Annotated in this window: 50 protein-coding genes, 1 tRNA gene and 1 pseudogene (1 of these 52 running past the window's edge); 35 read left to right on the forward strand and 17 right to left on the reverse strand. The window is 39.0% G+C overall.

What is annotated here, in order from left to right; translation table 11 throughout:
• Positions 1-137: 137 nt before the first annotated feature.
• Positions 138-554, reverse strand: a complete 417-nt coding sequence (locus GQR47_RS01430) for an MgtC/SapB family protein (RefSeq protein ID WP_024590122.1) — start codon at positions 552-554, stop codon at positions 138-140.
• Between the two features lie 271 nt (positions 555-825).
• Between GQR47_RS01430 and GQR47_RS01435 the strand changes: the two genes are divergently transcribed.
• The gene (locus GQR47_RS01435; protein ID WP_206015944.1) at positions 826-1,101 is read left to right on the forward strand and encodes a BCCT family transporter; all 276 of its coding nucleotides are present in this window, start codon (positions 826-828) and stop codon (positions 1,099-1,101) included.
• 212 nt (positions 1,102-1,313) lie between these two features.
• Here the strand turns inward: GQR47_RS01435 and fghA are convergent, their stop codons facing one another.
• Positions 1,314-2,156: an S-formylglutathione hydrolase gene (gene fghA / locus GQR47_RS01440; protein WP_165723405.1), complete on the reverse strand. Its 843-nt coding sequence runs from the start codon at positions 2,154-2,156 to the stop codon at positions 1,314-1,316.
• 68 nt (positions 2,157-2,224) lie between these two features.
• Positions 2,225-3,346, reverse strand: a complete 1,122-nt coding sequence (locus GQR47_RS01445) for an S-(hydroxymethyl)glutathione dehydrogenase/class III alcohol dehydrogenase (RefSeq protein WP_165723406.1) — start codon at positions 3,344-3,346, stop codon at positions 2,225-2,227.
• Between the two features lie 129 nt (positions 3,347-3,475).
• Here GQR47_RS01445 and GQR47_RS01450 point away from each other — a divergent pair, with 129 nt between their 5' ends.
• From GQR47_RS01450 to hflX, 7 genes are all read left to right on the forward strand, one after another.
• Positions 3,476-4,348, forward strand: coding sequence for a LysR family transcriptional regulator (locus GQR47_RS01450; RefSeq protein WP_206015946.1), 873 nt, complete (start codon positions 3,476-3,478; stop codon positions 4,346-4,348).
• Positions 4,349-4,495: 147 nt separating this feature from the next.
• A complete protein-coding gene (locus GQR47_RS01455) occupies positions 4,496-5,713 on the forward strand; it encodes a lipoprotein-releasing ABC transporter permease subunit (RefSeq protein ID WP_165723408.1) in 1,218 nt (405 codons plus the stop codon).
• On the forward strand, positions 5,706-6,404 hold the full coding sequence (gene lolD, locus GQR47_RS01460; protein ID WP_007375330.1) for a lipoprotein-releasing ABC transporter ATP-binding protein LolD: 699 nt from the start codon (positions 5,706-5,708) through the stop codon (positions 6,402-6,404). The genes GQR47_RS01455 and lolD overlap by 8 nt, the downstream gene beginning before the upstream one ends.
• Entirely contained in the window at positions 6,394-7,638 is a 1,245-nt protein-coding gene (locus GQR47_RS01465) for a lipoprotein-releasing ABC transporter permease subunit (protein ID WP_165723409.1), read from the forward strand. Before lolD ends, GQR47_RS01465 begins: the two co-directional genes overlap by 11 nt.
• Before the next feature lie 117 nt (positions 7,639-7,755).
• Positions 7,756-8,229, forward strand: coding sequence for a DUF1456 family protein (locus GQR47_RS01470; RefSeq protein WP_024606248.1), 474 nt, complete (start codon positions 7,756-7,758; stop codon positions 8,227-8,229).
• A 372-nt stretch (positions 8,230-8,601) separates the two neighbouring features.
• Positions 8,602-9,954 carry an NADP-specific glutamate dehydrogenase gene (gene gdhA, locus GQR47_RS01475; RefSeq protein ID WP_024606249.1) on the forward strand — a complete coding sequence of 451 codons (1,353 nt, stop codon included), beginning with the start codon at positions 8,602-8,604 and terminating at the stop codon, positions 9,952-9,954.
• Between the two features lie 199 nt (positions 9,955-10,153).
• Positions 10,154-11,503 carry a GTPase HflX gene (hflX, locus tag GQR47_RS01480; protein ID WP_165723410.1) on the forward strand — a complete coding sequence of 450 codons (1,350 nt, stop codon included), beginning with the start codon at positions 10,154-10,156 and terminating at the stop codon, positions 11,501-11,503.
• A 142-nt stretch (positions 11,504-11,645) separates the two neighbouring features.
• On the opposite strand, the pseudogene GQR47_RS01485 reads toward hflX, so the two are convergent.
• Together GQR47_RS01485 and GQR47_RS01490 are read right to left on the reverse strand one after the other, a co-directional pair.
• A pseudogene (locus tag GQR47_RS01485) lies at positions 11,646-13,363 on the reverse strand (AMP-binding protein).
• Between the two features lie 198 nt (positions 13,364-13,561).
• Positions 13,562-14,008, reverse strand: coding sequence for a DUF3010 family protein (locus GQR47_RS01490; protein WP_002960715.1), 447 nt, complete (start codon positions 14,006-14,008; stop codon positions 13,562-13,564).
• Positions 14,009-14,362: 354 nt separating this feature from the next.
• Between GQR47_RS01490 and thrS the strand changes: the two genes are divergently transcribed.
• The 10 genes from thrS to GQR47_RS01540 all read left to right on the forward strand — a co-directional run bounded on the left by thrS (position 14,363) and on the right by GQR47_RS01540 (position 24,976).
• On the forward strand, positions 14,363-16,273 hold the full coding sequence (gene thrS / locus GQR47_RS01495) for a threonine--tRNA ligase (RefSeq protein WP_024606251.1): 1,911 nt from the start codon (positions 14,363-14,365) through the stop codon (positions 16,271-16,273).
• Between the two features lie 59 nt (positions 16,274-16,332).
• On the forward strand, positions 16,333-16,893 hold the full coding sequence (gene infC / locus GQR47_RS01500; RefSeq protein ID WP_002960714.1) for a translation initiation factor IF-3: 561 nt from the start codon (positions 16,333-16,335) through the stop codon (positions 16,891-16,893).
• 211 nt (positions 16,894-17,104) lie between these two features.
• Positions 17,105-17,305, forward strand: coding sequence for a 50S ribosomal protein L35 (gene rpmI / locus GQR47_RS01505; protein ID WP_002960713.1), 201 nt, complete (start codon positions 17,105-17,107; stop codon positions 17,303-17,305).
• A gap of 15 nt (positions 17,306-17,320) precedes the next feature.
• Positions 17,321-17,680, forward strand: a complete 360-nt coding sequence (rplT, locus tag GQR47_RS01510; RefSeq protein ID WP_002960711.1) for a 50S ribosomal protein L20 — start codon at positions 17,321-17,323, stop codon at positions 17,678-17,680.
• A 441-nt stretch (positions 17,681-18,121) separates the two neighbouring features.
• A complete protein-coding gene (locus GQR47_RS01515; RefSeq protein WP_165723411.1) occupies positions 18,122-19,939 on the forward strand; it encodes a M14 family metallopeptidase in 1,818 nt (605 codons plus the stop codon).
• Position 19,940: 1 nt separating this feature from the next.
• Positions 19,941-20,582 carry an MBL fold metallo-hydrolase gene (locus GQR47_RS01520; RefSeq protein ID WP_024606253.1) on the forward strand — a complete coding sequence of 214 codons (642 nt, stop codon included), beginning with the start codon at positions 19,941-19,943 and terminating at the stop codon, positions 20,580-20,582.
• A gap of 106 nt (positions 20,583-20,688) precedes the next feature.
• Positions 20,689-21,147, forward strand: coding sequence for an Lrp/AsnC family transcriptional regulator (locus tag GQR47_RS01525; RefSeq protein ID WP_002960703.1), 459 nt, complete (start codon positions 20,689-20,691; stop codon positions 21,145-21,147).
• A gap of 129 nt (positions 21,148-21,276) precedes the next feature.
• Positions 21,277-22,833 carry a SulP family inorganic anion transporter gene (locus GQR47_RS01530; protein ID WP_165723412.1) on the forward strand — a complete coding sequence of 519 codons (1,557 nt, stop codon included), beginning with the start codon at positions 21,277-21,279 and terminating at the stop codon, positions 22,831-22,833.
• A 249-nt stretch (positions 22,834-23,082) separates the two neighbouring features.
• Complete coding sequence (locus GQR47_RS01535; protein WP_024596641.1) at positions 23,083-24,159, forward strand: histidine kinase; 1,077 nt, start codon at positions 23,083-23,085, stop codon at positions 24,157-24,159.
• Positions 24,152-24,976, forward strand: a complete 825-nt coding sequence (locus GQR47_RS01540) for a LytTR family DNA-binding domain-containing protein (RefSeq protein WP_024596642.1) — start codon at positions 24,152-24,154, stop codon at positions 24,974-24,976. Before GQR47_RS01535 ends, GQR47_RS01540 begins: the two co-directional genes overlap by 8 nt.
• A gap of 64 nt (positions 24,977-25,040) precedes the next feature.
• Here GQR47_RS01540 and pyk read toward each other — a convergent pair whose 3' ends face one another.
• On the reverse strand, positions 25,041-26,477 hold the full coding sequence (gene pyk / locus GQR47_RS01545) for a pyruvate kinase (protein ID WP_165723413.1): 1,437 nt from the start codon (positions 26,475-26,477) through the stop codon (positions 25,041-25,043).
• Between the two features lie 377 nt (positions 26,478-26,854).
• On the opposite strand from pyk, the gene gndA reads away from it, so the two are divergent.
• A complete protein-coding gene (gene gndA, locus GQR47_RS01550) occupies positions 26,855-28,228 on the forward strand; it encodes an NADP-dependent phosphogluconate dehydrogenase (protein WP_165723414.1) in 1,374 nt (457 codons plus the stop codon).
• A gap of 68 nt (positions 28,229-28,296) precedes the next feature.
• On the opposite strand, the gene ansA is transcribed toward gndA, so the two are convergent.
• Together ansA and sppA are read right to left on the reverse strand one after the other, a co-directional pair.
• Positions 28,297-29,307, reverse strand: a complete 1,011-nt coding sequence (gene ansA, locus GQR47_RS01555) for an asparaginase (protein WP_002962901.1) — start codon at positions 29,305-29,307, stop codon at positions 28,297-28,299.
• Between the two features lie 82 nt (positions 29,308-29,389).
• Positions 29,390-31,255 (reverse strand): signal peptide peptidase SppA, encoded by a 1,866-nt coding sequence (gene sppA / locus GQR47_RS01560; protein ID WP_039489813.1) that lies wholly within the window; start codon positions 31,253-31,255, stop codon positions 29,390-29,392.
• 219 nt (positions 31,256-31,474) lie between these two features.
• On the opposite strand from sppA, the gene GQR47_RS01565 reads away from it, so the two are divergent.
• From GQR47_RS01565 to GQR47_RS01595, 7 genes are all read left to right on the forward strand, one after another.
• Entirely contained in the window at positions 31,475-33,436 is a 1,962-nt protein-coding gene (locus GQR47_RS01565; RefSeq protein ID WP_165723415.1) for an NADPH-dependent 2,4-dienoyl-CoA reductase, read from the forward strand.
• Between the two features lie 93 nt (positions 33,437-33,529).
• Positions 33,530-34,213: a DoxX family protein gene (locus GQR47_RS01570; protein ID WP_165723416.1), complete on the forward strand. Its 684-nt coding sequence runs from the start codon at positions 33,530-33,532 to the stop codon at positions 34,211-34,213.
• Positions 34,214-34,343: 130 nt separating this feature from the next.
• Positions 34,344-34,892 carry an NAD(P)H nitroreductase gene (locus GQR47_RS01575; protein ID WP_165723417.1) on the forward strand — a complete coding sequence of 183 codons (549 nt, stop codon included), beginning with the start codon at positions 34,344-34,346 and terminating at the stop codon, positions 34,890-34,892.
• 202 nt (positions 34,893-35,094) lie between these two features.
• Positions 35,095-35,472 (forward strand): hypothetical protein, encoded by a 378-nt coding sequence (locus GQR47_RS01580; RefSeq protein WP_002962892.1) that lies wholly within the window; start codon positions 35,095-35,097, stop codon positions 35,470-35,472.
• A 144-nt stretch (positions 35,473-35,616) separates the two neighbouring features.
• Positions 35,617-35,707: transfer RNA gene (locus GQR47_RS01585), tRNA-Ser, on the forward strand.
• Positions 35,708-35,760: 53 nt separating this feature from the next.
• Positions 35,761-36,147, forward strand: a complete 387-nt coding sequence (locus GQR47_RS01590; protein ID WP_197098683.1) for a hypothetical protein — start codon at positions 35,761-35,763, stop codon at positions 36,145-36,147.
• 69 nt (positions 36,148-36,216) lie between these two features.
• Positions 36,217-36,837, forward strand: coding sequence for an FKBP-type peptidyl-prolyl cis-trans isomerase (locus GQR47_RS01595; RefSeq protein WP_002962890.1), 621 nt, complete (start codon positions 36,217-36,219; stop codon positions 36,835-36,837).
• A gap of 368 nt (positions 36,838-37,205) precedes the next feature.
• On the opposite strand, the gene GQR47_RS01600 is transcribed toward GQR47_RS01595, so the two are convergent.
• Positions 37,206-39,575, reverse strand: coding sequence for a TonB-dependent receptor (locus GQR47_RS01600; protein ID WP_165723418.1), 2,370 nt, complete (start codon positions 39,573-39,575; stop codon positions 37,206-37,208).
• Between the two features lie 215 nt (positions 39,576-39,790).
• Positions 39,791-40,180 carry a YkgJ family cysteine cluster protein gene (locus tag GQR47_RS01605; RefSeq protein WP_024590141.1) on the reverse strand — a complete coding sequence of 130 codons (390 nt, stop codon included), beginning with the start codon at positions 40,178-40,180 and terminating at the stop codon, positions 39,791-39,793.
• A 284-nt stretch (positions 40,181-40,464) separates the two neighbouring features.
• Here GQR47_RS01605 and GQR47_RS01610 point away from each other — a divergent pair, with 284 nt between their 5' ends.
• Both GQR47_RS01610 and GQR47_RS01615 read left to right on the forward strand, forming a co-directional pair.
• Positions 40,465-40,644, forward strand: a complete 180-nt coding sequence (locus tag GQR47_RS01610) for a hypothetical protein (protein WP_024592379.1) — start codon at positions 40,465-40,467, stop codon at positions 40,642-40,644.
• Between the two features lie 199 nt (positions 40,645-40,843).
• Complete coding sequence (locus tag GQR47_RS01615) at positions 40,844-41,272, forward strand: hypothetical protein (RefSeq protein ID WP_007586178.1); 429 nt, start codon at positions 40,844-40,846, stop codon at positions 41,270-41,272.
• A gap of 136 nt (positions 41,273-41,408) precedes the next feature.
• Here GQR47_RS01615 and GQR47_RS01620 read toward each other — a convergent pair whose 3' ends face one another.
• Entirely contained in the window at positions 41,409-42,404 is a 996-nt protein-coding gene (locus tag GQR47_RS01620; protein ID WP_165723419.1) for an alpha/beta hydrolase, read from the reverse strand.
• 561 nt (positions 42,405-42,965) lie between these two features.
• Positions 42,966-43,376 carry a hypothetical protein gene (locus tag GQR47_RS01625; RefSeq protein ID WP_024597258.1) on the reverse strand — a complete coding sequence of 137 codons (411 nt, stop codon included), beginning with the start codon at positions 43,374-43,376 and terminating at the stop codon, positions 42,966-42,968.
• Positions 43,377-43,669: 293 nt separating this feature from the next.
• On the opposite strand from GQR47_RS01625, the gene GQR47_RS01630 reads away from it, so the two are divergent.
• Positions 43,670-44,143 (forward strand): hypothetical protein, encoded by a 474-nt coding sequence (locus tag GQR47_RS01630; RefSeq protein ID WP_024597259.1) that lies wholly within the window; start codon positions 43,670-43,672, stop codon positions 44,141-44,143.
• A 27-nt stretch (positions 44,144-44,170) separates the two neighbouring features.
• Positions 44,171-44,758, forward strand: coding sequence for a DUF1287 domain-containing protein (locus tag GQR47_RS01635; RefSeq protein ID WP_024597260.1), 588 nt, complete (start codon positions 44,171-44,173; stop codon positions 44,756-44,758).
• A 35-nt stretch (positions 44,759-44,793) separates the two neighbouring features.
• Here the strand turns inward: GQR47_RS01635 and yfaE are convergent, their stop codons facing one another.
• The 5 genes from yfaE to ubiG all read right to left on the reverse strand — a co-directional run bounded on the left by yfaE (position 44,794) and on the right by ubiG (position 50,343).
• A complete protein-coding gene (gene yfaE, locus GQR47_RS01640; protein WP_024590148.1) occupies positions 44,794-45,066 on the reverse strand; it encodes a class I ribonucleotide reductase maintenance protein YfaE in 273 nt (90 codons plus the stop codon).
• Positions 45,066-46,196, reverse strand: a complete 1,131-nt coding sequence (gene nrdB / locus GQR47_RS01645; protein WP_002961159.1) for a class Ia ribonucleoside-diphosphate reductase subunit beta — start codon at positions 46,194-46,196, stop codon at positions 45,066-45,068. The genes yfaE and nrdB overlap by 1 nt, the downstream gene beginning before the upstream one ends.
• A 65-nt stretch (positions 46,197-46,261) precedes the next feature.
• A complete protein-coding gene (nrdA, locus tag GQR47_RS01650; protein ID WP_002961160.1) occupies positions 46,262-48,544 on the reverse strand; it encodes a class 1a ribonucleoside-diphosphate reductase subunit alpha in 2,283 nt (760 codons plus the stop codon).
• Positions 48,545-48,952: 408 nt separating this feature from the next.
• Positions 48,953-49,633, reverse strand: a complete 681-nt coding sequence (locus tag GQR47_RS01655) for an HAD-IA family hydrolase (protein ID WP_024597261.1) — start codon at positions 49,631-49,633, stop codon at positions 48,953-48,955.
• Entirely contained in the window at positions 49,633-50,343 is a 711-nt protein-coding gene (gene ubiG, locus GQR47_RS01660; RefSeq protein WP_024597262.1) for a bifunctional 2-polyprenyl-6-hydroxyphenol methylase/3-demethylubiquinol 3-O-methyltransferase UbiG, read from the reverse strand. The genes GQR47_RS01655 and ubiG overlap by 1 nt, the downstream gene beginning before the upstream one ends.
• Positions 50,344-50,519: 176 nt before the next feature.
• Here ubiG and gyrA point away from each other — a divergent pair, with 176 nt between their 5' ends.
• The 5 genes from gyrA to rpsA all read left to right on the forward strand — a co-directional run.
• Positions 50,520-53,219 (forward strand): DNA topoisomerase (ATP-hydrolyzing) subunit A, encoded by a 2,700-nt coding sequence (gene gyrA / locus GQR47_RS01665; protein WP_002961163.1) that lies wholly within the window; start codon positions 50,520-50,522, stop codon positions 53,217-53,219.
• Between the two features lie 158 nt (positions 53,220-53,377).
• Positions 53,378-54,460 carry a 3-phosphoserine/phosphohydroxythreonine transaminase gene (gene serC / locus GQR47_RS01670; RefSeq protein ID WP_024595544.1) on the forward strand — a complete coding sequence of 361 codons (1,083 nt, stop codon included), beginning with the start codon at positions 53,378-53,380 and terminating at the stop codon, positions 54,458-54,460.
• Complete coding sequence (gene aroA, locus GQR47_RS01675) at positions 54,460-55,737, forward strand: 3-phosphoshikimate 1-carboxyvinyltransferase (RefSeq protein WP_154903187.1); 1,278 nt, start codon at positions 54,460-54,462, stop codon at positions 55,735-55,737. Before serC ends, aroA begins: the two co-directional genes overlap by 1 nt.
• Before the next feature lie 106 nt (positions 55,738-55,843).
• A complete protein-coding gene (gene cmk, locus GQR47_RS01680) occupies positions 55,844-56,554 on the forward strand; it encodes a (d)CMP kinase (RefSeq protein WP_154903185.1) in 711 nt (236 codons plus the stop codon).
• Positions 56,555-56,649: 95 nt separating this feature from the next.
• Positions 56,650-57,671, forward strand: partial view of a 30S ribosomal protein S1 gene (rpsA, locus tag GQR47_RS01685; RefSeq protein WP_002961176.1) — the 5' portion only. 646 nt of this gene lie beyond the right edge of the window; the window shows 1,022 of its 1,668 coding nt (coding positions 1-1,022); it begins with the start codon at positions 56,650-56,652; its stop codon lies off the right edge, out of view.

Genomic DNA, 57,671 nt, shown 5'->3' on the forward strand with positions numbered 1-57,671 from the left:
GGAAAGGATGGCTTAAGTTACAAGCCATCCTGGAAGGCTACGATTTAGCAAAATCTCTTGAGTCAGACTTGTGATCAAGAGACAGCTTTTTAAGCGCCTTTTTTAATGCCTATTGAATAAGTCACTCCGTTTATAAATTACTTAAACTTTTTTACATACCTAAGCGTTATAAAGTTAATAATGGCAAGTAAAATTGCTATTTCGTAGCGGCTGTACGCTACGGCTATACCAATTAAACCCATATTCCAAATACTTGCTGCGGTTGCTGTGCCGGAGGTTGATTTGTTATTTTTCAAAATTGCGCCACCGCCAATAAAACCAATACCAGTAATGATGCCTTGCAACATTTTTGATTGAGCTTCTGCGCCATCTAAAACCGACATAGCAATTAATGCATACCCACACGATGCAACAGCAACAAGAGGAAAGGTACGAAGGCCTGCGCCATCATTACTACGCTCTCTGTCGTAAGCCATGGGTAGTGCAAGTAGGTATGCAATACCTAAGTGTATTAAGTTATCGATGATTTCATTCCACTGTAAATCAATTTCCATGATCTTGCCTTTTTAGTTAATCTTAATAACTAGCTAGCAATCTGTAAGCCATTTATTTAATATTTTAAATTCAGTAATTTAGGTTTGCCTTTATTTTTATTTTGCCTGGCTTGGTAATAGTTACACTACTATTTTACTATTTTACTATTTTACTATTTTACCAAGTAGTTAGTTTGATATCGCTTTTGAATATCCATATTCTTTTACTTATATTAAAGGTAATTATGTACATCACTTGCCTTTTAAAAAACAATAAATACAGTCACTAAACTTGAAAAAACCGTGTGACTACTGTGCGTTAGCAAACTCTGATGATTCTGTCGTTTTGGTTATACGCCAATTAAGCGGCGCAAATAAAACATATACTTGGAGTTTATACGCCTGGTCGTTTGCGTTGGGATTGTATGCTTGCGTATTATTAGTTCAAAATAACGAGCCTTTAAATCACAGCGTTGCGATTGTAGGTGCATTCCCTTTTTTGATTATATATTTACTGCAATTAATTGGTTTTGTTAAGGAGTTTATAAAAAAGGAAGTGGATGAGTAATGTGCTTTGTTTAACACCGTTAAAATTTGAAATTTAAAATTTGATTTTATTTTACAAGGTCAGCATGCTCTAAATAAGCTTATGGGTAGAGCCACAGCAAGCAGGGTAATAAAAGGCGAGTGAATACTGATGCAAGTAAGGACGTTTTTTTAATAGTTTAAAATAATGTGTAGAGGGTTCTCTACACATTATTACTACAAACAATAATATTGTTATGCAGACAAATACTGATGATGAAATACCAAGTGCTGATCAATAAAGCTACTGATAAAAAAGTAACTATGATCGTACCCGGTTTGCATTTCTAGGGTCAGTGGGTAGTCTTTTTGTTTTGCAACAGCCACTAAATTTTGTGGTTTTAATTGCTCGTCTAAAAAGTTATCGGCATCGCCTTGGCTCACTAACATTGGCAAGTAGTTACTTTGCTCAGCTTTAGCCATTAATTTGCAGCTGTCGTATTGTGCCCATGTTGTTTTATCGGCTCCTAAATAACCCGTAAACGCTTTAACGCCCCATGGGCAATTAATAGGGTTTACTATAGGGCTAAACGCCGAGGCACTAACATAATCCTGTGGGTTTTTAAGGGCGATCATCAACGCACCATGGCCGCCCATTGAATGACCACTAATTGCTTTTGTGCTAGTCACTGGAAAGTGCAGCTCTATAAGCGCGGGTAATTCATTCACTACGTAGTCGTACATATTAAAGTGAGTGTTGTAAGGGGCTTGTGTCGCGTTAACATAAAACCCAGCGCCTTGAGCAAAATCGTAGCTGTTTTCGTTAGGAACATTATCCCCACGAGGGCTAGTGTCGGGTGCCACAATAGCAATACCTAGCTCTGCTGCTTTTTTAAATGCACCGGCTTTTTGCATAAAATTTTCGTCGGTACAGGTTAAACCTGATAGCCAATAAAGTACCGGTACTTTGTTTGTTTCACTTGCACCTGGTGGTAAAAACACCGCAAAGCGCATAGTGCAATGTGTACTTGTTGCAGGGTGAGTATATTGCTTATGCCAACCACCAGCTACTTTTGTACTTGAGATATTCTCTAACATAATAATCCTTAAAAGCCGCAAACCTTTAGGTTTTACGGCTTTTTATTAAGTCGTTTACTAAGTGCTTATTAGTAATGAATTACTGTACGAATACTTTTACCTTCGTGCATTAAATCAAACGCTTCGTTAATTTGTTCAAGGCTCATTGTATGAGTAATAAAGTCGTTTAACGCAAATTCACCCGCCATGTAGCGCTCAACTATTTCAGGTAGTTGCGAGCGACCTTTAACGCCACCAAATGCACTACCACGCCATACACGCCCAGTTACCAGTTGGAACGGACGGGTTGATATTTCTTGGCCTGCACCGGCTACACCAATAATTACCGACTCACCCCAACCTTTATGACAACACTCAAGCGCAGAGCGCATTACATCAACATTACCAATACATTCAAACGAGTAGTCAACGCCACCATCAGTCATTTCAACAATCACTTCTTGAACAGGCTTGTCGAAATCTTTTGGATTAATTAAATCAGTTGCACCAAGTTTTGTCGCTAAATCGAATTTAGTGGTGTTAATATCAACACCAATAATACGTCCAGCGCCTGCCATTTTTGCACCAATAATGGCAGATAAACCAATACCACCAAGGCCAAAAATTGCTACTGTGTCGCCAGGTTTTACGTTTGCAGTGTTTGTTACTGCGCCCATACCTGTTGTTACACCACAGCCTAGTAAACAAATCTCTTCTAAAGAGGCTTCTTTATTTACTTTAGCGAGTGAAATTTCTGGAAGCACTGTGTACTCAGAAAACGTTGAGCAACCCATGTAGTGGTAAATTGGTTGGCCGTCTTTAAAAAAGCGTGTTGTGCCGTCTGGCATAAGGCCTTTACCTTGAGTTTCGCGCACAGCAGAACATAGGTTAGTTTTACCTGAAGTACACATTTTACAAACGCCACATTCAGCAGTGTATAGAGGAATAACATGATCCCCAACTTCAACACTGGTTACGCCTTCGCCAATTGCGTATACAACGCCTGCACCTTCATGGCCTAAAATAGCAGGGAAAATACCTTCAGGATCATCACCTGATAAAGTAAATGCATCGGTATGACATACACCAGTAGCGGTAATTTTTACCATTACTTCGCCTTTTTTAGGCATCATCACATCAACTTCTTCAACGCTAAGTGGTTGATTAGGACCCCAAGCAATAGCTGCTTTTGATTTAATAAATTCTGACATGTGTTTATCCTTTGTAGTGGTTAGATAATAATTGTAGACCCAATTTGCTTGGGTAATGTAGCTATTGTATTTGTTTCTCAAACAATGATAATCTCAATTTTATTAAAACACTTTTACAGCATGGTAATAATGACGCGTTGGAATGGAATAGATGAGTTTATAGCTGTAGGGGAGGAGGGCAGCTTTACTGCGGCTGCAAAAACGCTTGGACTTTCGGTTGCGCATATTAGCCGCCATGTTACAGCGCTTGAGCAACGTTTAAATACCCAGCTTTTAACCCGTACAACCCGTAAAGTGGTTTTAACCAAAGAAGGCGAAGTGTACTTACATCAAATAAAGCACTTACAACACGCTATGGACGAGGCAACTCAAGGTCTTGCTCAGCAACAAAGTACACCAAAGGGTAAAATTAAGCTCACAGCCCCTGTTATGTATGGGGAAACGTTCATTATGCCCATAGTGCATAATTTTATGAAGGATCATCCCGAGGTAGAAGTTGTTGCCACACTAAGTAACGAGCAAGAAAACTTATTAGAGGGCGGATTTGATTTAGCCATAAGGCTAGGGCACTTAAAAGATTCGAGCTTAAAAGCGCGTAGGTTAAGTGCGCGGCGTTTTATTATGTGCGCGGCACCACAGTATTTAACGCGATTTGGTGAGCCGCATACTTTAGGCGAGCTAAACAGCCATGAATGTTTAATTGGGAATAGTAGCTACTGGCGCGTAAACGAAAATGGGCGCGATAAACACTTTAAAATAGCGGGGCGGCTACAGTGTAATAGTGGTTGGGCGCTGGTGGATGGCGCAAAAAAGGGGCTCGGTATTGTACAGCTCCCAGACTACTACATTGAAAACGAAATTAACTCAGGGCAATTGGTGCCTATTTTAACACCCTATCAACCACAGCTAGAAGGGGTATGGGGCGTATATCCACCAAGGCAGTTTGTGGCCACTAATGTACGGGTATTGCTCGATTATTTAGTTAAAGGGCTGAAAACTTAACCGCGAATTAATGGTTAAACATGTATTGCTGTAAATATAGCCAAGTATCAGATTTATAAATTATTTCTTACATTTTACGCCATACCCAAAGGCACTTTTTTCGTGCTACTATTGCTCAATACTTTTATGATAAGTGTTAAAAATAATATGTTTCAACCGGTTAGCTTATTTATAGGGCTTAGATATAGTCGCTCCTCTAAAGGAAACGCGTTTATATCGTTTATTTCGTTTTTTTCTATTGCCGGTATCGCTATTGGTTTAATGGCATTATTCACGGTAAGCAGTGTAATGAACGGGTTTGAAAATAGCCTAAAAACCAATATGCTTGGACTTATTCCGCATGTTGAAGTTAGCGCAGGTAAAAACACTGCCACCCAAATGGGCAACCTTAAAACCGATCTCGAACAATCTCCTTATGTTGATCATGTAAGCTTATATCGCCACGGCGAAGCTATTTTGCAAACAAATAAAGACTTGCACGGCGTTTTACTACAAGGCCTTTATAACGATAGTGGTTCTTTGTATAAAATTACCGATAAAATAGTGCAAGGCGATTGGAAAACTGTATTAAACAAAAATTACAACATTGCTATAAGCCGTTATTTGAGTCGTAAATTAGGCGTTAGCGTGGGTGATAAGCTTCGCGTTATTATGCCTAATGCTTCAACATATACACCTCTTGGGCGAGTACCCAGCCAGCGTTTATTTAAAGTAGCCGCAATATACGAAACCGGATCTGAGATAGATATGGCACTTGCGTTTACGAGTGGCGCTTCGCTACAACGGGTATTAAAGCTGGATAAAAACACCGCCCCAAATTTAAGTGTTTCATTGCACGAACCTTTCGAACTAGATGAATTTATTGAAGCAAGCCAACGTATTTTAAAAGATCACAATAACAGTGATTGGCGCAGTACCCAAGGTACTCTATTTGCAGCCGTTGCTATGGAAAAGCGCATTATGTCTATGTTGCTTGCCCTCATTGTATTGGTGGCTGTATTTAATATTGTATCGGCATTAACCATGATGGTAAGCGAAAAACAAGGTGAAGTAGCCATACTACAAACGTTAGGTTTAACACCTTCGCAAGTGCAAAAAGTGTTTATGGTGCAAGGCTTATATAACGGCGTAATTGGTACCGCAATAGGCGCATTTTTAGGTGTAATATTTAGTTTATATATAAATGAGCTACTTGCATTAGTGGGCTTAAACTTACTGGCGGGTATAGAGCTTCCGGTAAAATTTGATATTTTGAGTTTAGTAATAATAGCGTTTGCCAGTATTGCTATGAGCTTTTTAGCTACCTTATATCCTGCGCGTAAAGCCGCAAAAGTAAAACCAGCAGAGGTATTACGTTATGAATGATTTAGTGATTAGTTGTGAAAATTTAAGTAAGGTTTATCAAGACGGCAGCAACCAAGTTGAAGTATTAAAAGGCGTTGATTTAGCGCTTCAGCAAGGTGAAATGCTCGCTATTGTCGGGAGTTCTGGCTCTGGTAAAAGTACGCTTTTACACATACTTGGCACATTAGATACCGCAAGCTCAGGTAGCGCTAAAATTAAAAACCAAGAAGTTGCAAAACTTTCGCGAACAGAGCAAGCCGCATTTAGAAACCAAAATTTGGGCTTTATCTATCAATTTCATCATTTATTAATGGAGTTTAGCGCAGTTGAAAACGTAGCTATGCCATTATTAATTAAAGGCTTGAGTGCAAAAGAAGCCAAAGCTCAAGCGCTCGATATGCTCGAAAAAGTAGGCCTTGCACATCGCAGTTCGCATAAACCGTCTGCGCTTTCTGGTGGAGAGCGCCAACGCGTGGCTATTGCCCGTGCACTGGTTACAAAACCTGCGCTTGTGCTTGCTGATGAACCAACCGGTAATTTAGATAAACAAAATGCGATTAAAATTTACGATTTAATTAATGAGCTTAACCAAAGCTTAAACACCAGTTTTGTGGTAGTTACACACGATTTAGAACTTGCCGATAAGCTGGGCAAAATAGCTTATTTAGACGATGGAAAACTAGCTATTAAAGAGTCGCAGCATGTTGCTTAGTGCATTTTTAAGTAAACGTTTTAGAGCCTATTCAGGCCACAAAGATGAAAAAAACGGCTTTGTTAGTTTTATCGCTAAAGCGTCGACTATTGGTATTTTATTAGGTGTCGCGGTTTTAATTGTGGCGCTGTCGGTAATTAATGGTTTTGAGCAGCAACTAGTACATAGATTACTAAGTGTTGTGCCACAGGTTGAATATGTAGCACCAAGTAGACCCATCGCGAATTGGTCGCAAAAAATTGAGGATTTACAAACACAACCGCATGTAACAGGGGCTGCGCCATTTATTGCAGTGAATGGGATGGCGCAATATAAAAGCCAGCTAAAAGCGATAGAAATCCGAGGTGTTGAGCCATCGCTCGAGAGTAATGTATCGGCGGTAAATCAGTTTACCAGTGGTAAATTAGTCAGCCAGCTAGGCCTTGACGATGTAATTTTAGGTAAACAAATAGTAAAACAGTTAGACGCCAAAGTAGGCGATAACATTACATTACTTATTCCGCAAATTAGTCAAAAAGGTCAATCATTATTAGCGCCTGAACGCGTAACACTTAACCTTGCAGGTGTTATAGAAATGGGCGGCCCCATTGATAGTACCGCTGCATTTATACATCTTAACAAAGCACAGCAAACATTGGGTTACGATGAAACCCAAGTAACAGGGCTGCGTTTAAGTGTTGATGATGTGTTTTCGGCGCACCAAATAGCGCTAAAAGTAGGGCAAACTATTGACGACTACGTGTATGTTTCTAGTTGGTTTAGAACCCAAGGTAGCCTTTATCAAGATATTCAAATGGTGCGTACCATTGTTTATATTGTGGTGTTTTTAATTATAGCGGTAGCCAGTTTTAATATTGTCTCCTCCTTGGTGATGGAGGTACGCGAAAAACAAGGCAATATCGCAATTTTAAAAACCATGGGCGCGAAAGACAGTACTATTTTAGCCACCTTTGTAATGCAGGGCTTAATGCAAGCATTTGTAGGCGTGGCACTAGGAACACTAATTGGTGTGGTATTAGCGCTTAATATAAGTGAGCTTTTTACGTGGATAAGCCAATTATTTGGAGCCAATCCACTTGAGGGCGTTTATTTTATAGAGTTTTTACCAAGTAAATTAGTACTTGAAGACATTGGTATTACAGTGATTGTTACGTTTGTGCTTGCGATACTTGCTACCATTTATCCTGCATGGCAAGCAACGCGCGTAGATCCTGCCAAGGTGCTTGGTAACTAGGTATAAGAAGCTCAGATAAAAATTAATAGGGTGGTATTAGTAAACCTGTTAAACTAGGTGCTTATTTAAAATTAAGCAATAACTGCTTGGTTGCTATACCTCACTTTGGGATTTACTTTGACTAATAACGATATTTTACGCCGCATTCGCTACACTTTTAACTTAACTGATACTGCTATGGTCAATGTTTTTGCATCAGCAGAGCATACGGTCACCAAAGAGCAAGTAATTGCATGGTTAACTAAAGAAGGTGAAGAGGCTTTTACCCCAATAAGTGATACTGAGTTTGCTAGCTTTTTAAATGGGTTTATTAATACCCAACGTGGCAAACGCGAAGGTGATCAACCAGAGCCTGAGAAAAAGCTAAACAACAATATTATCTTTATGAAGCTACGTATTGCTTTAAATATGAAAGCAGAAGATGTTATAGCAACACTTGCACTTGTTGATTTTGATTTAAGTAAACATGAGTTAAGCGCATTTTCTCGAAAAGTAGATAACAAACATTACCGTGTTTGTAACGATCAAATATTACGTTTGTTTTTAACTGGCGTACAAAAGCAGCACCGTCCAGAAGAGTCTGCTGAGTAACTGGCTTTAGCTAATTAGCTTTTATTTAGTGGGTTTTTGCGAGCGCAATGCAGTATAAAACCCATTAATTGTTATATTTTTAAACAAACCCATACCTAACCTAATACTTCTAAAACTCCCTTTTGAAAATATAAAAATTCGCTTGGCACTGTTCCGCTTTTAAATCTGTGAATTTAAATTCACCTTTAATAAATAAAAATCAAACTTTCAATCAAAAATAATTCACGTAGCTCGCGTTAAACATCTCAATTTTTCATGCTAAGGTAATAGTTAATTATATTAAATTAAGACCTTAAAGCATGAATCATAAACTTGATTACGTTTACTTTAACATCTGATAAATACTTTTATTATTAACACGGAAGAATAATTATGAATTATATCCATAGCACAATCGCACAATTAAAAACTAGTAGTCCTGCACAATGCGAGTTTTATCAAGCTGTTGAAGAAGTACTTGAATCACTCGAACCTATCTTGGAAAACTCAGAAAAATACAAAAAAAATGCCATTATACAACGCTTAGTTGAGCCCGAACGCCAAATTATGTTTAGAGTTCCTTGGGTTGATGACGAAGGCAATATTCAGGTAAATAAAGGCTACAGAATTGAGTTTAACTCTGCACTTGGGCCCTATAAAGGTGGCTTACGTTTTCACCCAAGTGTGAATGCCAGCATAATTAAATTTTTAGGGTTTGAGCAAATATTTAAAAATGCTTTAACAGGTTTACCGATCGGTGGTGGTAAAGGCGGGGCAAACTTTGATCCAAAAGGGCGCTCAGATGCTGAAATAATGCGCTTTTGCCAATCATTTATGAGTGAGCTCTATCGCCATATTGGCCCTACAACCGACGTACCCGCTGGAGACATTGGAGTCGGGGCTAGAGAAATAGGTTACTTGTTTGGTCAATATAAGCGTTTGACTGGGCGCTATGAAGGTGTTTTAACAGGTAAAAGCTTATTGTGGGGTGGATCGCTTGTACGAAAAGAAGCCACGGGATACGGCGCTGTTTATTTTGCTGACTATATGCTGCAAGCGCGCGGCGATAGCCTGCAAGGTAAGCGCTGCTTGGTTTCGGGCGCAGGTAATGTTGCTATTTATGCCATTGAAAAGCTTTATCAAATGGGGGCAACACCAGTAAGTTGCAGCGACTCTCGTGGCACTGTGTATCATGAATCGGGTATAGATTTAAATCTTATTAAATGTTTGAAAGAGCAATCGCGTGATTGCTTGAGCGTATATAAACAAACTCACCCCGATGCTATTTATATTTCTGTAAATGACTACCCTAAAGATGGGCACGCTGTTTGGCGCTTTAATGCTGCCGCTGCTTTTCCGTGCGCCACACAAAATGAATTAACACAGGCGGATGCAAGCGCATTATTATCCGGCGGTTGTTTATTAGTAAGTGAAGGCGCAAACATGCCTTCAACAAAAGAGGCTATTGATTGCTTTATTGCTGCAAAAATTGCGTATGGACCAGGTAAAGCGGCCAATGCCGGCGGCGTTGCAACAAGCCAATTAGAAATGGCACAAAATGCGAGTATGCAAAGTTGGACCTTTGAAGAAGTTGACGAAAAGCTAAAACAAATTATGAAAAATATATTTGTTACCGCCAACGATACCGCTACAGAATTTGGTGAGCCTGGAAATCTTTTATTAGGCGCTAACATTGCAGGCTTTAGGCGCGTCGCCGATGCAATGATTGAGCAGGGCGTCGTTTAATATTAAAGCTGAACAATAAGGCTTTACTATAATGTGATTTTAAAACTAGCCATAAAATTGAGTATATTATGGTTAGTTTTAAATATTAACGCCATTAGTGAACTATAACCCTATAAAGCTGAGCCATAACAGCGTAGGATCAAGTTACTTTCGAATGAAAATTAGGTTTGCACTTTAGGTGCATTAACATATAAAAATTATGCAACTAACTGCAAAACCATCACTTCCTAATGCGTTACTTATTTCTATTAGCACACCACAATTTAAAGGTGACGAAGCAACAGAGTCGCTCGCAGAGCTTGCGCGTTTGGTGACTACGTTAGGATTTAAAGTAGTAGGTACGCAATCGCAAAAGCAAAGCTCAACTCAAAAAGTTAATGTACTGGGCTCAGGAAAACTAGCTGAAATAGCACACCTTACCGGCAATAAAGGGATGGTTGAAAACGAGCAAGAAGATAATTTACTTGATGAAGACCCTTTAACCGAAATATCCTCAGAAATTCCATCAAACGATTTAGATTTTGCATGTGCCGATGTAGTGGTATTTGACTGCGATTTAACGCCTTCTCAACTGCGTAATGTTGAGAACCAGCTGGGTGTAGAAGTATTTGATCGCACCGGTATTATCATTGAAATATTTAGTCGTCATGCGCGTACTAAAACTGCAAAATTACAAGTTGAAATTGCTCGCCTTAATTATGTCGCGCCACGGCTGCGTGAAACATCAACAGGTGATAAAGAACGTCAAATGGGTAAAGGTGCGGGCGAAACCACACTTGAGCTTAATCGCCGTAAGGTGCGCGATCAGTTAGCAGAATTAAAGCGCGAACTTGTTAGTGTTCAAGATGTAATGATGGACAGACGTACGCAGCGCTCTGAGCTATTCTCAGTGGCTTTAATTGGTTATACCAATGCGGGCAAGTCATCAATGATGCGCGCAATTACAGGTAGTGATGTAGAAGGCGAAAACAAACTCTTTGCAACGCTAGATACCACTGTTCGCGCGCTGTATCCAATTACGCAGCCACGTATATTGGTTTCAGATACGGTTGGTTTTATTAAAAAATTACCTCATGATTTGGTTGCTTCATTTCATTCAACGCTCGCTGAGGCACATGATGCGTCGTTATTGTTGTATGTTGTAGATGCTTCAGATCCTTCTTTTCGCTCACAGCTTGAAGTAGTACATAAAGTACTGGCAGAAGTTGGGGTAGAAGGTAGCAAAAAATTATTAGTACTGAATAAGTCAGACCAATTAAGTACTGAGCAGCAGCAGTCGCTAATGGATGAGTTTCCTGATGCGATGATGACCTCTACGCGTAATCCAGATGATATTAGTAAACTGCACAAATACATTATTGGCATTGCTCAAGAGGACATGATTGAAGAAGAGATTGTTATACCGTACACAGCCAAAGGTGTTGTGGGCGAAATCCGATCGAGTATGAGTGTTGTTAAAGAAGAATATGAATACAGCTATATTAAATTAACAGTGCGCTCGAGTGCGATTGATTTAGAACGTTTAAAAAAGAGAATGTTGAATTTATAATAAATTCAGTACATAAAAAGCACAGCCAATTGGCTGTGCTTTTTAGTATTAGTCCTAACATACGTAAATTTAACGCTGCTAGCTCTGAACATAGCTCTGAGATAAATTCCCTATCCAGAGCCTCAGTTACTTAGAGACGAAACTAGGAAAAAGCCTTATCGCTTAGCTCTTCTTGCATTTGCTCGCGCATTTTAAATTTTTGCAGTTTACCTGTTACTGTCATTGGGTAGTTTTCTACAAAGCGGATATGTCGTGGCATTTTAAAGTAGGCTAGTTTGTCTTTTAAAAACTCACGAATTGCTTGCTCATCAAGCACAGCGTCTTCTTTTGGTTGGATCCAAGCGCACACTTCCTCGCCATACTTTTCATCGGTTATACCAAATATGGCAGCATCTTGAATGCCAGGGTAGGTGTAAAGTACTTCTTCTATTTCTCGAGGGTAAATGTTTTCGCCGCCGCGAATAATCATATCTTTTATACGCCCAACAATCGTGACAAACCCTTCTGTATCCATGACACCTAAATCGCCAGAGTGCAGCCACCCTTCGTCATCTATAGTGGCTTTTGTTTTAGCTTCGTCATTCCAATAGCAGCGCATTATGCCTGCACCTTTACTACACACTTCGCCAGGTTGACCAATTTTTTGAATGTTACCCAGCTCGTCAATTATTTTAACCTCGGTATGAGCAAGGGCGCGGCCAACCGTCGTTACTTGCCGCTCAATTGAAGAGTCTGTTTCGGTAATGTTGTTTATGGGGCTGCACTCGGTTTGCCCGTAAGCAATCAGTACTTGATGCATGTTCATTTGTGTTTGTACTTTGCGCATTACTTGCTCTGGGCATGTAGAGCCTGCCATTACACCCGTGCGTAAAGTGCTTAGGTCATAATCGGTAAAATTACTCAGCTCAAGCTCACTAATAAACATAGTAGGTACGCCGTGCAGCGCTGTACATCCTTCTTGTTGAACTACATCGAGTGTGGTTTTTGCATCGAACGAATCACTAGGATAAATGGCTGCTGCACCTTTACTAACACACAATAAGCTACCCAATACCATTGCAAAGCAATGATATAACGGGATAGGGATACATAACTTGTCATCGCTCGTAAAGTGCATAGATTCGGCGACGAATAGCGCATTATTTAAAATGTTTTTATGAGTGAGCGTTGCGCCTTTTGGGTTACCTGTTGTGCCTGATGTAAATTGTATATTGATGTCTTGCTCAGCATTTAAGTTTGCACCTATTGCTTTTAATTCAAGCTCATGTGCTGATGTTGGCAAGTTAATAACATCATTAAAAGAGTACATACCAGGAGATGCTTCATCGCCAATGCGGATTATATTTTTAAGAGTGGGTAGTGCTTTTAAATTAAGTGTGTCTTTATCGCAAGTTGCAAGTTCTGGCGCTAAAAAATTAAGCATTTCTAAGTAATCACTGCCTTTAAAATTTGATGCTGTGATCAGAGTAGAGCATTCAACACTATTTAAAGCATATTGTAATTCGTTAGGACGATATGCAGGGTTGATACAAACCATTATTGCGCCAATTTTTGCCGTTGCAAATTGGGTTAAGCACCACTCAATATTATTAGGAGACCAAATACCAACGCGCTCACCTGGTTTTACGCCAAGGGCAAGTAACCCCTTCGCAAGCTGATTAACTTTTTTTTGAAATTCTTTATACGTTAATCTAATACCTTGGTGATGAACTACAACAGCTAACGCCTTTGGGTTTTGTCGACAATAAAGTCAAAGTACTCGCCTATAGTTGAATTTGTTAAAGGTGTGCTTTGTATACCTTTAAAGTAGCTTTGAGCTAACGGAAAGTGATTTATTTTCTCTACTTCTTTTACCGCAATAGTGTGTGTGCATTGCTCTCTCCATGAAAATGTGTGTGAGTTATGTAAACTACAAAGTTAAAATAAACACATATTGTCGACAAAGAGAAGTGCAGTTAGACTAATGTATTATTAGATTAATAAAAGCTAATACTACTTTTTAGACACAAAAAAACGCGTCTTACAATGTAAGTACGCGTTTTTAAACGAGTAATAAGTTTACATTTCGTCGCTGCGGTATGTTTTTTTCATGATGTAAACGTAAGCGTTTACAAAAGCATTTTCTTGGTACTTTTTAAGGCCTGTTTCTTCAAAATCAATAGGGATGGGGTTGCGTTTTAACTGCTCTTTAACTTCAGTTGTAGTAAATAAACGTACATCTAAGTTGTCGATTAATTGAATTGCAGTTTCCATTTTAAAGCCTTTTGCACTGCCAGCAAATTTACCTTTAGGCTGACGCTCACGAATTGCAACAGAATCAATTTGGTAATCTTGCATTAATTTTGCAAAATCGAATTGAAATTTACGCATTACTTCAGTGTCGTTACCGTTACCTAAGGTAAAGCGTGTTTGGCGCACATCGCGAATATCAAATACGTCATTATCTTTACTTAAAATACAAAGTAGTACATCACTACCGGTAATTTCTACACCACATGTTCTCATGTTTATTCTCTAAAATAACTTAATTACGCAGTATTATACGCAACGCACATTAAAATGCGAGTGTGGGTATAGTTGTAGGCGCGTAATTAATGCATTGATGCTTTTATATTTTAATAAAATGATTTTTTTGCTTTAAAAGCTACATTTTGTGGATAAAACGGGTGGATTTCACCCCTTTAAACTTGTAATTAAATGCGCGGCACGCGACAATATATCTTTGTAGTTGAATAGACTCCTCATCTACATATATTAGTCAATGCTTATTCGTAAAAGCGTTGTCGAGTCATTCTCATTTAATTTATTAAAAATACACGTGATACATTGTAGGTGTCACCACTGTAGCAAGGATTTATAATGCCAGTTATTACTCTTCCAGACGGAAGTCAACGTAGTTTTGAAAACCCTGTAAGCACGCTTGATGTTGCAAACGACATTGGTCCTGGTTTAGCTAAAGCGACCATTGCGGGCCGTGTAAATGGTGACCGTGTTGATGCATGTGATAAAATTTGTGAAGACTCTCGTCTTGAGATCATTACCGCTAAAGACGACGACGGACTTGAAATCATTCGTCACTCTTGTGCTCACTTAATCGGTCATGCAGTTAAGCAACTTTTCCCAGACGCAAAAATGGCAATTGGTCCTACCATTGATAACGGTTTTTACTACGATATCGATATGGAACACTCATTATCACAAGATGATCTTGAAGCAATTGAAAAGCGTATGCTGCAACTTGCAAAAACCAACTACGACGTAGTGAAAAAAACAGTAAGCTGGCAAGAAGCACGCGATACATTTGAAGCGCGTGGCGAAACATACAAAATAGAAATTTTGGACGAAAACATCGCTAAAGATGACCGTCCTGGGTTATATCATCACGAAGAATATGTAGACATGTGTCGTGGACCTCACGTTCCTAACATGAAATTTTGCCAAAACTTTAAAATAATGAAAGTGGCGGGTGCATATTGGCGTGGTGATTCAGAAAACAAAATGCTACAACGCATTTACGGCACCGCGTGGGGCGATAAAAAGCAACTTAAAGCGTATTTAAAGCGCCTTGAAGAAGCTGAAAAACGCGATCACCGTCGTATTGGTAAAGCGCTTGATTTATGGCATTGGCAAGAAGAAGCGCCAGGCATGGTATTTTGGCACAACGATGGTTGGAGCATTTACCGCGAGCTTGAAGAATTTGTACGTGAAAAATTACGCGAATATGAGTACGAAGAAGTAAAAGGTCCAATGATGATGGACCGTTCACTTTGGGAAAAATCAGGTCACTGGGAAAAATATTCAGAAGCAATGTTTACCACTGAGTCTGAAAAACGTGAATACGCAATTAAACCAATGAACTGCCCTGGTCACGTACAAATCTTTAACCAAGGTTTAAAATCGTACCGTGATTTACCACTTCGTATGGCTGAATTTGGTTGTTGTCACCGTAATGAACCATCAGGTGCACTACACGGTTTAATGCGTGTACGTGGCTTTACACAAGATGACGCTCACATTTTCTGTACTGAAGAGCAGATAATGGACGAAGTGTCAGCGTGTATTAAGATGGTTTATGATACATATGAAACATTCGGATTTGAGAAGATTGTAGTTAAGCTATCTACTCGCCCAGAACAACGCATTGGTGAAGACCATATGTGGGATAAAGCAGAGCTTGCTTTAGCTGATGCACTTAAGCTAAACGATATTGAATTTGATTATCTTCCGGGCGAAGGCGCGTTTTACGGTCCGAAGATTGAATTTACTTTGTACGATTGTTTAGACAGAGCGTGGCAGTGTGGTACAGTGCAATTAGACTTTGCATTACCGGGTCGTTTAGGTGCTACTTATGTGGCAGAAAATAACGAGCGTCGTACACCTGTAATGATACATCGTGCTATTTTAGGTTCTATTGAACGCTTTATTGGCATTTTAACTGAAGAGTACGCTGGTTTATTCCCAACGTGGCTTGCGCCTAAGCAAGTGGTAATTATGAATATTACCGATAAACAGGCTCCTTATGTTAAAGAAGTTGTACAAAAATTAAATAAACTTGGAATTAGAGCCGCTGCTGACTTGAGAAATGAGAAGATTGGCTTTAAAATCCGTGAGCATACACTGAAGCGTATTCCATATTTACTTGTTGTTGGCGATAAAGAAGTTGAACAGCAAGAAGTAGCAGTGCGTACTCGCACAGGTGAAGACCTTGGCAAATTTAATGTTGATGATTTTGTAGCTAAAATTAGTGAAGAAATTAAAAATCGACAGTAAAAATCGAGCGTGTAAGGCATTAACAAACAGCCATTTACACGCTTATATTATTGATATTCTTGGAGGAACGTACTATTAGAGGCGGCAAGAAAGGGCAACAAACAGCTCAAAAAAATCGTATTAACGAAGAAATTACAGCGCAAGAAGTTCGTTTAATTGACATTGAAGGCGAACAAGCTGGAATTCAGTCATTACAAGACGCGCAAACTATGGCCGATGCAGCGGGTGTTGATCTTGTTGAGATCAGTCCAAACGCTGAGCCGCCTGTTTGTAGAATCATGGACTACGGTAAGTTCATCTTTGAAAAAAGCAAAGAACTAAAAGAGCAGAAGAAGAAGCAAAAGCAAATCCAGATAAAAGAAATCAAATTCCGTCCTGGTACGGATGAAGGTGATTATCAGGTTAAGCTTCGCAACTTACGTAAGTTCTTAGAAGCTGGCGATAAAGCTAAGATTACTATCCGCTTCCGTGGTCGTGAAATGGCTCACCAAGAAATTGGTATAGAATTATTAAACCGTATCAAAGCCGATTTAGAAGAGCTTGCAGTAGTTGAGTCTTTCCCAAATCGTGTTGAAGGCCGCCAAATGGTTATGATGATGGCGCCTGTTGCTAAAAAATAATTTTTAAGCGATAATACGCACCGAAATTAGCTCAGGTCTGCAAGCAATATGCGAATATTCACCTGAGTTAACCGGTCTTAAAGCAAGATTGCGGCATTTATGTTGGGTCTTCACCGGAACATGGCAGTAAGTTAGGCCTAAAAGTGGAGCTATAGAAATATATCTCACGCCTGCTTACTAATTTAAAAGCAATACAATTGGAGTTATTGCAATGGCTTATAAGCTAAAAAGTCACAGTGGCGCTGCTAAGCGTTTCAAAAAGACTGCTTCTGGCGGTTTCAAGCGTAAACAAGCGCATCTTCGTCATATTCTGACTAAGAAAACTTCTAAGCGTAAGTTACACCTACGTCCTAAGATGATGGTTCATAAAAATGACCATGGTCTAGTTTCACGTATGTTACCGTTCGCTTAATAGGGGTTTTTAGAAATGGCAAGAGTTAAACGCGGCGTTGTCGCACGTGCACGTCACAAAAAAGTTTTAAAACAAGCAAAAGGTTACTACGGAGCACGTTCACGTGTTTACCGCGTAGCTTTCCAGGCTGTTACTAAAGCGGGTCAATACGCTTACCGTGACCGTCGTGCGAAGAAACGTACTTTCCGTCAATTATGGATTGCACGTATCAATGCTGCTTCACGTCAAAATGGTCTGTCTTACAGCCGTTTTATCAATGGTCTTAAAAAGACTTCTGTAGAAATCGATCGTAAGATCCTTGCAGATATCGCTGTTTACGACCAAGTTGCATTCGCAGCGCTTGTAGAAAAAGCAAAAGAAGGCCTAGCCGCTTAAGCTTTTTTATATAAGTATTAAAAAGGAGCCTATGGCTCCTTTTTTTGTGCCTGTAATTTAGTAACTTAAACCAATGAGTAATACCAATTCGCTTAATTAAAGGATCTATTTTGAGAGCGTAAAAACGTATTGATAGCTAGGCAAAAAATTCGCTATTTAGTTGTTCTCGGCAATTGCTTCTGCATTGCTCTACCTTCTGCATCCATGCAGTCGTAAATGAGAGTTTTTTAACGCAGGTAGCGACATGTTTAGCCCCGCAAAATGATTAAGTATTACTGCGGATTGGTATAATATTTAATAAGGTTATAAAGCCTAAAAATACAGGTGCGAATGAGTGAGATGTATTTGGCTGCATTTTTTTGTTGAATCACCGCAGTTTCCTCATTATAAAAAATTTAGTTGATATAATTTATATAATTAAGGCGTTTGTTAGAGAATTTTATGTTTGCAAGTTTACTAATTTTATCTGCAAGTGTGGCGTATGACGCACACTTACCTCCACTCATTGAGTGGCAGGGGAAAAGCGTAGAGCTTTTACAAAAACAAGGGCCGTTAACTACTGACTTTGAGTTATCTGCAGGTGAAGCGTCGCCCGATTATGCAAATACAATGGCATTTGTTGATAGGTTAGTTGCTGCAAACCCTACTCAGTTTCAATCTCAAACCATTGGCTATAGTAATAGTAAACGTGCAATAAAAATGCTAATTGCCAGTGAGCAAGGTTTTTTTGAAGCAAGGCAAATGGCTAATAGCACTAAGCCAACTATTTTTATTCAGGCAGGAATACATTCTGGTGAAATAGACGGTAAAGATGCCATGTTCATGTTACTCAGAGATATAGCGACGGGTAAGCGCCGTGACATTTTAAAAAAGGTAAACATATTATTTATTCCTATTTTAAATGTAGATGGTCACGAACGTAGCAGTGCATTCAATCGCATTAATCAACGGGGCCCTGCAAAAATGGGCTTTAGAACAAATGCTAATAACCTTAATTTAAATCGTGATTTTACTAAATTAGATACCCCAGAAGTTAGAAGTGTTTTAAAGGTTATTAACGACTACAACCCAAATTTATACATTGATGTACACGTTACCGACGGCGCAGATTACCAATACGATGTGACTTATGGTTACAATCCGGTATTTTCGAGCGAATCGCCTGCGGTATCGGATACATTAAACCAGTTTTTTAAACCTCTCATTGACGATACGCTAGCGAAGCAAGGACACATCCCAGGACCACTTGTTTTTGTTATGGATAAACGCGACTTTAAAAAAGGGTTAGCGGGATGGGTTGCTACGCCACGTTTTTCAAATGGTTGGGGGGATTTAAAGTCATTGCCGACTATTTTAGTCGAAAATCATTCATTGAAGCCTTACAAGCAACGTGTATTGGGAACTTATGTATTTTTAGATGGTGCTATTACTGCGCTATCAAAGCACAGTCATGAATTAGCTAATGCAGTAAAAAAAGAACAAGAATTTGTTCCTAAACACTTAATTGTAAAGCGTGGCTATGCCAAACAAGCAGATACTATTGCACAGTTTAAAGGCATTGAATATTCATCAAGCATGAATTCACTTTCGGGTCAAAATGAAGTGAAGTATTTGGGTAAAGCACATACATATACTGACTTATCTATTTATTGGCAAAAAGATGTACAACATACAGTTGAAGTACCTAAAGCTTTTTTTATTCCGCCTGTATATCGCAATATAATTAAGAAACTAAAGTTACATGGTGTCTCTATTAATAAACTTGAAGGGGCAAACACACAGCCTTTGAAAGTTGCAAAGGTGGCAGACTACACGTTTGATAAAGCACCATTTGAAGGGCGTTTTAGAGTATCAGCAACTTTTGATTACGTCCCTGCTATAAATGTAGATTTAGATGGTTGGTACCAAGTAAATACCCAACAAAAAGCAGGCGAATTAGCGGTTCATTTATTGCACCCGGAAGCCCCTGATTCATTTTTTGCGTGGGGTGAGTTTAATACTATTTTTCAGCGTACTGAATATATGGAAAACTATGCGCTAATTCCGTATGCACGCCAAATGCTAAAAGATAACCCAAAGCTTGCGCTTAAGTTTGATGAAAAACTTAAAGATAAATCATTCGCGAGTGACGCAGAGGCACGATTAAATTGGTTATATGAGCAAAGTCCATTTTATGATCAAGCGTACTTAAAGTATCCAATACTTATGTCATTCGAAGAAGAAGTTGTTATCCCGGATCAAAAAAGTAAAGAAATTTAATATGCAAATTATAACCATACTCGTCACTGCATTTGCACAAAATAGTCGTATTATTTGGTGTAGTGAAACTAAACAAGCCGTAGTCATAGACCCAGGTGGCGACCCTGATAAAATAGTAGCAGCCCTTAATGAGCATAAACTAGCATTAAGTGCTATTTGGTTAACGCACGGGCATTTAGATCATGTGGGTGGGGCTGATATTCTACGTAATCAATTTAACGTACAAATTATTGGCCCACAAAAAGATGAGCACTTCTGGTTTGAAAACTTACCTATGCAAGCACAAATGTTCGGGTTTAAACCCATTGAGCCTTTTTATCCGGATATTTGGCTAAACCATAACGATACCGTGAGCGTAGGTAAACTTAGCTTTTTAGTGAAGCATTGCCCAGGGCATACACCTGGTCATATTGTGTTTTATCAACAAGAGAATGAATGCGTTATTGTAGGTGATGTTATTTTTAAAGGCTCAGTAGGGCGCACTGACTTCCCTAAGGGGAACAGTGAACAACTTATAGAGTCGATTAAGACGCATATTTTAACCTTACCTGATAATACTAAAATACTGGCAGGACATGGTAGCGACACTACGGTGGGATTTGAAAAGAAAACAAATCCTTTTGTGAGTGGTAAGTTTGGTTAAGTTACTTATTTTAAGTTTACAAACTGCATAAACATTAAAAATAAGCAGACTGAGTTTTAAAATGGTTGTATAATTTAACCAGTTTATTTGATAAATAAGAAATAAAATGTCTCTAAATCACGTAGATCGCCAAATATTGGCACTTTTACAACAAGATGCTAGTTTATCAACCGCAGAAATTGCAGATAAAGTAGGCTTGTCTCAATCTCCATGCTGGCGTCGAATCGCTAAGCTAGAGCAAGATGGTTATATAAAAAGCAAAGTGGCTCTTTTAGATGAGAAAAAACTTGGCTTTGATATGCTTGTATATGCACATGTGCGTTTATCAAATCACGGTAAAAAGAATCTTGCTGAGTTTGAAAAGCTGATCATGAGCTACGACGAGGTAACAGAGTGTTACACTATGGCTGGTACCATGGACTTTATGCTACGCATAATTTCACAAGGCATAGAAGGGTATGAGCATTTTGTGCGCGATAATTTACTAAGCTTAGAATACGTTCAAGAAGTACATTCTAATGTAACAATGACATGTGTAAAACGCAGTACTTCCCTTCCTTTGTAAAAGCACTTCTTTTAAAAGCTAAACCATTTTTAGTTTAGCTTAACCACATAATGACAATTGTTAACTGAGCGCTAATTTGGTAGAATTTAGCGCTTTTTTTGATACCCATTACACCATTTGAGGACCTCAATGTTTAACTTACTCAGTAGGGCGCCTAGCTCTGCTAAAAACGATATTCTATCTGGATTAACTGTGGCGTTAGCCTTAGTCCCAGAAGCAGTTGCGTTTGCATTTGTTGCAAATGTAGAACCTTTGGTTGGTCTATATGCCGCGTTTATCGTTGGTTTAATTACGGCTATTTTTGGTGGTCGCCCTGGTATGATTTCAGGTGCAACCGGTGCACTAGCTGTTGTCATGGTAAGTTTAGTGCTTGATCATGGTGTTGAGTATCTATTTGCAACTGTGTTGCTGATGGGAATACTGCAAATTCTCGCGGGTGTATTTAAGCTCGGTAAGTTTATCCGTATGGTTCCTCATCCGGTAATGCTTGGATTTGTAAACGGGTTAGCAATTGTTATATTTTTAGCTCAGCTAGGGCAGTTTAAAGTGCCAGACGGTATGGGCGGACAAGAATGGATGACAGGTAATCCATTATTTATCATGCTTGGCTTAGTTGCATTAACCATGGCAATAATCCACTTTTTGCCAAAATTGACTACAGCAGTGCCTTCATCTCTAGTTGCTATTGTAACTGTAACTGGATTAGTGATTGGGTTTGATTTAGAGGCGCATACAGTATTAGATTTCTTAAAAGGAATGACAGGCGACGAAGCTGCAACAATCGCTGGCGGCTTACCTGAATTTCATATTCCTATGGTGCCGTTTACTTTCGAAACGCTACAAATTATTTTTCCTTATGCACTTATTTTAGCGGCTATTGGTTTAATTGAATCTTTATTAACGCTTAGCTTAATTGATGAGATTACAGAAACCCGTGGTCATAGTAATAAAGAATGTATTGGTCAAGGTGCTGCAAATATTACCTGCGGTATGTTTGGTGCAATGGGTGGTTGTGCAATGATTGGTCAATCAATGATCAATATAAATTCAGGTGGTCGCTCTCGTTTATCAGGTATAAGCGCTGCACTTATGCTACTTGGTTTTATTATTTTTGCCTCTAGCTTAATTGAAATGATCCCATTAGCTGCACTTGTTGGTGTTATGTTTATGGTAGTACTTGGTACATTTGAATGGGCAAGCTTTAAAATGATGAAGCGCGTACCATTATCTGATGCATTTGTAATTGTTCTTGTGTCGGGCGTGACTGTTATTACTGATTTAGCGATTGCTGTATGTGTGGGTGTTATTGTATCGGCTCTAGTCTTTGCTTGGCAGCATGCGAAGCAGATATATACAACTAACTACATTGATCAGGAAGGCGCTAAGGTGTACGAACTACATGGCCCGTTATTCTTTGGCTCTGTTAAAAACTTTTCTGAGTTATTCGATGTGAAAAATGATCCTAAAAATGTGATTGTTGAATTTAAACACAGCCGCGTATCTGACCACAGTGCAATAGAAGCAATTGATACACTTGCTGACAAATACACAAAAGCAGGTAAACAACTTCATTTACGTCACTTAAGTAAAGACTGTACGCAGTTGCTTCATAAAGCACGAGGTTTAGTTGAAGTGAATGTGATTGAAGATCCAACCTACAAAGTAGCATCAGATAAACTAGCTTAATTTACACAAGGCTATTGATATTTAAAAAGCGGAAGGCGGATAACCTTTCGCTTTTTTAGTGTCTCGACTATTTGTTTGCGGTAAGACTCTTAAAAAGCAAGGCAAGCTGTAGTGCTATGCAAACTCATAAATCTATATAATAAGACTACCTAATTTTGTGAAAATTAGCCCTACATAGGTAAAAATAATAAAAATAACAAACGCCTATTTTATGGAATTAGTTTTAACCATACGGAGTAAACATCTATTTTGAACTGGCAATCTTTAGTCGATAACAGGCAACGTTTTTTTTGGCTTTTGCAAATCGCGGGCTGGATTGGTTACGCGTTAGTAAATTATATCGGCTCTAAAGTATTTGAAATGCGTGATATATACGTATTTGTTATTTTATTGAATGCTTACGCTGGTTGTTTGATGACAGTGCCGCTTAGGTATATTTACCGTAAAATTTGGAATGCCTCGCCCTGGGTGTTAATGATTGTAGTATTTGGTGCCTCTTATATAACGGGCACTCTATGGGCTGTCGTTCAAAAATTCAATCTATGGGAAATATACCGCCATGGTTATAGACCAGAGGAGTGGTTTTACTACCTGCAGCAAGGTTTAGATTCTGTATATATTATTTTATGTTGGAGTGGTTTGTACTTTGGCGTTAAATATTATCAGTTATTACAAAGTGAGCGACAAAAAGCGTTAAAGGCCACAACGATGGCACACGAAGCGCAACTAAAAATGCTCAGGTATCAGCTCAACCCCCATTTTCTATTCAATACACTTAACGCTATTTCTACTTTAATTTTGGTTAAAGAAAACAAAGATGCTAACTTAATGGTAGCAAGGTTAAGTGACTTTTTACGTTACACACTTAATACCGATCCAATTAAAAAAGTACCGCTTGAGCAAGAGCTACATGCTCTCATGCTTTATTTAGAAATAGAGCGCGTCCGTTTTGATGAGCGATTGAAAGTAAATGTAGATATTAGCGAGCAAGCAAAAGAGGCTTTAGTACCGAGCTTAATTTTGCAACCAATTATAGAAAACGCGATTAAATATGCCATTGCCCACCTGACAGAAGGTGGTGTAATTGATATTAAAGCACAAGTATTTGCGAATGAATTATTACTAGAAGTGGGTGACAACGGCCCAGGCACTGAAATACTTGATGGCCAATTAGTCAACGCTCAAGGTGTCGGTGTTGCTAACACCAAAGATAGATTAAAAACGTTGTATGAAAATAATTATTCGTTTGTATTATCACATAATACGCCAAGTGGATTAAAAGTTAATCTGCGAGTACCTTTTGAGAAGGCTGTGAAAAATGACTAAAATAAAAACTCTCATTGTTGATGATGAACCGTTAGCGCGAAAAGGTTTAGCGGTAAGACTTGAAGAATATTCTGATATTGAAGTAATTAAATTGTGTAGTTCAGGCGCTGATGCAATTGAAATGTGCCAAAGCGAGAAAATCGATTTGGTTTTTTTAGATATTCAGATGCCAGGTATGAATGGCTTTGAGGTGGCAAGAGCGCTTAGCGAGAGTACAAAAGTACTACCTGCTATTGTATTTGTAACTGCTTTTGATCAGTTTGCTGTAAAAGCATTTGAAATTCATGCTCTCGATTACATTTTAAAACCCGTTGATGATAACAGATTAAAACAGGCGGTAGAAAAAGTGCATACTTATTTAAAAACGCAGCAAGACAACGCCCATAAGAAAAAACTAGCGAGTTTTGTAGCCGGTATTACTGGTAATAATTGCGAAGAAATATTAAAAAAATTAGCCACTGGCGATACCTTAACAGATAGACGTTACCCAGAATCGCTTGCAGTAAAAGAGCAGGGTGAAATTATACGGGTACCTGTAGCGACTATCCAATGGGTTGATGCTGCAGGTGACTATATGTGTTTACACTGTGAAGATGGACAAACGCATATACTTCGTAAAACAATGAAAGAGCTTGAGCAAGAGCTAGACCCTCAGTTATTTGTGCGTGTACACCGCAGTGCAATAGTAAATACAAAACAAATTAGTAAGCTGGTTACACAAGTAAGTGGCGAGTATTTATTAGTACTTGAAAACGGACAAGAATTAAAAGTGAGCCGTAGCTACCGAGATAAGGTTAAAGCGGCATTAGCAAGTTAAAGCCAACGCTCTTATTACAGGCACAAAAAATGCGAGCTAAGCTCGCATTTTTTATATTTAGTAATTATGCAACAGTTACAATTTTCATAGTGTTAGTTGCGCCCACAGTTTCCATTGAGTCACCGTGAGTAATAATTACTGTATCGCCAGACTGTAAAGAACCTTGAGAAACTAAAGTATCAAGTGCCGCTTTTACCATACCGTCTTTTTCAGTTTTTGTAGAATCAAAAAATACTGGGTAAACACCACGATAAAGTGCTGTTTGACCTAATGTACTCGCATGGCGTGAAAGCGAGTAGATTGGTAAGCCAGAGCTGATACGTGACATTAATTTAGCCGTGCTACCAGATTCAGTAAGCGTGATGATAGCTTTAACAGAATCTAAGTGATTAGCTGCATACATAGCAGAAAGTGCGATAGATTCTGCATTGTTAGAAAAACGACTATCTAAACGATGCTTAGAAACATGCGTTTCTTTTTGAGATTCAGCACCTAAACAAACACGTGCCATAGTTGCAACAGTTTCTTCAGGGTAATCACCAGCAGCTGTTTCAGCTGAAAGCATTACAGCATCTGTTCCATCAAGAACAGCATTTGCAACATCCATAACTTCTGCACGTGTAGGCATAGGGTTATCGATCATCGATTCCATCATTTGCGTTGCTGTTACTACAGTACGGTTTAATGAACGAGCACGACGAATAATTAGTTTTTGCTTGCCCATAAGAGCTGCATCACCAATTTCAACACCTAAATCACCACGAGCAACCATTACAGCGTCAGACGCTAGAATGATGTCATCAACAGCTTCTTGTGTTTCAACGGCTTCAGCACGTTCAATTTTTGCAAGTAGTTGTGCTTTTGAACCAGCAGCTTCAGCAAGTGAGCGTACGTAGCGCATATCGTCGCCACTACGTGGGAATGATACGGCAATGTAATCTACGTCAATTTCAGCGGCAGTTATTAAATCTTCTTTATCTTTTTCAGTAAATGCTGGAGCAGTTAAGCCACCACCTAAACGGTTAATACCTTTATTGTTAGATAAAACACCGCCAACAGTTACAGTACAATGTACTAAGTGTCCAGCTACTTCATCAACAGTTAGTTGAATAAGGCCGTCATTTAGGAGTAGTAAGTCGTTAGGGCTAACATCGTTAGGTAGTTCTTTATAATCAATACCTACAGAGTTAACATCGCCTTCGCCTTTTTCCATTTTTGCATCAAGAGTGAACTTTGCACCCACAGCAAGCGTTACCTTAGCTTCTTTAAAAGTAGAAACGCGGATTTTAGGGCCTTGAAGGTCAGCAAGGATAGCAATATGCTTGCCTAATTTTTTTGCAATATCGCGTACAGCTTGCGCACGGTCTTTATGATCTTGGGCAACACCATGTGAGAAGTTTAAACGTACTACATTAGCCCCAGCGATAATAATTTTTTCTAAGTTGTTATCTCTATCGGTAGCAGGTCCAAGGGTAGCAACTATTTTCGTGCGTCTTAGCATCAATTTCTCCTGTTTGCTTGGTGAAAGCATGTTGACGTTATTTTGTTGAATTAAAATATCTATATTAGATTAAAATATTTTAACTATGTGCAAACTTCAAAGGTTTGCCACTATTTTATACAAAACTATTGTGTCATCATTATGACACCGGTGTCAGAATGCGTCAATGATCTTAATTTCAATTAGCGTTGCTTTTAGTCACCCCGAGAGCATTGATGTTTGATATAATTACGTAGCTTATTTATCTGTAATAAAAAAGCATGTTGTATGGGCTCATAGTTAGTATTTTATGACTGTATGAGTATAATGCACGCGGTATTATTTAATTTATACACTGAATTTTCTAACCAAATAGTTGTTACCGAGGAGGACACTAGATGCAAGTTGCATTAGTAGGGTTAGGCGTTATGGGAAAAAATCTTGCCCTAAACTTGATTGAAAAAGGGATAACGCTAGTCGCTTATGATAAAAACCCACATGCGGGTGAAGAGTTACTAAGTTGTGCCAAATCACAAGGCATGGCTGATAGGCTTCACATTGTCTCTGATTTAAGTGACATGGTAAGGCGTTTAGAGGCACCTCGTTCTATTTTATTACTTGTACCTGCTGGTGAGTTAGTTGATACAGTTTGTAATGAACTTGTAGAGGCCGGCGTTAATTGTGACGATATGATAGTCGATTGCGGTAATAGTAATTATAAAGACGGTATAACGCGTAAACTCAAATACCAAAATAAATTTGAATTTGCCACTATGGGAATTTCTGGCGGTGCAGAAGGCGCTCGCCATGGTCCTGCAATGATGGCAAGTGGTTCTGAAGGTGGTTGGGAACGTATTGAGCCATGGTTTGAAAAAGTAGCTGCTAGCTATAATGGCGACTCGTGTTTTGCACGTGTTGGCCAATCAGCAAGTGGTCATTTTGTAAAAATGGTTCACAACGGTATTGAATACGCACTGATGCAACTTATTGCAGAAGTGTACCAATTACTTCGTTTAGGTACTAATCGTTCTCCAAAAGAAGTAGCTGAGATATTTAATGACTGGTCAGAAGGTCAATTAAATAGTTACTTACTGTCTATTTCTAGCCATATATTGTCACTTGAAAATCATAATAATGTACCGCTTGCGGACTTAATTGATAATAAAGTTGGCGCTAAAGGTACTGGTCTTTGGACTGCGCAAAATGCACTCGAACTTGGTATTGCTGTCCCTTCACTTGTTGCTGCTGTTCAAGCTCGTCATTTAACTAATGCATGTAACACAACGGCTGCACAAGAGATGACATATGCATCTAAATCAACGAACAATGTTGAAATTGATTTAGAAGAGCTAAAAGACGCGTTCTTACTTGCAAGCTTACTTGCGTATCGTCAAGGTTTAGCGCTAATCAAAGGTGCATCACGTACTCATCAGTGGAAAGTAGATTTATCTAAAACGCTTCAAACGTGGCGCGCTGGTTGTATAATCCGTGCTGACTACCTTGATAGCGTTGCACAAGGTGTTGAATTTATTGACACTCTTGAAAAAGAGTCTAACTCTTTGCGAAAAATTACCAGTCAAGCAATAATGACTGGTTTAGCATTCCCTGTATTGGGAGCTACACAAACGTATTTAGCAACATTAACTACACCGAGTAATGGGCATTTAGTTCAAGCCCAGCGTGATTACTTTGGTGAGCACGGCATAAAAACCCACAGTGGTGAAATGTGTCATTTAACTGATTTAGTAGATATAGACGCTAAAGTTAGATAAAAAACAGTTGTTTAAAACGATAAAGGCACGCTATTTAGCGTGCCTTTTGTATTTTTAGCCTGTAAAAATTAACGGCTCAACTCACCACGTAAGTTATCTTGCATTAAATGACGAATCGTTTCGACTTCAAGCTTTTGGCTAAATAAATAATGTAACTTAGTTAAACATGCTTCAAGGGTCATATCATACCCACTTATTACACCAATATTTAATAGCGCATTACCTGTTGCATAGCCACCCATGTTTACATGACCTTTTAAACACTGAGTTAAGTTAACAATTACGACGCCACGTTTACTTGCTTCTTCGAGTATTGACAAAAAGCTCGGATCTTGTGGTGCATTACCTACACCAAAACTCAGTAGCACCAGTGATTTGATATTGCCATTGACCAAGCTTTTAACTACCTCTTGGCTAATGCCAGGATACAAATAAAGCACCCCGATAGGTTGAGGTGTAATAGGTGTAACTTGCAGCTCATTTTCAACATATGGGCTAAGCTGACCTTTAATAAGTTGAATATTAATACCTGATAACGCTAAGGGGTCTAGATTCGGCGAGGCAAAAGCATTAAACCCATCCGCGTGTGCTTTAGTTGCTCTATTACCTCTAAACAGTTGGTTATTAAAAAAGAGACTTACTTCAGCAATAGGATAATTTGCAGCTAAATACATGGCATTAAGTAAGTTTACTTGGCCATCAGAACGTAATTGTGAGAGCGGAATTTGTGAGCCGGTTACAATCACAGGTTTAGTCAAATTTTCGAACATAAATGACAGCGCTGAGGCTGTATACGCCATAGTATCAGTGCCATGGAGCACCACAAAACCATCATAATCTTGGTATTTATCTTTGATATCATTAGCAATGAGTTGCCAATGCTCTGGTGACATGTCTGAAGAATCTATAAGAGGGCAGTATTCGTGAATATCAAACAAAGGCATTTCATCACGATTAAATTCTGCGTTATTCACTACGGTTTCCGTTAAAAAACCTTCAGCCGGAATATAGCCTCGACTCGATTTTTTCATACCTATAGTACCGCCAGTATAAGCGATATAAATGCGTTTACGTTTCATAAAAAAAGCCCAGTAAAAAAACTGGGCCTAGTATAACGTTAAGCAGCTTTAAATACAGCTGATTAGGTGAAGCTATGCACTTTTATTGTGCAACGTTACACACTAAACAGCGTGCGTATACACCTTGTGGATCGTTGTAATCTTTAAGGTTTTCAACTTCAGTACTTAATTGGTTAATAACACTTTGTAAATTAGCTTGTGTTGCTAACACAGATGTTTTTTGTGTTTGCAAACCAAGCATAGATTTAATAGACGCATTACCAAAAATGTTTTGGATCATTTTTTCTTGCGAGCTTAAATCTTGTTTAATAGTTTTAACTTCATAATGATTAAGCTTGGCAAGTGCAGCAGCGGCTTCAATCGCACCTTGTTTGTCGCCTAGCTTATCAACCAAACCTAGTTCAAGTGCTTGAGATGCAATCCATACACGGCCTTGGGCAATTTTGTCAACCTGCTCAGGCGTCATATTACGCGCATCAGCAACAACATTTAAAAAGCGTCCGTATGCTTCCTCAACGTTCATTTGAATTACTTGACCCATTTTTTCATTTAGTGGACGAGTGATAGAAAAGCCAGCCATTTCGGTTGTTGCAACGCCATCTGAATAAACACCAATTTTCGATAAGGTTTTCTCAAATGTCATAAAGGTACCAAATACACCAATTGAGCCTGTAATTGTACTTGGTGCTGCCCAAATTTCGTTTGCAGCAGAGGCAATCCAATAACCACCTGATGCAGCCACAGAACTCATTGAAGCAATAACAGGTTTACCAGCAGCCTTAAGGGCTAATACTTCAGCACGAATAACTTCAGAGGCAAACATACTACCGCCACCAGAGTCGATACGTAGTACAACCGCTTTAACTTTATCATCAAGGCGTGCTTTACGAAGTAGGGCAGCTGTAGAGTCACCCCCAATTTCGCCCGCTTTACGCTCACCATCAACAATCGTACCTTTAGCAACAACTACCGCTACTTTTTCGGTAATAGGGTTATCAATTTCAATAGGCGGTTTAATTAAGCTTAAGTATTCACGAAATGAAACTTGCTTAAATGTCTTACCATCTTCTTGTGTGCCCACTAAATCAATTAATTGTTTGCGAACTTGCTGATTTGTTTTTAAAGAGTCAACCCACTGGTGATCAAGTGCATATTTACCTGCATCGCCATCGGCAGCTTTCATTTTTTCTAGATATACGTCCATTGTTTCGTCAAAATTTGACTCATCAAACGGGCGAACAGCGGCAACATCTTGTTTGTATTCGCTCCAAAGAGCGCCCAACCAAACGCGGTTAGCTTCTTTAGCTGCATCGGACATGTCGTTACGAATAAAAGGTTCTACTGCTGACTTAAATGTACCAACACGGAAAATATGCTGCGTTACTTCAAGCTTTTCAAGTGCATCTTTAAAGTAAAGCGGGTACATGCCATAACCTTCAATACCTACGCTGCCGTATGGGTGCATAGCTATTTCGTCAGCATGCGATGCAATATAGTATTGCGCTTGAGTATAGTAATAACCCGATGCAATTACTTTTTTGCCAGCTTGCTTGAAGGCATCAATAGCCTTTGTAATTTGCTTAAGTTTATTTAAATGTGCTTTAGGCATCTCTTGTAAATCAAGCAATATCACCGTGATACGATCGTCTTTAGTCGCCTCGTTTATTACTTCAACAATATCGTCGAGTAATATTTCGCTTGGTGCTTCAGAACCAGAAGTTGCATCACTAATTGCGGCTTCAACTGGGTCTATATATGTTTTCTCTTCAACAATAGGGCCATTTAAGTTAAGCCTAAGTACAGAGCCATTTTCAACTATTATTTGATCATCGTCACTTGAGAGTGACACAAAGAAAACAATTACCAGTAATAAAAACAAAATGTTTAGTATTAAGCGACGAGAAAAATTAATTCCAGCCCAAATACCTTTAAATACCTTTGCTATCAAAATAGCTCCTTAATTTGGTACAGTTAATACATTAGTCCCATCTTAGCTTAGAATAAAAATAAATTTAACTGCTAAATCGTAACGAAGTGTTTATGAACCTATATAAACGTAAGTTTTTACTGCTATTTTTAATTAAATGCATGCACATATTGCTTATTACTTGCCATTAAAGCAGAATTAGCTAATGTATACAGGTTAGACCAGTTAACGGGGCACAAGATGTTAGAACAACAATTACAACTAAAACACACACAATTACGTAACCGCTTAGTTATGGGCTCAATGCATACAGGTCTTGAAGAGGGCTGGCATAACCGCAAACGCTTATGCGCATTTTATGAAGCACGTGCAAAAGGTGGCACCGCGATGTTAATTACAGGCGGATACAGCCCTAATTTACGTGGCAAGCTAACACCTATTTCTTCCTCATTTAATAGTTATTACGATGTGTTTAAGCATCGCGCTTACACAGATGCTGTGCATAAACACGGTGGAAAAATTTGTTTGCAATTATTACATGCTGGACGTTATGCATACCATCCTTTCAATCAAGCACCAAGTGCAATAAAAGCACCTATTAATCCTTATAAACCTAAAGCGATGTCGCTTGGCTCGATTAAAAAAACAATTAAAGACTTTGCGCATTCTGCCTATATGGCTGAAAAAGCCGGCTACGATGGCGTAGAAGTCATGGGTTCTGAAGGGTATTTGATTAATGAATTTATGGCGCCGCACACCAATAAACGCGATGATGAGTTTGGTGGCAGCTTAGAAAATAGAATGCGACTTGCACTTGAAATAGTTAAAGCTGTAAGAGCAAAAGTATCTGAAAAATTCTTAATTATTTTTAGATTGTCGGTCATTGATTTGATTCCAAACGGTTCAACACCAGAGGAAGTTGTTATTCAGGCTACCGAACTTGAAAAAGCGGGTGTTGATATATTTAACACTGGTATTGGTTGGCACGAAGCGCGTGTACCGACTATTGCGAGTATGGTGCCACCGGGTGCATTTAAAGAAGCATCAAAACGTTTAAAAGACGTGGTGAGCGTGCCAGTTATTGCTGTTAACCGAATTAATACTCCAGAAATTGCTAACGATATTTTAAATGCAGGCGAGGCTGATTTAATTTCGATGGCACGTCCGTTATTGGCTGATCCTGAGTTTTTTAATAAGTATGTAAACAATCAATCTAAACAAATTAATATTTGTATTGGCTGTAACCAGGGTTGTCTAGATCACGTATTTAAAAATAAACGTGCTACGTGTTTAGTTAATCCACAAGCTGCATTTGAGCTAGATTACCCGCTAGAGCAAGCAGCCAAAGCTAAAAATGTATTAGTTGTCGGTGCAGGTCCTGCTGGTTTATCAGCAAGTTGTTACTTGGCTCAAAAAGGGCATAACGTCACGTTAATTGATCAAAAATCGCAAATGGGCGGTCAATTTAATTTAGCCATGCAGATACCGGGTAAAGAAGACTTTAACCATACACTTACTTACTTCACAAATGAGCTCGAGCGATTAAAAGTAACAGTGGAGCTTGGTAAAGCTTACGACGATTCAATGCTTAAAGATTATGATGATATTGTTTTTGCAACAGGCGTTAGGCCGCGTGAAGCCTCTATTAAATGTAGTGATGATAAGCGTGTGTTTGCTTATGACGAAGTCATACGCGGCGAAGTAGAATTGGGCAAATCAATCGCTATTTTAGGTGCTGGCGGTATTGGTTTTGATATGGTTGCTTTTTTAAGTGAACATAAATCACAATCCATTAGCGAGTTTAAAACGCAATGGGGGATTGAGTGTGATGCACAACCTCATAAAGACGAGCGCCAATTGTATATGTTAAAACGAAGTTCGGGTCGTTTTGGTAGTGAGCTTGGTAAAACCACTGGTTGGATACATCGCCAAGTTGCTAAACAGCATGGTGTTAAACAAATTGCTGACTGCCAATATCAAATTTTTGATAAAAATGGGTTAACAATTAATGTTGCTGGAGAAGTTCAAGTACTGCCGGTAGATACTGTTATTGCGTGTATTGGTCAGGTTTCTAATAGTGAAGTACTAGAAGGTTACACAGATAACGCAAAAGTGCATGTGATAGGCGGAGCTAAATTGGCTGCTGCAATTGATGCTAAACGCGCTATTTTTGAAGCCCTACAAGTGGCGAGAAGTATTTAACCTTTGTAAATAAATTGAAATAGTTTATCAATTTATACGGTCTTTGTTGTTTATAGTCTATAACTTAATAAACATTGAACACACAGGATACGCATGAATAAACTAATCAGTTTTTATAACACAATATTGGGTAAACTATCGTTTTTAGATGGTTTACCTGCTTTACTATTTCGCTTAATTTTAGCTCCTGTTATGATCATCGCAGGTTATAACAAACTTGCTATAAGCACTGAAAAAGAAGGCTTTCTAAATAACTTTTTAGCATCTCCTGATGTCGTTCAATGGTTTGGTAATAGTGAATGGGGTTTAGGCTTACCGTTTCCTGATTTACTCGCTTTCTTAGCTGGATGGAGTGAATTTTTAGGTGGTTGGTTGTTATTATTTGGCCTTTTAACTCGCTTAGTCAGTATCCCGCTTATGTTCACAATGGTTGTAGCGGCTACTTCAGTACATTGGCATAACGGGTGGTTTGCAATAGCGCCGACTAATCCAGAAACAAGTGCTGCGCAAGTACTTGATTGGCTATCTATCCCTGGTGCAAAAGAAAGCCTCGAAAACTCATTAGAAGTACAAGACAGGATAGGGAAAATTCTAGGCTTAGTTGAAGAGCATGGCTTTCCTGATTACCTATACGAAAAAGGTAAACCATCTATTTTAAATAATGGCATAGAATTTTCGGCAATTTATTTTGCTATGCTCCTAAGTTTATTTTTTATGGGCGGTGGGCGTTTTGTTAGTATTGATTACTGGTTAAAGCGAAACGTTATAAAAAAATAACGCATTAAATGTATTTTATTAACGGCTGCATAGTTGACCCTTTGCGGCCGTTTTGCATTTTTAATTTCTCGGTATTTATTATTTAAGGTTTTAAATGTTACTCTATCGTTTTGAATTTTGAGGAATCGTTATGAACGCTATCGAGCTTTTACTTACCCGCCAATCAGACTCTAAACTAACAGAGCCGGGTCCTACGCCTGAGCAGCTCGACATAATTAAGCAAGCAGCATTACGTGTTCCTGATCATGGCTGTATAGCACCGTGGCAGTTCATCATTGCTCAAGGTGATGCACGCAATAAACTGGGTGAAATTTACCATCAAAGTGCAGTGGCAGAGCAACAGACAGAAAAAGTAATTAACCGTGCTAAAGAGCTTCCCCTTCGTGCGCCTATGATTGTAATAGCAATTGCTAAATATCAAGAACACCCAAAAGTTCCTCGTATCGAGCAAGTACAAAGTGCAGGCTGTAGTGTATTAGCAATGCAACAAGCTGCATTTGCTCAAGGTTTAGGTGGTGTTTGGCGCACAGGTTACTTTGCACAAAGTAGAGCAGTCAAAAAAGCGCTTAACTTACATGAGCAAGATGAAATTGTAGGGTACTTATACATTGGTACTCCTCAAGTCGAGTGTAAAAAGCCACCTCGCCATAAACCAGAACATTATTTTAGTAATTTGTGAATAGTATGAACTTTATGCAATTTGCATAGTCATAATTCATTAAGGTTACCAAGAGTAATATAAAAGAGTTAGTGGTTTGGCTGTGAGAAGCGCTTGGAAGCACAAAAGTTAATAATTCTTCTTCAGTTTGTTTTTTAATCGGTTGTTTTTTGATACATTATGGAAAGTCTTAATAAAAATAACGATAAAGAAGACGAAAACAATGGGAAATTTATTTTTACAGGAAAAAGAAAACTGGCTTGCGTGGTCAATTTGGGGAATCGTTGGTGCTTTTGTAACTTTGTATGTTGCAATGAGTACAAATGCAGCGCATTTTATAGCAGGCTCTGCAATAGGTATGCTAATACTGTTAACTTTGTGGATGCAACAGTCTAAACGTTTTGACTTTGGACGGGCATTTAAAGTGTGTTGTTATGTTTTAGCGCTAAGTGTACTCCCCGCTTTTATGTTTGTAATAGTGCCAAGTGATGATTTAAATCGGTTTGACTTAATTTTTCAAAGTGTAACATTCACGGCACTGAGTTTATTGGCTTGTTTGATTTGTTCTTGGATTGCTCGCAGGCCCAAACAATATTACTGAGTATTGAATTAATAAGCGTGTTGCAGTAAATAGCGCAACAAAAGAGCAATGTGACTTGTTTTTAGTCGTTTAATTATTATTTACGATTAATTTATATTTAGCTCTTTACAAGTAACACGTTTAACCATATTATTCGCGCCGTACGGAGAGATGGCAGAGTGGTCGAATGCACCGGTCTTGAAAACCGGCATGGGTTTATAGCCCATCTAGGGTTCAAATCCCTATCTCTCCACCATTATTAAAAAAAACCGCCTTATAGGCGGTTTTTTGCTTTGTGGAGTTTAATTAATGACTAAAGCAACGGACCTATCAACCTCACAGCTATTAATAAAACATCTTTTATTATGGATGGTATTTGGTTACTGCTATCAAAGTGCTATTAGCTTGTTGGCAAAAATGGCGGTCGACGCACAACCAGAATATCCTTTAATTACCGCTTTTGCTTATGGTCTTGGTTTTAATCTTTTGGCTGCCCATCTTATTACTAAATATGATAAACATTGGCCAGTAATTGGCTCTGCTTTTATTGGTTTAGTAGGCTTAGTTGCAGTGCCATTTTTATTGTCTGGTGAATCTGGATTATTAGCTATTCCTTTACTTGTTGGAATTTTATTCACTTTACCGCTTTGTAGTTATATTGTTGGCCTAATTAAGCTAAAACTCAGCAAAAACTAGCCCCAAACGGGGTTTATTTTGTGATAGCATATACGTGTCTTTTAACTAACAAAACGTGAAAAACACATTATGTCAGATAATTTTACTACAGATGCTGAAAAAGCAAGTTACGGTATTGGCTTACAAATGGGTGAGCAACTTAAGTCTAATCCTTTTGAAGGCTTAAACCTAAATTCAGTATTTGAAGGCATGAAAGATGCGTACGCTGGTAGCGCATTTCAAGTTGAGATCCCTGAGATTCAAGCTGCATTCGAAAAGATTAACGAAGAGATCCAAGCTCGTCGTGAAGAAGAATCTAAAGTACTTTCTGCCGAAGGTATTGCATTCTTAGAAGAAAACGCAAAACGTCCTGAAATCACAGTAACTGAGTCTGGTCTTCAATATGAAGTACTAGCGACTGGCGAAGGCGAAAAGCCAACAGCTGAGTCTACAGTACGTGTTGATTACCACGGTACACTTATTAACGGTACTGTGTTTGATAGCTCATACGAGCGCGGTCAACCAGCTGAATTTCCAGTTGGTGGCGTGATCAAAGGCTGGACTGAAGCATTACAAATGATGCCTGTAGGTACTAAATGGCGTATCTACGTTCCTCATGAGCTTGCTTATGGTGAACGTGGCGCAGGTGCTGCAATCGCACCTTTCTCAACGCTTGTATTTGATGTTGAGCTACACGAAATCATTTCTTAAATTAAATAAATTTTAATTTAAGAATTTAAAAAGCCGTATTCAATTTGAATACGGCTTTTTTGTGTTTGTAATTTAAGAGTTTTATACCAATTAGCTTAATTAAGTGATCTATTTTTCGCTAAGAAAATTGTGTCGATAACAAGGCAAAAATTTCGTTGTTTAGTTGTTACCACTAATTGCTCTTGCATTGCTCTACCTCCAGCATCCATGCAGTCGTATATCAGAAATTCTTAACGCAGTTAGCATCAGGTTTAATCCTTCAAATCGATTAAGTATAACTGCGTGTTGATATTATATATTCTAAAAATAAAAAACCGCATTAATAAAATGCGGTTTATAAATATATAAACTAAAAGTACTTTTAATTATTAAAAATAGCCACGAACACCAAAGCGGAAGTTTCTGCCAGGTAGTGGGGCTTTATCTTTAATAAATGAGCTATGTACAAAACCTAACTCATCAGTAATGTTATCAACGTTTATATACAGCTGTGCATCGACACTGCCTAAACCTAATTGGTAATTAGCTTGTGCATCAAATAGCGTATAGCCATCAGTTTGAGTTTCAAAGGCAGTTACATCGTTTTGATCAAAGTAATGAGTACCCGTTAATGTTAGTTGTAAGTCACCTAAATCGTACTGTAACTCAGAGCCTAATTTATTGGCAGGGATACGTGGTAAATTACCTTCGTCGTCTTTTAGTTTTGCACGAGTTGAGTCACCAAATACTTTAACCATAGCGCTTGGTGTTACTTGGTAATGCGCGTCAAACTCAATTCCATAAAGCTCTGCGTCTTTACTTGTAAACTGATAAACCGCAACAGCATCGTCATGTGCACCAATAGCTGATTCTAAACCATCTTCTTCATCGTAAACTAAACCCGTATTTTCTTGAAAATAAAAGTTTTTGATATCGTTATAGAAAAAGTTAACGGTGTAACCAAAATCACCGCTAAAGCGTCTAAAGCTTAAATCTAAGTTTGTTGAAGTTTCCTGCTTGATATTTTCTGGCTCAAAATGCGCTTCATTATCTTCAATATTGTAACCAAGGCCTAGCTCGTAAGTGCCAGTTGCAATGTGTAAGCCGTTAGATAAAAGTTCTGCCGAAAGCGGTGCTCGTTCTGAATGAGAAATACTTGTAGCGATACTATGACCTGGCTTGTATTGCCAAATAGCACCAGCAGAGGCACTTAAATTGGTAAAACTTTCATTATACCCAATGGTTTCTTCGTCGCTGTGATCTATTTCTACTTCATCGTGGTTATGCTCGTGTGCCGTGATTTGGCTTTCAATTTTGTAATCTTCAACACGTGCGCCAAGTTCAACTGTAACGTCGCCAAATTCACGCTCTTCTAGTAAATATAATGCGTTAGTTGTAGTTACACTTGCAGGTGTAAATGCTTCTTCACCAATTGCATCGTAGTCAGAATCGCTGTAGTGATAGCCCATCATTCCGTGCCAATCAGCAAACTTATGCTCTACATTTAAACGTGCTTCAGTCGTTTTATTTTTAAAAGTAGTACCAATTTCGCCATCTTCAATTTCGCTGTGCGAGTAATCTGTATAGCCAACACGTAGGTTGATGGTTTCAATCCAGTTATTATGAAGGGCGTAACTTACAAGCCCTTGCCAGCGATCTTGCTCTAAATGTGCGTAAACTGGCTCTTCAGCTGCTTCATCTTCATGTTCTGCATGCTCTTCTTCAGTTTCACCTTCGTGATCGTGATGATGCTCATGCCCAGGAATACCGTAATCAGTATCAATGCTACCGTATGAAAAACCAATCGTTAAATGATCGCCAACATAGCTGGTACCAAAGTTAAGTGTTTCGCTATCAATAAATGTGTTTTCTACAGAACTCTCTGTTTCTACATCGCCATCATCGTCGGCAATAGTAAAGGTAGGTGTTTGGTAATCATCGCCACTGCGCTTAGTGCCATCAAAATGAAAGTTAAAGCCTTCATTACCTGTTTCAAGTTTTGCAGCTACTGTGTTTGAGTTTGACACTGTATCGTGGCTGTATTCAGCAGCACCCGTAAGCTCGTCGATATTGCTAGTAGGGATGCGGTTATCAACCACGTTAACAACACCGCCAATTGCACCAGAGCCATAAAGTAGGGTACTTGGGCCACGTAATACTTCAATTTGTTCTGCTGCTAGGCTATCGCTTGATGTCGCATGGTCTGGGCCAATGCGTGATGCATCACTGGCATCTAATCCGTTTTGTGTGATTTTAACGCGAGGGCCATCTAAACCACGAATAATTGGGCTTGATGATACAGGGCCAAAGTAACTTGCATTTACGCCTGGTAAACCTTTTAGAGTTTCACCAAGAGTTGGTTTAGATTTATTTCTTAATTCATCACCTGAGAGCACGCTTACTGGCGATATCATCTCGAGGCTATTTTTATGAAGTGCAGAGGCATAAACAACCACTGTCTCAACCGATGTTGGTTTAAGTGACACAGACAGATTATTTGAAGATTCGCTAACAGCAATACGAGAGTCTACGTAGTTGTCTTTACTAATATGTAATTGGCTGTCTGCATCTATATCGATAGCAAACTCGCCTAAATCATTACTTTTAACGCTTTGGTTTTTGCCATGGACATGGATAGAGGCATTTTTAATAGGTTGATTTTTATCATCCATTACTTTACCAGTAACGGTTGCAGCCAAAGCTGATTGAGAACATAAAACAGAAAAAATAGCAGAGGAGATTAATGTTAACTTTGTCATGGATATATTGGTTCGTGGTTATTATGTTGTGATATAATATAACACCGCAAAATTAACGAATCAACAATGTTATAGTATAACTTTGAATTTTGCGATGAATAATCTAAAAATGACGATTAAGCCAATATTATAAAAATTCAAATAATAGGTTTGTGAATAGAAAACTTATCTATTTGACCGAAGAACTCATAGCGCTAACCGGTAAACCTATTTATTTAATAGCGGCTATCTATCATTATCGCATCTAGTTTATGCTGCGCTCTTGTCTGATTTGTTATATCTACAGATTCAATCATTTCGCATTCGTCGCGGATCATCTCTGAAATAAGACTAGGGTAGTGGCGGCAGTCTTCTGGGCGGTCGAGGTAAATACTGCAGGTATACATATTTTTAGCGAGAGGATCTTTTTTAGGCGCAATTTCTAAAAATGGGCATACTTGAAGTCTTAAGCCTGTTTTTGGGTCAAACCAAATTTCGTTGTTTTTAACGTATTCATAAATTTCGGGGTTAAAGAGCTCCCATAAATCTATTTCCTCTTTCGTTGCGCTTAAATCGCCGCCGCCATATTTAATACAGCATTTACCACACTGGTTGCATTCTTTCATAATTGGCTAATTTAGTTGGCTGTTAACGAATTTAAGTTAGTTATTAGTGTAGCACCAAATTTATTATTAACGCTCTACTGAATTGCCCCATTGTTTAATTTTTGGGTGTGTAAACAATAGTTAGATACAATAACTTAAGTTAAAACCCCTTGTTACATTTTATATAGTAGAGGCTTTATTTAATGGTTTACTCTAAAGGTAGCGAAAATTGTTACAAACCCCGCTTGAGAAACTGTGTGATTGTTAAATGTTGCTGAGCGCGGATACCTAAGCAGGGCGTTATTATGAAAGAGGCTGTCACTAAGTTAAAAACAGAATTTAATGCAAAGTTATTGTATTGGAACAATCTTAAAAGTAGCAAAGCTAAAGCGGCAATCATCCTATTATTTTTAGTTGTCATTGCACTTAAAGTGTTTACGACCATTTTTACGTTGGATTGGGTTGCAAGTTTATTCAGCGTGTAAGTTTACCAAGAGCAATTGCGATAAAGTTTAATCACAGAGTGTTTAACGCCTACGCGATGTTCATTATTAATGTATTATTACGCTATACACCAAATTAAATAAATCAGTTGTTTAAATACGTTTTATAATGACTGTAATGATACATTTTAGCTAAATTGAGTGAGTAAATGAGTTTAGCTGCATTAAAGGATAACCAGTGATGATGAATACAAAAGTATATAAAGCGGTACATGATCTAGCAGAAGATTTAATGGCGGCGGCTAACAAAAATAACCGTGAAAAGTTTGAGTCGTTATTTGCTCAATTAAAAGCTATTTGTATTGAAAACGAAAACACCTCAAAAGATCACCCTGTACAATGGGAAACTTTAGCTGATTTTACCGAAGAGTTAGAAGAGGCAATTACTACTTACGAAAAAGCATTAGAAAAGTCGATTGCGATTAATAACAAAGATCACATGTCGTCGGTTTCTTTTTCAATGGCTACATTACAGCTTGAGCTTGGCCAAAAAGATGAAGCTATTAAAAACCTTCAAAATGCTAAAGTCAGCGCCAATAAAATTGAAGACAAAGAGCTTAAAGCTGAAATACACGACCTACTAGAGTCGCTTATTGAAGAAGAAGGTTAAATACATAAAAGCATAACTTATCCATATTAAATGTGATTTTTGTGGATTTAGCTTGAGCTTAATAAAGCGCTGATGGTTTCTAGCCTCAGCGCTTTTTTATGTTCGCTATAAATACTAAACCAAAAGGAAAGGCTTATTATTGAGCTAGCTTATTCATAAAATCGACAATGTACTTTGCAATTTCTACTGGTTTTTCTTCAACGCTAAAGTGCCCTGAATCGAGTAAATGCAGTTCAGCGTTCGGTACATCTTTTAAGTATGCTTTAGCGCCTTCGGCTATAAACGCAGGGTCGTTTTTACCCCATATAATTAACGTTGGTGGTTGGTACTTGCGTAAATAAGCTTGCCACTTTGGATAGTCGAGAAGGTTGTTGTAGTAATCTTGTAGCAATTGCACTTGAATTACTCTATCGGCTTTGGTTTGTAAAAAGTGAAGATCATGCGTCCAGCTATCTGGGCTCATCACTTCTGGGTTACTTTGTACGTCTCGTAAATACTGCTTATTAATAATGGCTTGTTCAGACGTGAACGAATAAATTTTATCTTGCTGAGCTTTCGAACTATCTTCATTCGCGGCTTTAAAAAATGCTTGCCTCGGTAGGGGTAGCCCCTCTAAATACGCATTACCATTTTGTACAATAAGTGCATCAAGTTTATTAGGATTATTTAATAACATTCTAAAGCCTACGGGCGCTCCAAAGTCTTGTATATATAGGCTGTAGCGCTTTACTTTAAGCGTTGTTAGTAACCCTTCAACGTATTGAGCTAGTAATTCAAAAGTATATTTTTGAGTTTCTGGGTTTGGGCGTTCGCTGTATCCTGAGCCTAAATAATCGGGTGCAATTACATGATAACGACCTGATAAAAGTGGGATCAATTCTCGGTAGCTGTGTGAAGACGACGGATAGCCATGTAAAAGCACAATGGTTTGCTTATGCTGGATGCCAGCTTCTCGGTAAAATATCTTTTTACCGTTTACATTTGCATATTTGTAAGCGGTTTTTGAAGGCCATACAGCATCAGCGGCATATACTTGAGCGGTAAGCGTAGACATTGAAACTAATAAAAACACAATAAATGAGACGATGTGAGCAGGTTTTACTTTAAGGCTTTTTTGTATATCTGGGTGCATTAGTAAACTCGTTATTTTTGGTAATGTCGCTTTATTTACCAGACCTGTTATTTACACATTTATATTCAGATAATAACGTTGTAGTTTCACAGCAAAGAAGTGTACAGCAGGAGTAAGTGCAGCTTTGGACCTTATAAGATACTGATGAGCCAACAGTGGGCTAGGGCGTTAGCTCTTTATTGACCGCTTTTTTGTATTTGAAATAGCTTATTAAATAAACGGCTATTGGAATCGTTGGGCTTAAAAATATGTGAGGATGGAAATAGATACCGCGTTCGTCATATAGAAACATATATAACACGAGCGCAAACGTTGAAGGTAAGGGGAAGGTGATTGCACCGTGCCCAACAGCAGCAAATAGTGTCCACGAGAAAACACTAGGCCAAAGCACAGCTCTGATGTAAGCACCTTTATTAGTCGCTTTAGCCTTTTTAGCGTAATTACGTGAAACAAAATAAGATATTACCGTTGGAAACAAAGTTAAAATGACACTTAACAGTATAAGCATAGTGATTCAATTCCTTTTGATATTATTTGCATAACCCAGTTTTTCACAATGTGTTAATTGGTTTGAGTTAATACCGTTTTTAAAGCAGCAATTTGCTTAATTTCATCAGCTGTTAATGCTTGATATAACCTAGGATAGGGCCAACCATAGCCCCATCTGAAAGTCGATGGTATATAAGGGCTGCCACCAAATCGAACTCCAGCAAGCATAATGTTCGCTATACTCGTTTCGCCGGCTTCAATAACACACTGTTGCAAGGCTTTATCTGCTTCTAAACGTTGCCAATAAGTGCCACCTTGCCAGTAGGCGTAGTCGTGCGCTTTACAACATGCAAGCCACAACTTTTTATCTTTTGTCGTGCCGTCCGGAAAAGCACTACAGCCATCTGATGTGAACGGTTTTATATTTTCAGCATTTACTGTATTACTTAATATGACCAGTAAGACAATGGAACTGAAACGCATTATTTTCATACGAAAGAGTGTATTAGTAAAATTATACATGATTTTAAGTGTTACTGTTTTAGTTACAAATAATAACACTTTAAAAAGTATAAAAAAGGTTTTTACTGTTTATAGACCGGTTATGCTTATATGATAATTTTGATTTAGAGCTTTTTGTTTAGATATTCTATGCGTTCTATTTTCTTCGCTAGTTGCGAGGTGTTAATACTAAAAGTGCTGGTTAAAAAATTTACTAAAATATTAGATTAAGGTTTACACATGGTGTGTTGCATTTGTACTTTAGGAGAGGAGCTGTGCTAGAACAAATAGAAAATTGGATTGACGCTACAAATTTAAAATACAGCAGTCAAAAAGTGAGTTGTGATAAATTCAGTAATGAATTTTATGGGTTTTATTCTAGCGAGTTTTTAAAAAACGCGTATTACGTTGTTGTAGACCAAATACCAAAGCCAGACTTTGCGGGTCTGCGAGAAATGGGTCTAGGTGATTTTGTCGATATGGACGCGGCGGGTATAACGTATAAAAATACCTATTACCTACTTCCTGAGGTTGCAAAAGATTTGAGGGTTCATTTTCATGAGCTTGTGCATGTAGCGCAGTGGCTTAAACTTGGTCCTGACGCGTTTATGATGCGTTACATTAGCGAAATCCAACATGTAGGATATAACGACGCTCCGCTTGAAAAAATGGCATATGCTCTGGATACGCAATTTGCAAGTAAAGGCAATAAAATAGACGTTCTTAGGCACGTAGCCCAAACGCTGTAACTCAATTTTAGATTTAAAGGAGTTTATATGTACAGAATTATTGGGTGTTTACTTACTTTAGCGTGTATAAATAGTAATGCAGCATCGTTTGAAGAAGATATTGTTTCAGCTCTGCTTGAGCGTACAACTCATGATGTGACTTACGACGGCGCTTATCGCTCTATTGGCTACCCTGGTGGGGATGTACCTAAAAATATAGGTGTGTGCACCGATGTAATAATTAGAAGTTATAGAAAGTTAGGTGTTGATTTACAGAAACTCGTGCACGAAGACATGCAAAAAAACTTTGCGCTGTATCCATCTAAACGTATTTGGGGCTTAACTAAGCCTGATAAAAATATAGATCACCGACGTGTTCCAAATTTACAAGCTTACTTTGAGCGCCATGCAAACGTATTGAGTGAATCCAACAAAGTGAGTGATTATAAAACCGGCGATATAGTAACGTGGATGTTACCAGGTAATTTACCTCATATAGGTATGGTGATTAATGAGTTATCTCAAGATACGGGTAACCCACTTATTGTGCATAATATAGGGCGTGGTCCGCAAAAAAGCGATATGCTTTTTGATTATAAAATTACCGGACATTACCGGTTCGTTCCACACTATTGATAAGTTTAATAAACGATGGATGTAAGTATTGATTTTTATTTCAGATCAATACTTACATTGCCATTGGGTTTACAGCAGCACAACAGTATTTCGCCTTCGCGCACAAACGCAAGTGGCTCTTCGTTATATTCAACACTACCTGACACTAACGTTGCTCTACAGGCGCCGCAGTAACCTTCGCGGCATTGGAATGCGACGTCTATTTTCATGGATTCTAAGCACTGTAAAAGAGAAGGGCAGCCAGCGGTAAATTCTATACACTGGCTGTTTTCTGCAAGCGTTATGCTTGCAGTAGACTTGTCACTCATTATAAATCAAAATCACCAAATTCTGATGCATCAACTTGAGAGTCTATTTGACCAACAAGGTATGAGCTTATTTCTGCTTCTTGTGGTGCTACTTGCACGTTATCAGACACTAACCACGAGTTTATCCACGGGATAGGGTTACTGTTATTTTCAAACTGTGCTGGCAAACCAATCGCAGTCATACGTGCATTGGTAATGTATTCAACGTACTGACATAAAATATGTTTATTTAAGCCAATCATTGAACCATCTTTAAATAAGTATTCGGCCCACTCTTTTTCTTGCTCTGCAGCATCAACAAACATTTTAATTGCTTCGTCGCGGCACTGGGCAGCAACAATCGCCATTTCTGGATCGTCCTTACCGTCTTGCATAATGTTTAAAATATGCTGAGTACCAGAAAGGTGAAGTGCTTCATCGCGTGCAATTAGCTTGATGATTTTAGCGTTACCTTCCATTAGCTCGCGCTCAGCAAATGCAAACGAACATGCAAAGCTTACGTAAAAGCGAATCGCTTCAAGAATATTTACTGACATCATAGCCAGGTAAAGTTTCTTTTTAAGCTCAAATAAATTAATGATAACTGTTTTACCGTTAATCTCGTGTTTGCCTTCACCGTATAAGTTGTAAAGCGATACAGAGTTAATTAAGTCATCGTAGTATTTAGTTACGGCATCAGCACGTTCGCTAATTTTATCGTTGCTAACAATGTCATCAAAAATAAGCTCAGGTGCTTGTGTTACGTTACGGATAATATGCGTGTATGAGCGGCTGTGAATTGTTTCACTGAACGCCCACGTTTCTATCCATGTTTCAAGCTCTGGTAGCGATACAATTGGAAGTAGAGCCACGTTTGGCGAACGACCTTGTACACTATCAAGCAGTGTTTGGTATTTTAAGTTGCTTAAAAATATATGCTTTTCGTGATCTGGTAATGCTTGAAAGTCTAAACGGTCTTTACTTACATCTACTTCCTCAGGACGCCAAAAGAAAGACAGTTGCTTTTCAATTAATTTTTCAAAAATTGGGTATTTTTGTTGGTCGTAACGAGATACGTTTACAGTTTGGCCAAAAAACATTGGCTCTTGCATTTGGTTATTATGGTTTCGGCTAAAAGTAGTATAAGACATTTTTATCACTCAAAAAACTATCAGAAAAAGCGGGCTAAATGCCCGCTTAAAATAAAAATCAGCAGTTATATTTTACACGCGCCGCCTTCACAATCGTCATCTTCCACTTCTGGAGCATCTTCTTGTGAATCTGAGGCGCCATCGCGAGTATTGTGGTAATACAAGGTTTTAACACCTAGTTTGTACGCGCTTAGTAAGTCTTTTAATAAGACTTGCATAGGTACTTTACCGCCTTCGAACTTGTTTGGATCATAATTTGTATTTGCAGAAATTGTTTGGTCAACAAATTTTTGCATTATGCCAACAAGCTGTAAATAACCATCGTTTGATGGAATGTCCCATAGTAGCTCGTACTGATCTTTTAAACGCTCATACTCAGGAACAACTTGTTTTAAAATACCGTCTTTACTTGCTTTAACGCTAATATGTCCACGTGGTGGCTCAATACCGTTAGTTGCGTTAGAGATTTGCGACGATGTTTCTGATGGCATTAATGCACTTAGTGTTGAGTTACGCATACCGTGCTCTTTAATACTTGCACGTAGTGTATCCCAATCAAGATGAAGTGGCTCATCACAAATTTTATCTAAATCACGTTTGTACGTATCTGTTGGCATAATACCTTGTGAATACGTTGTTTCGTTAAACTTAGGACATGCGCCACGCTCTTTAGCAAGCTCGTTTGATGCTTTCATTAAGTAATATTGAATAGCTTCAAAGGTTTTATGTGTTAATGCATTAGCGCTGCCATCAGAATAACGTTTACCGTTTTTAGCTAGGTAGTATGCGTAGTTAATTACGCCTATTCCTAGTGTACGACGACCCATAGTTGCATTTTTAGCAGCCGGTACAGGGTAGTCTTGGAAATCAAGTAAGTTATCAAGTGCGCGTACTGCAAGTTCAGCTAGCTCTTCAAGCTCATCAAGTGACTCTATTGCACCTAGGTTAAACGCAGAAAGTGTACAAAGGGCAATTTCGCCTTCTTCGTCATTCACGTTATTAAGTGGCTTAGTTGGCAATGCAATTTCTAAACATAAGTTAGATTGGCGAATTGGCGCAACTTTAGAAATAAATGGGCTGTGTGTATTACAGTGATCCACATTTTGTAAATAAATACGACCAGTACTTGCACGCTCTTGCGCAAACATAGAGAAAAGCTCAATGGCTTTAATGCGTTTTTTACGAATAGACTCGTCTTGTTCGTATTTAACGTAAAGTGCGTCAAACTCAGCTTGGTCTTCAAAAAATGCATCATAAAGGCCAGGCACATCTGATGGGCTAAATAATGTAATGTAATCATCTTTAATTAAACGAGAGTACATTAATTTATTAAACTGTACGCCGTAATCTAGGTGGCGAACGCGGTTATCATCTACACCACGGTTATTTTTAAGTACAAGTAGGTTCTCTACTTCTAAATGCCAAAGCGGGTAGAATAATGTTGCTGCGCCGCCACGTACACCACCTTGTGAACAACTTTTAACCGCTGTTTGAAAGTGCTTATAAAAAGGGATACAACCTGTGTGATACGCTTCGCCGTTACGAATATGGCTACCTAGCGCACGAATTCGACCTGCATTAATACCAATTCCCGCACGTTGTGAAACGTATTTAACAATAGCTGACGACGTTGCATTGATTGAATCAAGGCTGTCGCCACATTCAATCAATACACACGAGCTAAACTGGCGAGTAGGCGTACGTACACCCGACATAATTGGCGTTGGTAGAGATATTTTAAATAAAGATACTGCATCGTAAAAACGTTTAATGTAATCAGTACGTGTTTCACGTGGGTAATCTGAAAATAAGCTTGCCGCAACTAAAATATATAAAAACTGTGCACTTTCGTATATTTCACCCGATACACGGTTTTGAACGAGGTACTTACCTTCAAGTTGCTTTACAGCAGCGTAGCTAAAGTTAAGATCGCGAGAATGATCAAGGTATGCATCAAGCTCATCTAACTCTTGCTCTGTGTAATCTACTAGTAAATGAGCATCATAGCGTTTATCGCCAACCATTTTTGTTACGTGGTCAAATAAACGTGGTGGCTCAAATTGACCGTACGCTTTTTTACGTAAATGGAATACAGCTAAACGTGCAGCTAAGTATTGGTAATCAGGCGATTCTTTTGAAATCTGATCCGCTGCTGCTTTAATGATGGTTTCGTGAATGTCTTTAGTACGAATACCGTCGTAAAACTGAATGTGCGACTTTAATTCAACTTGCGAAACCGAAACGTTGTTTAAACCTTCGGCGGCCCACTCAATAACGCGATGGATCTTATCCAGATCAAGAGGCTCTTTACGCCCGTCACGTTTGCTTACAGATAACTGTTGGTTCATTTGCCTGTATTCCTTGGGAATTATGTATTTTGACCAATGCTTTATACCTCGCCGGGGCGAGGTATATACTCATTTATTATAAGTTTCGCCATATTTGCGAATTTAATTGAATAACATTTGGCCACAATATCTGGTGTTGTTCAATTTAGAGATCACAAGATAGTGTGGTCTGAGTTGTTTTGCAAGGGACATAATTGCCCCTATTTGTGGATAACTTCGGGATAACGTATTTGTGTTAGTAGATACTCACCTTCGAACAATCATTTAAGTTGAAATATGCAAAAATCAACTAATGATCTGCTAAATTTACGCATTTTAAAAATAAATTTTGACTGCTTTTTTTATCAGCAAGCTTTGCGTAAAAACTAACACAATCACAATATATAGTGTTTATTAATTAACGTGGCACTATATATGGTTAAAACCATCAATTGGGCTTTGCCAGTTAAAATCAGCATTCCAGCTGTTGGCTTCATCAATACTTGGTATGTAACCCCAAAGTGCCGTTGCTGTGCGCATACCTGCGGCTTTGCCTGCTTGTATGTCTCGCTGTGCATCACCAATGTACAAACAGCGTTTTGGTTGCACTCCCATAAGCTTTGCACAGTGTAGCAGCGGTAAAGGTGATGGCTTAGCTTCAGCTAAGGTGTCGCCACTTATTACTACACTAGCATTTTTCAATGCGGGAATTGCTGCCACTAAAGGATCAGTTAAAAACCCTGGTTTGTTAGTCATGATCCCCCATTTGATCTTTTTCTGATCAAGGGCAATAAGCAACGATTCAACACCGCTGAAGCAATGTGTGTGATTTGCTATGTTTGCAGCGTATTCGTCAACTAATTGCTTAATAAGCTCGCTTTGAGGTTGTGTGTCCCATAACTCTTTAAAACCAGCCTCTAATAATGCGCCTGCGCCGTTAGATGCCGCAGGACGGTATATATCACTACTAACAGGCTCTATTTTATTATTAATGAGAACTGCATTTAAAGCCGCACCTAAATCTTCAGCGGTGTCGAGTAGAGTGCCGTCTAAATCAAATAAAAATGCATCGTACTCAATAAGGGGGAGGGGGGCTTGAGAGTTAGCCATTAAGCTAACTTCTCGAAGTACAGTATGTAATTTACGCTAACGTCACTATTGAGCGTATATTGCTTTGATAGTGGGTTATAAGAAAGGCCTGTACTTGCACGAACTTTTAAACCCGCTTGCTCTGCCCATGTAATAAGCTGTGCAGGTTTTATAAACTTTTTATGGTCGTGTGTACCTTCAGGCACCATTTTTAAAAGCTTTTCAGCACCAACAATAGCGTATAAATATGCTTTAGGTGTTTTGTTCAGGGTTGAAAAAAACACGTCTGCGCCTGGTTTGGCAAGTGCAGCTACGGCATGAATGATAGATGCTGGGTCGGGAACGTGCTCAAGCATTTCCATACAGGTTATTACATCAAAGCGCTCTGGGTGTTGCGATGCAAACTCTTCTGCTGGCACTTTTATGTAATCTACATTTACGCCAGTTTCTAAACTGTGCAACTTAGCAACAGTTAAAGGCTCTTGCCCCATATCGATGCCAGTTACTTTTGCGCCCATGCGCGCCATGCTTTGGCTTAAAATACCGCCACCACAGCCAACATCGAGTGTTTCTTTATCGAATAAGCCTTGCGTTTTGTTTGCTATAAAATCTAAACGTAACGGGTTAATTTCGTGAAGAGGTTTGAATTCTCCGTCTAAGTCCCACCAACGCTCGGCGATGGCTTCAAATTTTGCTATTTCTGCGTGATCTACATTTTGATGTTCGGTCATAAAATACTTCCTCGTCAATCTGAGGCCATTATATAGGGCTAAATTGATAAATCGCAAAGTTTTGCGCCTGTAAATTAAAATTAATTGTGATAGCATGGCTGTTAGAAATAATAACAATACTCTTAATACCCAATACCGGGTTGTTGAGAGCTGATACTGAAGGAATGTGATATCAAATGACTGATCTCGCCAATGAAATTCTGCCAGTCAATATTGAAGACGAGTTAAAAAACTCCTACTTAGATTACGCAATGAGCGTAATTGTAGGACGTGCATTACCAGACGTACGTGACGGCTTAAAACCTGTTCATCGCCGCGTTTTGTTTGCAATGAACGAGCTTAGTAATGACTGGAACAAGCCTTACAAAAAATCGGCCCGTGTGGTCGGTGACGTAATCGGTAAATACCACCCACACGGCGACAGTGCAGTTTATGACACGATAGTTCGTATGGCTCAGCCATTCTCACTGCGTTATATGCTAGTAGATGGCCAAGGTAACTTCGGTTCGGTTGATGGTGATTCAGCAGCGGCAATGCGTTATACAGAAGTACGTATGGCTAAAATGTCGCATGAGTTATTAGCCGATCTTGAAAAAGAAACGGTTGATTTCGTTCCTAACTACGATGGCACTGAGTTCATCCCTGATGTTTTACCAACGAAAGTTCCTAATTTATTAGTGAATGGTTCGTCAGGTATTGCAGTAGGTATGGCTACAAATATACCACCACATAACTTAACTGAAGTTGTAAATGGTTGTTTGGCACTTATTCAAAATCCAGATTTAACTATTTTAGAGTTAATGGATTATATCCCTGGTCCTGATTTCCCAACGGCTGCAATTATCAACGGTAAGAAGGGTATTGAACAAGCCTACTTAACTGGCCGTGGTAAAGTGTACATGCGTGCACGCGCCGACATCGAAACCGATGAAAAAACAGGCCGTGAAACAATCATCGTTCACGAAATTCCTTATCAAGTTAATAAAGCTCGTTTAATTGAAAAAATTGCTGAGCTGGTTAAAGATAAGAAAATTGAAGGTATTAGTGCGCTACGTGATGAATCAGATAAAGACGGTATGCGTATCGTTATTGAAATCAAACGTGGTGACGTAGGCGAAGTTATTTTAAACAACTTGTATTCACAAACTCAGTTACAAACTGTGTTTGGTATGAATATGGTTGCGCTAATTAATAACCAACCTAAATGTTTCAATTTAAAAGAAATGTTAGAAGAGTTTATTATTCACCGTCGTGAAGTAGTAACTCGTCGTACAGTATTTGATTTACGTAAAGCCCGTGACCGTGCACACACGCTTGAAGGCTTAGCGATTGCGCTTGCGAACATTGACCCAATTATCGAACTTATTCGTAAATCCCCTACACCTGCTGAAGCTAAAATTGCTTTAACAGCGCGTCCGTGGGAATTAGGTAATGTACAAGGTATGCTTGAAAAAGCAGGTGAAGACAATGTTGCTCGTCCAGATTGGTTAGCAAGCGAACTTGGTATTCGCGATGGTCAATATTATATCTCTGAGCAACAAGCTCAAGCAATTCTTGATTTGCGTTTACATAAGCTAACAGGTCTTGAACACGAAAAAATCTTGACCGAATACCAAGCGTTATTAGAACTAATTGCTGAACTACTTTATATTTTGGCAACTCCTGAGCGTTTAATGGAAGTTATACGTGACGAGCTAGTTGAAATTAAAGAGCAATATGGTGATGAGCGTCGCACTGAAATTAATGCAGCTGCTCACGATATCAGCCTTGAAGACTTAATTACCGAAGAAAACGTAGTAGTAACGCTTTCTCACGAAGGTTATGTGAAGTATCAAGCATTGTCTGATTACGAAGCACAGCGTCGTGGTGGTAAAGGTAAGTCAGCAACGAAGATGAAAGATGAAGATTTCATCGAACGTCTATTAGTTGCAAATACACACGATACTATATTGTGTTTCTCTACGGCCGGTCGTTTATATTGGCTTAAAGTATATCAGTTACCACTAGCGAGTCGTGCAGCGCGCGGTAAGCCAATTGTTAACTTGTTACCACTTGAAGCTGATGAACGTATTACTGCTATATTGCCAGTACGCGAGTACGCAGAAGATAAATACATCTTTATGGCAACAGCATTTGGTACAGTTAAGAAAACACCATTAACGGCTTACAGTCGTCAACGTGCAAGCGGTATTATTGCTGTTAACTTAAATGATGGCGATAGCCTGATTGGTGTTGATATTACCGATGGTAGCAATGAAATTATGTTGTTCACTGATGCAGGTAAAGTTGTACGCTTTAAAGAAGCTGAAGAAACAACAGTTGTTGATGAAAACGGTAACCCAGTATTAGACGAAGAAGGTAATCCTGAGATTCGTTTCAAAGGTGTTCGCCCAATGGGTCGTACTGCTACAGGTGTTCGTGGTATTAAAATGGCCGATGATCAACGCGTAGTATCGTTAATTGTACCAAAAACTGACGGTGCTATTTTAACGGTAACTGAAAATGGTTACGGTAAGCGTACACAACTAGAAGATTACCCATCTAAGAGCCGTGCAACACAGGGTGTTGTATCTATCAAGGTGAGTGAGCGTAACGGTGCTGTTGTTGGCGCTGTACAAGTTGATGATAACGACGAAATCATGATTATTTCAAATCGTGGTACCTTAGTACGTACTCGCGTTAATGAAGTTTCTACGGTTGGACGTAACACCCAAGGTGTTATTTTGATCAGAACTATTGACGAAGAGCAAGTAGTTGGTTTACAACGTATAGAAGAGATTGAAGTTACAGAAAGTGACTTGATTGATATTGAAGACGTTGAAACTGTAGATACGGTTATTGATGAAGTAGCGGATGATAATCCTCCTTCAGAATAATTGATATTGAAAAAGCGGCCTTGGCCGCTTTTTTTAATGTTGTTGAAAAAAATTAATAGGGTGTGAAGTTATATTCATTCACTAAAACTCAAAGGTTTAGTGGGTGGGTATTGAGCATTCATGCTAAGTAGTTAAATTACTGGAATGAGGCAAAGGTAATGAGTAAATATAATTTTTGTGCGGGGCCAGCTATGCTTCCGCAAGCGGTTATGAAAAAAGCACAAAAAGAGTTTCTAGATTGGCAAGATTTAGGTGTGTCTGTGATGGAAATAAGCCATCGTAGCAAAGAGTTTTTAGCCCTTACAGCTAAATGTGAAGCCAGCCTTCGTCGCCTAATGAATATCAGTGATGAATTTGAAGTGCTGTTTATGCATGGTGGTGGTCGTGGTCAGTTTAGTGCTGTGCCATTAAATTTACACCAAGAAGGCAAAGCTGCGGTTTATTGCGAAAACGGCGTGTGGTCAAAAAGTGCAACAGACGAGGCCAACAAGTTTACTCAAGCAACCTCTATTGATGTGCGTAATGATGCCAATGGCGAGTTTTCTATTAAACAGGTTGCTGATTGGGTGTTACCAGAAGATGCATCTTACATTCACTATTGCCCTAACGAAACGGTTGACGGCTTAGAAATTTTTGATGTACCAAGCCACCCAACTGCACCGATCGTTGCTGATATGTCGTCAACTATTTTATCACGCGAAATAGACGTTAATAAATTTGATTTAATTTACGCTGGTGCGCAAAAAAATATCGGCCCGTCGGGCATATCAATCGTTATTGTTCGTAAAACATTACTTGAGCGTGAAGGCTTACCTAAGCCAGGCATTTTAGATTACGCATTAGAAGCAAAACAAGGCAGCATGTTTAACACGCCTCCTACATTTGCTTGGTATTTAGCTGCTGAAGTATTTCAATGGCTTGAAAGTAATGGTGGCGTAAAAGCGATGGAAGTTCAAAATATTGCTAAAGCGCAGCTACTTTATGACTTTATTGATGAATCGAGCTTTTATACCAATAAAGTAGCTAAACATTGCCGTTCACGTATGAATGTTCCGTTTTGGCTTAATGATGAAAGCTTAAATGATAAGTTTGTTGCTCAGTCTAAAGATGCAGGGTTACTCGCTCTTGAAGGCCACAGAATTGTGGGCGGTATGCGCGCAAGTATTTATAACGCAATGCCTATTGAAGGTGTTCAAGCACTTGTAGACTTTATGGCTGCTTTTGCAAAGGAGCACAGCTAATGGAGCAGCTTCGTTTAGAACCTATTTCTAGAGTAAATGGCACAGTAACCCTACCAGGTTCAAAGAGTCTATCGAACAGAATTTTATTATTAGCAGCACTTGCAAGCGGTACTACCGTTGTAGAAAACTTACTTGATAGTGACGATATACGCCATATGCTGGGCGCCTTAAAGTTATTAGGTGTAAATGTAACTTTAAATGATGACCGCACTGTAGCCACCGTAGAGGGTGTTAGTGGTGTGTTTAATACACCGACTGAGCCATTGTTTTTAGGTAATGCGGGTACTGCTTATAGACCTTTAACGGCAGTACTTGCTGCCGTTGCTGGTAAGTACGAGCTAATTGGCGAGCCACGTATGGAAGAGCGCCCGATAGGGCACTTGGTTGACGCGCTGCAAGCATTGGGTGGTGATGTTACTTATACAAAGCACAAAGACTACCCACCACTTAAAATTGTGGGTGGCCAAATAAAAGGCGGTGAGGTTGAAATTGACGGCAGTATTTCAAGTCAATTTTTAACCGCTCTATTAATGGCAGCGCCATTATTTAACGGTGATACAACAATAACTATTAAAGGTACTTTAGTCTCTAAACCTTATATTGATATTACACTTGATGTAATGGCACGTTTTGGGGTTAATGTTGAGCATAGTGATTATGCAACCTTTAAAGTTAAAGGTGGTCAACAGTATCAATCATTAGATCGCATAATGGTTGAAGGCGATGCATCTTCTGCCTCTTACTTTGTTGCTGCGGCTGCAATTGCAGGCGGTGAGATTGAAATTAAGGGCGTGGGTGCCAAGTCGGTGCAAGGTGATATAGGCTTTGCCAAAGTAATGGAGCAAGTAGGCGCAAAAATTGATTGGTATGATGAGCGTTTAGTTGTTCGCAAAGGCGAACTAAAAGGCGTGGATATTGACGCCAATGCAATTCCTGATGCAGCTATGACTCTTGCAACTGTTGCTCTTTTTGCCAAAGGCCCAACAGCCATTCGTAACATTTATAACTGGCGAGTAAAAGAGACAGACCGTTTATATGCAATGGCAACTGAGCTTCGTAAAGTAGGCGCACAGGTTGTAGAAGGTGAAGATTTTATAGAGATCACCCCACCTGAAACATTTAATGATGTTGCTGTTGATACTTACGACGATCACCGTATAGCCATGTGTTTTGCAATGGTTGCCGTTGGTGGAAAGCCAATAACAATTAATGATCCAAAGTGTACCTATAAAACATTTCCTACATTTTTCAATGTTTTAGCGTCAGTCAGTGAATAAGCTAATTAGAAGTAATTACAAAAGTTACACACTAATAGCAGATATATTTTAATAACTGACGTATAATGTCGCGGTTTATTTAGGTGTGCATTGCAGGAGGTTTTAAATGCAGGCGTTATTAATGCCCGTGATCACCGTTGATGGCCCAAGTGGTTCAGGTAAAGGAACTGTTTGTCGCTTGTTAGCCGACAAGTTAGGGTGGGATGTATTAGATAGCGGTGCGATTTATCGTGTTTTATCTTTAGCTGCACTTCATCACCAAATTGCATTAGACAATGAAGAAGGGCTTGTCCCGCTTGCTGCAAATTTAGATGTGCAGTTTTTGGTAGATAGCCAAACTAATGCAGGAAAAGTTATTTTAGAAGGCGAAGATGTAACCACTACTATTCGTAATGAAGAAGTAGGCGCTGCGGCTTCAAAAGTTGCAGCATTACCTCGCGTTCGTGAAGCGTTATTACGTCGCCAGCGTGCATTTCGCACTGAAAATGGCTTAATTGCCGATGGCCGTGATATGGGCACTGTGGTTTTTCAAGATGCGCCGTTAAAAATATATTTAACAGCCAGTGCAGAAGAGCGTGCTCGTAGACGCTTTGTTGAGTTGAATACGCGCGGCCTTGATGTTACACTAAGTGGTCTATTACAGGACATTCAAGCTCGTGACGAGCGCGATATGAATCGCACCGTTGCTCCGCTTGTACCTGCAGAGGATGCTATTGAGATCGATACTAGCGATCTTAATGCACAGCAAGTGTTTGATAAGGTAATAACTTTATTGGATATTGCTATCTCTGAAGGTAAGCTTCCTAAACGAAGCTAAACACATTTTATGCGCCAGCAGGATGCCAGTGCTATTTTAACAACCCCATGCAGCATGGTTGCTTATTGGTATTAATATATGAGACGTATATTCGTATGTCAGAAAATTTTGCGCAGTTATTTGAAGAAAGCTTAAAGGGTTTTGAAGCAGAGCAAGGCTCTATCGTTAAAGGTACAGTAATCTCTATCGAGAATAACATTGTACTTGTAGATGCTGGTCTTAAATCAGAAAGTGCTATCCCTGCAGAGCAGTTCAAAAATGCTGCTGGTGAACTAGAAGTTGCTGTAGGCGACGAAGTAGATGTTGCACTAGATGCAATTGAAGACGGTTTCGGTGAAACTATCCTTTCTCGTGAGAAAGCTAAGCGTCACGAAGCATGGATCCGTCTTGAGAAAGCATGTGAAGAGCAAGAGACTGTTACTGGTGTTATCAACGGTAAAGTTAAAGGCGGTTTCACAGTTGAAGTTGATTCAATCCGTGCTTTCCTACCTGGTTCACTTGTTGATGTTCGTCCAGTACGTGACACAACTCACCTTGAAGGCAAAGAGCTTGAATTTAAAGTAATCAAGCTTGACCAAAAACGTAACAACGTTGTTGTTTCACGTCGTGCAGTTATCGAATCTGAAAACTCACAAGAACGTGAAGAGCTTCTTGCTAACCTTGTTGAAGGCCAAGAAGTTAAAGGTATCGTTAAGAACCTTACTGACTACGGTGCATTCGTTGACCTTGGTGGTGTTGATGGTCTACTACACATTACTGATATGGCTTGGAAGCGTGTTAAGCACCCTTCAGAAATCGTTAATGTTGGCGACGAAATCGCAGTTAAAGTTCTAAAATTCGACAAAGATAAAACTCGTGTTTCTCTAGGCCTTAAACAGCTTGGTGAAGATCCATGGGCAGCTATCGCTGGTCGTTACCCAGAAGGTTCTAAACTTTCTGGTCGTGTTACTAACCTTACAGATTACGGCTGTTTCGTGGAAATCGAAGAAGGCGTTGAAGGTTTAGTACACGTTTCTGAAATGGATTGGACTAACAAGAACATCCATCCTTCAAAAGTTGTAAGCCTTGGCGACACTGTTGAAGTTATGGTTTTAGAAATTGACGAAGAACGTCGTCG

The organism is Pseudoalteromonas sp. Z1A2 (assembly GCF_011378755.1).
Taxonomy (GTDB): Bacteria; Pseudomonadota; Gammaproteobacteria; order Enterobacterales; family Alteromonadaceae; genus Pseudoalteromonas; species Pseudoalteromonas distincta.

Excerpts from the sequence above, each read along its gene's own strand:
- GQR47_RS01565 (WP_165723415.1), top strand. The coding sequence starts at position 31,475 with ATGTTAGAACAACAATTACAACTAAAACACACACAATTACGTAACCGC.
- gdhA (WP_024606249.1), top strand. The coding sequence starts at position 8,602 with ATGAATTATATCCATAGCACAATCGCACAATTAAAAACTAGTAGTCCT.
- rpmI (WP_002960713.1), top strand. The coding sequence starts at position 17,105 with ATGGCTTATAAGCTAAAAAGTCACAGTGGCGCTGCTAAGCGTTTCAAA.
- GQR47_RS01575 (WP_165723417.1), top strand. The coding sequence starts at position 34,344 with ATGAACGCTATCGAGCTTTTACTTACCCGCCAATCAGACTCTAAACTA.
- GQR47_RS01595 (WP_002962890.1), top strand. The coding sequence starts at position 36,217 with ATGTCAGATAATTTTACTACAGATGCTGAAAAAGCAAGTTACGGTATT.
- serC (WP_024595544.1), top strand. The coding sequence starts at position 53,378 with ATGAGTAAATATAATTTTTGTGCGGGGCCAGCTATGCTTCCGCAAGCG.
- GQR47_RS01450 (WP_206015946.1), top strand. The coding sequence starts at position 3,476 with ATGACGCGTTGGAATGGAATAGATGAGTTTATAGCTGTAGGGGAGGAG.
- GQR47_RS01465 (WP_165723409.1), top strand. The coding sequence starts at position 6,394 with ATGTTGCTTAGTGCATTTTTAAGTAAACGTTTTAGAGCCTATTCAGGC.
- yfaE (WP_024590148.1), bottom strand. The coding sequence starts at position 45,066 with ATGAGTGACAAGTCTACTGCAAGCATAACGCTTGCAGAAAACAGCCAG.
- GQR47_RS01605 (WP_024590141.1), bottom strand. The coding sequence starts at position 40,180 with ATGAAAGAATGCAACCAGTGTGGTAAATGCTGTATTAAATATGGCGGC.
- GQR47_RS01625 (WP_024597258.1), bottom strand. The coding sequence starts at position 43,376 with ATGCGTTTCAGTTCCATTGTCTTACTGGTCATATTAAGTAATACAGTA.
- GQR47_RS01540 (WP_024596642.1), top strand. The coding sequence starts at position 24,152 with ATGACTAAAATAAAAACTCTCATTGTTGATGATGAACCGTTAGCGCGA.
- gndA (WP_165723414.1), top strand. The coding sequence starts at position 26,855 with ATGCAAGTTGCATTAGTAGGGTTAGGCGTTATGGGAAAAAATCTTGCC.
- GQR47_RS01430 (WP_024590122.1), bottom strand. The coding sequence starts at position 554 with ATGGAAATTGATTTACAGTGGAATGAAATCATCGATAACTTAATACAC.
- aroA (WP_154903187.1), top strand. The coding sequence starts at position 54,460 with ATGGAGCAGCTTCGTTTAGAACCTATTTCTAGAGTAAATGGCACAGTA.
- nrdB (WP_002961159.1), bottom strand. The coding sequence starts at position 46,196 with ATGTCTTATACTACTTTTAGCCGAAACCATAATAACCAAATGCAAGAG.
- GQR47_RS01615 (WP_007586178.1), top strand. The coding sequence starts at position 40,844 with ATGATGAATACAAAAGTATATAAAGCGGTACATGATCTAGCAGAAGAT.
- GQR47_RS01570 (WP_165723416.1), top strand. The coding sequence starts at position 33,530 with ATGAATAAACTAATCAGTTTTTATAACACAATATTGGGTAAACTATCG.
- fghA (WP_165723405.1), bottom strand. The coding sequence starts at position 2,156 with ATGTTAGAGAATATCTCAAGTACAAAAGTAGCTGGTGGTTGGCATAAG.
- GQR47_RS01620 (WP_165723419.1), bottom strand. The coding sequence starts at position 42,404 with ATGCACCCAGATATACAAAAAAGCCTTAAAGTAAAACCTGCTCACATC.
- GQR47_RS01610 (WP_024592379.1), top strand. The coding sequence starts at position 40,465 with ATGAAAGAGGCTGTCACTAAGTTAAAAACAGAATTTAATGCAAAGTTA.
- nrdA (WP_002961160.1), bottom strand. The coding sequence starts at position 48,544 with ATGAACCAACAGTTATCTGTAAGCAAACGTGACGGGCGTAAAGAGCCT.
- hflX (WP_165723410.1), top strand. The coding sequence starts at position 10,154 with ATGCAACTAACTGCAAAACCATCACTTCCTAATGCGTTACTTATTTCT.
- GQR47_RS01455 (WP_165723408.1), top strand. The coding sequence starts at position 4,496 with ATGTTTCAACCGGTTAGCTTATTTATAGGGCTTAGATATAGTCGCTCC.
- pyk (WP_165723413.1), bottom strand. The coding sequence starts at position 26,477 with ATGCTAAGACGCACGAAAATAGTTGCTACCCTTGGACCTGCTACCGAT.
- lolD (WP_007375330.1), top strand. The coding sequence starts at position 5,706 with ATGAATGATTTAGTGATTAGTTGTGAAAATTTAAGTAAGGTTTATCAA.
- cmk (WP_154903185.1), top strand. The coding sequence starts at position 55,844 with ATGCAGGCGTTATTAATGCCCGTGATCACCGTTGATGGCCCAAGTGGT.
- GQR47_RS01635 (WP_024597260.1), top strand. The coding sequence starts at position 44,171 with ATGTACAGAATTATTGGGTGTTTACTTACTTTAGCGTGTATAAATAGT.
- GQR47_RS01580 (WP_002962892.1), top strand. The coding sequence starts at position 35,095 with ATGGGAAATTTATTTTTACAGGAAAAAGAAAACTGGCTTGCGTGGTCA.
- gyrA (WP_002961163.1), top strand. The coding sequence starts at position 50,520 with ATGACTGATCTCGCCAATGAAATTCTGCCAGTCAATATTGAAGACGAG.
- rplT (WP_002960711.1), top strand. The coding sequence starts at position 17,321 with ATGGCAAGAGTTAAACGCGGCGTTGTCGCACGTGCACGTCACAAAAAA.
- GQR47_RS01530 (WP_165723412.1), top strand. The coding sequence starts at position 21,277 with ATGTTTAACTTACTCAGTAGGGCGCCTAGCTCTGCTAAAAACGATATT.
- GQR47_RS01515 (WP_165723411.1), top strand. The coding sequence starts at position 18,122 with ATGTTTGCAAGTTTACTAATTTTATCTGCAAGTGTGGCGTATGACGCA.
- ubiG (WP_024597262.1), bottom strand. The coding sequence starts at position 50,343 with ATGACCGAACATCAAAATGTAGATCACGCAGAAATAGCAAAATTTGAA.
- GQR47_RS01600 (WP_165723418.1), bottom strand. The coding sequence starts at position 39,575 with ATGACAAAGTTAACATTAATCTCCTCTGCTATTTTTTCTGTTTTATGT.
- GQR47_RS01445 (WP_165723406.1), bottom strand. The coding sequence starts at position 3,346 with ATGTCAGAATTTATTAAATCAAAAGCAGCTATTGCTTGGGGTCCTAAT.
- GQR47_RS01590 (WP_197098683.1), top strand. The coding sequence starts at position 35,761 with ATGACTAAAGCAACGGACCTATCAACCTCACAGCTATTAATAAAACAT.
- GQR47_RS01525 (WP_002960703.1), top strand. The coding sequence starts at position 20,689 with ATGTCTCTAAATCACGTAGATCGCCAAATATTGGCACTTTTACAACAA.
- GQR47_RS01655 (WP_024597261.1), bottom strand. The coding sequence starts at position 49,633 with ATGGCTAACTCTCAAGCCCCCCTCCCCCTTATTGAGTACGATGCATTT.
- GQR47_RS01490 (WP_002960715.1), bottom strand. The coding sequence starts at position 14,008 with ATGAGAACATGTGGTGTAGAAATTACCGGTAGTGATGTACTACTTTGT.
- GQR47_RS01520 (WP_024606253.1), top strand. The coding sequence starts at position 19,941 with ATGCAAATTATAACCATACTCGTCACTGCATTTGCACAAAATAGTCGT.
- thrS (WP_024606251.1), top strand. The coding sequence starts at position 14,363 with ATGCCAGTTATTACTCTTCCAGACGGAAGTCAACGTAGTTTTGAAAAC.
- ansA (WP_002962901.1), bottom strand. The coding sequence starts at position 29,307 with ATGAAACGTAAACGCATTTATATCGCTTATACTGGCGGTACTATAGGT.